The sequence below is a fragment of the Flavobacterium sp. RSP46 genome, assembly GCF_003984825.1.
Taxonomy (GTDB): Bacteria; Bacteroidota; Bacteroidia; order Flavobacteriales; family Flavobacteriaceae; genus Flavobacterium.
On record NZ_RYDM01000004.1, the window covers coordinates 231,650 to 289,320 of the forward strand.

Below are 57,671 nucleotides of genomic sequence, written 5' to 3' on the forward strand. Positions count from 1 at the left end.
CTCTAAAATCATTGCCTCTGATCGTGTTGGAAGTTCAACTTCATAAATCAAACACCATGGTTTCCCAGATTTTGTAGACAAACTAAATCCAGAATTATGCCGGTATAATCTATTTGTAAGATGGTCCGTTTGACCAACATAATATTTAAAAGTAATTTCACTCTGAATTATGTATACAATGTACATATTTATAAAATAAAAAAAGCCGAACACACTTGTTCGGCTTTTGTCGGGGTGGCAGGATTCGAACCTGCGGCCTCCTGCTCCCAAAGCAGGCGCGATAACCGAGCTACGCTACACCCCGTAAGCGGGTGCAAAGATAGCATTATTTTTTGCTTTAGCAAAACTATTGCTGAAATTAAGAACTAAAATTATTTAGTTGGAAAATCAATGTAAAAATCTAAATAAAAATATTTTTTCAAAGCAGAATGAATCCACAACTTCCCCTAGTCCACATTGCAACTCAAGTCCCGAACAATCGGGATTGTAGTGCACAGCTGAAATAGCTCCCATAAAATGAAATTCGTTTTCAAAACAGGAATGGTCAAATAGCGACTAATCAAGCATTAACAAATGTTAACAAAATAGATTTTTAGAAACCATAAATAATTGTATTTTTACGGTTCAAAATTTAGAAAAATAAATGGGCAAAATCATCGCGATTGCTAATCAAAAAGGAGGGGTTGGCAAAACTACTACGTCAGTTAATCTTGCTGCTTCATTGGGTGTTTTAGAAAAAAAAGTATTACTTATTGATGCTGATCCTCAGGCTAATGCGTCCTCCGGATTGGGTATTGACGTGGAATCCGTAGAAATAGGTACGTATCAAATTTTAGAACACAGTCACACACCAAAAGAGGCCATCATAAAATGTTCTGCTATAAACGTGGATGTGATTCCATCGCATATTGATCTTGTTGCTATTGAAATTGAATTAGTCGATAAGGAGAATAGAGAATATATGCTTAAACTAGCATTAGAAAGTATCAAAGACGATTACGACTATATTATCATAGATTGTGCGCCATCATTGGGATTACTTACCTTAAATGCGTTGACGGCCGCTGACTCCGTAATTATTCCTATTCAGTGTGAATATTTTGCATTAGAAGGACTAGGGAAATTACTGAATACCATAAAAAGTATCCAAAAAATTCACAATCCGGATTTAGATATCGAAGGATTATTATTGACCATGTTTGACTCCCGTTTGCGTTTGTCAAACCAAGTGGTTGAAGAGGTTCAGAAACATTTTAACGACATGGTTTTTGACACTATTATTCAAAGAAATGTCAAATTGAGTGAAGCACCCAGTTTTGGCGAAAGCATTATAAACTACGATGCAACAAGCAAAGGAGCTACCAATTACCTGCATCTAGCTCAAGAAGTTATAAAGAAAAACAGCAAATAGTTTTATGGCAAAAGCACTAAAAAAACAAGCCCTGGGAAGAGGATTATCTGCGTTATTGAAAGATCCGGAAAACGATATAAAATCCGTAAATGATAAAAATGCCGATAAAGTTGTAGGAAACATTATTGAGCTTGAAATTGAAGCCATTGAAATAAATCCGTTCCAGCCCAGAAGCAATTTCAATGAGGAATCATTGCGGGAATTAGCAACTTCTATCAAGGAATTAGGTGTTATTCAACCAATCACTGTTAGAAAACTAGATTTCAATAAATACCAATTGATTTCAGGAGAACGCCGTCTTCGTGCCTCTACCCTTGTGGGATTAACTACTGTTCCTGCGTACATTCGGATTGCAAATGACAACGAATCGCTGGTGATGGCCTTAGTCGAAAATATTCAGCGCCACGATTTAGATCCTATTGAGATTGCCTTATCCTACCAACGTTTGATCGATGAGATTCAACTGACTCAGGAACAAATGAGTGAGCGAGTAGGAAAAAAACGCTCTACTATTGCTAATTATTTGAGGCTTTTGAAACTGGATCCTATAATCCAAACCGGAATTCGAGATGGTTTTATCAGTATGGGTCACGGTCGTGCGATAATCAATATTGAAGACCAGGATATTCAAACTGATATTTATCAAAAAATTGTCAGTCAAAATCTATCGGTTCGTGATACGGAAGCTTTAGTAAAAAACTATCAGGAAAGTTTAAAACCTAAAGTCGCCGGAAAACCAAAAACTGCCTCCTTTGAAATTGCAGATACTCAAAAGAGCGCTTTTACAAATTATTTTGGAAGTAAAGTCGATGTGAAAGTAGCCGGAAATGGTAAAGGAAAAATCACAATTCCATTTCACTCTGAAGAAGACTTCAAAAGAATCATTAAACTAATAAACGAATAGTGCATAAAATCATTTTCATAAGTCTGCTCCTTTTCACTTTAGGACATCACACTGTTTTTTCCCAAACGGGAACAGAGGCGGTTTTGGTAGCAAAAGACACTTTGAAATCAAATGACATTGATCCGTTGACCCCAGCAAAAGCTGCTTTTTTTTCTGCAATTTTACCAGGATTAGGCCAGGCTTACAATAAAAAATACTGGAAAATACCGCTGGTTTATGGCGCCATAGGAACCAGTCTTTACTTTTACATCGACAGTAATAAAAAATACCACCAATACAGAGACGCCTATAAAAGTCGCCTAGAAGGCTACACCACTGACGATTTAGCATTCTTAGACAACAATCGATTAATTGCTGGCCAAAAATTTTACCAGCGAAATCGTGATTTGTCCGCTTTGATAACAATTGCCTTTTACGCCCTGAATATTCTTGATGCGAATGTAGATGCAGCTTTATTACAATTTAATGTTGATGAAAACTTATCCGTAAGACCCGTTCTTTATCCAGATAATGTAACATTTAAGACGAATGTAGGACTAACATTTAATTATCAGTTTTAAACACAAAACCGAAAAGCTTAAATACAAAAAAAAAGAACTGCTGCTTATGTTATTAGGTACTAAAATAGGAAAGAAATATTTTTTTATCCTCACTACCGTTTTACTGCTGCTCACCTTAGTGAATTATTCAGAAATTAAAGCGTTTGATTCGATCCGAATGAATGATTTCTTTTCTGGTTTTATCGGCGGTCTTTTAATAGGATTACTACTAATAGGAATTGTACACTATTCAAAAAAAAATAAAAAATGAAAATTGCGCTTTTAGGATACGGAAAAATGGGTCAGGTAATTGAACGGATTGCACTGGAAAGAGGGCATGAAATCGTTTTGAAAAAAGAGAAAAAGAACACTTTTGATGGACTTTCAGCAGCTGATGTGGCTATTGATTTCAGTGTTCCAACTGCTGCAGTGAGCAATATTTCCAGTTGTTTCCAGGCCAATGTGCCCGTTATTTCAGGAACCACAGGATGGCTGGAACAGTATGAGGAGATGGTGGCACTTTGTAATCAAAAAAAAGGCGCTTTTATTTCCAGTTCTAACTTTAGTTTAGGGGTAAATATTTTCTTTGAACTCAATGAATATCTGGCTAAAATCATGTCGAAATTTGACACGTACAAAGTAGCGATTGAAGAAATTCATCATACCCAAAAACTGGATGCACCTAGCGGAACTGCTATTTCATTGGCCAACGGAATACTTGCAAATAGTTCTTACACCAACTGGACCTTAGAAAAACCGGAAGCAAATCACTTGAGCCCAAACGAACTGGAAAAACAAATTCCTATAAAAGCCAAAAGAATTGGTACAATACCTGGCACGCATACCGTTAATTACAATTCTGCTGTGGATGCAATCGAAATGAAGCACACCGCGCACAATCGTGAAGGATTTGCGCTTGGGGCAGTCATTGCCGCTGAATGGATTGTAGGAAAGCAAGGCGTTTTCACAATGAAAGATGTATTAGAATTAAAATAAAATTATTCACCTGTTTGAGTACATTTCTAGCGAAACAATCTTAAATCTCAAACTTAAAACAAAAAACTATGTCAGTATATCAATGGTTTGTGTTTTTTCTGCTAGTCCAGATTGTTCACTTTCTAGGAACTTGGAAACTATATGAGAGCGCCGGCAGAAAACGTTGGGAAGCCGCTATTCCTGTTTACAATGCAATTGTTTTAATGAAAATAATAGGACGTCCCACTTGGTGGACTGTATTGCTATTTATTCCAATCATCAATCTCATTGTATTTCCGGTAATCTGGGTAGAAACGCTACGCAGTTTTGGAAAACGATCCGGATTAGACACTTTTCTGGGAATAATTACTTTTGGATTATATATATACTACATTAATTATACCCAAAAATTAAATTATAATGCTGACAGAAGCCTTAGTCCTGAAAACAAAACGGCAGACACTATTAGCTCCTTGCTTTTTGCTGTAATTGTAGCCACAGTAGTCCATACCTATTTCATTCAACCGTATACCATCCCTACCTCCTCCTTAGAAAAATCCTTATTAGTCGGTGATTTTCTATTTGTAAGCAAAATGAATTATGGCGCAAGAGTTCCCATGACCACAGTAGCATTCCCAATGGTACACGACTCTATTCCTTTGACAAAAAGTAAATCATACCTCATCTGGCCACAATTGCCGTACATGAGACTGCCCGGCATTCAGAATATTGATCGTACGGATATTGTTGTGTTCAACTGGCCGGTTGATACCGTTTATAGATTTTTTGATACTTCAAAAAGACGTGCCTACAAGCCCGTTGACAAGAAATCGAATTATGTAAAAAGATGTCTGGGAATCCCTGGAGACAGCTTGTCCATAAAGGATGGCATGATTTATATTGATGGCAAACTCTTGCAAATGCCCGAAAGAGCTAAACCACAGTTCTCCTATAAAGTAGCTCTGGACGGAAAAACACCTATCGATTTTGAATCAATATTTAAGGATTTAGATGTGACGGATCCTGCTGGATTTATAGATCAAACAAAAAGAGACACCCTTTTTCTGAGTGCCTTGACTGAAGCAGGTGCAGAACGATTAAAAAACACACCAGGTATCACGGCTGTAATCAGACAGATAGCAAAGGATGCGGACAACACAATCTTCCCGCATATCAATAAATGGAATCGTGATAATTTTGGCCCAATTTACATTCCGGAAAAAGGAAAAACGGTTGCGTTAACCACTGAAACGCTGCCTTTCTACAAAGCAATCATTACTGATTATGAAATGAATGAGGATGGTAAAAAAAATGATCTAAAGGTTACAGGAAACGAAATCAGATTGAACGGTGCCGTTGTAAAAACATACACCTTCAAACAAAATTATTACTGGATGATGGGAGACAACCGTCATAACTCTGAAGACAGTCGTTATTGGGGATTTGTACCCGAAAATCACATTGTAGGCAAACCTATATTTATATGGCTCAGTATCGATCCTAACGGCAAAGGATTAGAAAAAGTACGCTGGGACAGGGTTTTCACAACGGTTAGCGGTGAAGGGCAACCGCAGTCGTATTTTAAATTATTCCTGTTAGGACTCGTTATTTTCTTCGTAGGAGAATATTTTTGGAAAAAAAGAAAAGAGGCGAAAAATTAGTCCAAAGTTCAAACGTCCAAAGTCATCAAGTTAGGATCTAATCTAACTTTATGACTTTGGACATTATAACTTTAAAAACTTTAGACAAATATGAATATTCTCATACACCCAACTTACTTCCCCTCGATTAGCAATTTTGCTGCCATGGTACAATCGGAGAGCATCACCTTTGAGGTTGCAGATAATTTTCAAAAACAAACCAATCGCAACCGCGCTTATATTTATAGTCCCAATGGGATTCAGCTGTTGAATATTCCCGTGAAGCATTCAAAAGAAAGTCATCAAAAAACTAAAGACATCAAAATTGAAACCGACTTTGACTGGCAAAAACAGCATTTCAAATCATTGGAAGCCGCCTACAGAAGTTCTCCTTTTTTTGAATATTTTGAAGATGACATTCGTCCCATTTTTGAAAAAAAACAACTATTTTTATTGGATTTAAATTTTGAAATTGTAGCCCTTCTATCCAAATGTTTCCGAATAAAACTGGATTACACTACAACCACGGAATACTTTCACGAGGTTGATACCGAGACAACTACCGACTTAAGAGCTTTGGTCAACGGAAAAAAAGATCTTTCGATATTTGAAAACTACACACAGGTTTTTGATGATAAACATGGTTTTATCAACAATTTGAGTGTTCTGGATTTGCTGTTTAATGAAGGAAAATACGCGATGGACTATTTAAAAAAACAAGAATTGATTATCAAATAAAGCATTTCTCTACTTGCTACTCATAAGACAATCGTGCCATAATAGGAAAATGATCCGAGTTAATAAATCGAGGAAAGTTTTCAAATTTCTTTACTGACATTTTCTCATCGGCAAAAATATAGTCAATTCTGGCCGGGTAATACCTGAATTTATACGTCTCTCCAAAACCGGTTCCGGCTTCTTCAAAACTGTCTTTCATGTTGCCCTTTATGTTACGGTACACATAAGAAAACGCACTATTATTCATATCTCCGCAAATAATTGTAGGGTAAGTACATTTCATTTTGTGTTCCTTAAAAATCTCTGCTTGCTGTTGCTGTTGTTTGAAGGCTTTGCTGATTCTGATAAAAAGCATTTGCGATTTTTGTTGATTAATGACCTCAATATTTTCATCAATTTCATCTACATCGGGAGAAATTTTGATAGATTGTAAATGCATGTTATAGACTCTGATAATGTCCTTTCCTTTTTTTATATCAGCAAAAATCACATTATTACTGGAGTTAGGAAACGTTATTTTCCCTTGATTAAGGATTGGAAATTTTGAAAATATTGCTTGTCCTGTTTTAATTTTATCACCATTCATAAAAATATAACGATGTGGATATACCTTTAAATCAATATTACCCGAAGATGAAAATTCCTGAATACACACTATATCTGGATTCTTATCATTTATAAAGTTTAAAATATCTGAGGGCACATCATCTCTATCGATCCACTTAAAAACATTTAGCAAGCGCACATTGTAGCTCATTATAGTAAAATCTTTTTCTTCTTTAATTACTTCCGGTGCTGAAAACTTATAGAATTTATTTATAAAAGTAATGCCAATCAATAATACTAAACCCGATACAATCAACTGTTTTTTGAATTGTATCGCCCAATACATAAAAAACAAGCCGTTTAATATAAAAAAAAGAGGCATAAAAAGTGTCAAAACTGACAAAAAAGGAAACGATTTAGGGGCTAGAAAAGGCAAAACATAGGCAGTAAAAGTCACAAGGGTAAGGACTATGTTCAAAAAAAACATTCCTTTATTAAACCATGAAAGATTTTTCATTTTTTTCTATATTTTATTATTTAAACAAAAATGTTAACCACTTGAAAAAGCTTATTTACCTACTTTAAACAAGAACTCTTTCTCTTCTTTAGTCAAACTATCGTAACCGGACTGGCTGATTTTATCTAAAATCTCATCAATCTGTTGCTGTGCTTTATCTTTTTCAATTATTTTTGAAGCCGTTTTTTCAACAGGTTTACGGTAATTTTTGTGTACTTTTTTGAACGGTGTAGTAGGTTTTTTACGAAACAAATTTGTAAAAAAATCTAAACTACGAGATACAATTGTACTTAAATCCGTTCCATTTTGAAGCAATTTAATAAAAATAAAACCAAAAAGAGCTCCGGAAAGGTGAGAAATATGTCCACCCATATTTTCGGAACGCAGCTGCATCAAATCAATAATAATAATTACAGCGGTTATATGCCATAATTTGACATTTCCAATAATCAAAAGCTGTACGCTCATCAACGGATAATAAGTTGTAACAGCTACTAAAATACCCATGATAGCAGCTGAAGCCCCTACCATTGGCGCATTGATATTTAAAACATAAAACACCAGAATATAACAAATCCCCGCAAAAATGGCACTCAGAAGATACAAGCCCAACAACTGTTTGGAGGTAAAAAACGTCATAAACAATCTGCCTGAAAAATTCAAAACAATCATATTAAAAACAATATGCATGATGCCGCTGTGAAAAAAAGCATACGAAAGCAACGACCATGGTTTCCAGAGCAAATCCAACGGATTAGACGACAAACTCACATATTGAACATAATCAATATGGACACTCAACACGGATAAAAGTGCAAAAAACAACCACGGAAGCACAAACAAAGCGACATTCCAAAAGAGTAGCTGAGTCACTATTCCTCCCATTTTGTATTGTAATTTCAGGTCGTCGATAATATTCATAAGTTAATTGGGATTTAAGAGCTGCTGTTTAGGTTATATACTACTTTAAAAGCTGTTAGACTTTTAATTCCAACGGTTCTTATTGAACTGATTTTTCTTCCAGTACCACGTAATAATAAAACCAAATAAGGCGCCACCAACGTGGGCAAAATGGGCAATTCCGCCACCACCAAAAATTGATTTTCCTGAAATACCCAGGTACAAATCGATTAACACTAAACCCGGAACAAAATACTTTGCTTTTATGGGTACAGGAATAAACATCAAAGACAACTCAGCATTAGGAAACATAAAGGCAAAGGCTACTATCGTTCCATAAATAGCGCCAGAGGCTCCCACTGCAGTACCTACATAGGCACTTGTGAAATTCTGAAAATCAGAAACCGCTAAGATCTCCTGCCATCTGGTATCAATCTTACCTTCGTTCAAAATTTGCAAAATTTCTTGTTTAGAAAAACCATTAGCCATTAGCGTATTCAATCCGTCTTGAAAATAGTAATAATTGACTCCGGTATGCAACAACGCTGCACCTAATCCGCAGGAAACATAGAAAAATAAGAATTTCTTACTTCCCCACATTTGCTCTAAAGCAGATCCAAAAGAATATAACGCAAACATATTGAAAAAAATATGCATAAAACCGCCATGCATAAACATGTGCGTCACCGGTTGCCACAATTGAAAACTTGGGTTTTCCGGAAAATACAATGCTAATATTTTATAGGCGGGCTCTTTTATAATCAGTGTCCCTACAAAAAACAATACATTGATAATAATTAATTGTTTTACGGTTTCAGTAACGTTTCTCATAATGCAAATTTTTTATCTAAATCTTCCACACGCATGGTGATGAAAGTGGGTTTATAGAATGGGGAAACATTTGGGTCTTTACAGGCAAAAAGTCCGTTGACCAAATTTTCCTGTTCTTTTTCTGTCAGGTGTGTTCCTGTTTTCACGGCTAAACTTTTGGCCATCGATTTGGCAATCGTATCGTTCTGGCTGAAACTGCTTTCTGGAATTCCGTCCTGCAAATCACTTAATAATTGTTCTAAAACCAGTGAAACTTCACTCTCCGTTACATTTACCGGTATTCCTGAAATAACAATATGATCGGTGTTATTTTCTTCAAAAACAAATCCGGTATTCATTAATGACAATTGTAATTCCCCGATAAGCTCCATTTCGCTTGACGAATAAAATAGGTTCAAAGGAAATAATAACTGCTGACTTGAGGCTTGATTAACCGTCATATTGACCAAAAACTGCTCATACAAAACACGTTGATGCGCCCGCTGCTGATCGACAATTACCATTCCGGATTTGATGGAGGAAACAATATATTTTTTATGTATTTGATACGTTTTATGAACAGAATGCTCCACTTCTTCGTCATTAAATAAAGACGAGGTAACTTCTTCATTTTCGAAAGTTAAATGCCCTATTTCATCCGTATCCTGTTTTAAGCCTACGTATAAACTTTCCCAATTAGCGGTTGGTTCTGGTTTTCTATAACTGGAAAATTGCTTACTGGGTTTTTCTTCGGAAAACGGATTGAAGTTGCCATCTACCTGAATCGTCGGTGTAGCACCTTCTAAATCTTTGTAATGATACGGCGTATCTAAATTAGAATCGCGATCAAAATCTAACACTGGAGCCACATTAAACTGGCCCAAACTATGCTTTATCGAAGATCGTAAAATAGCATATAAAGCATGTTCGTCATCAAACTTAATTTCCGTTTTAGTGGGATGAATATTGATATCAATAGTGTTGGGTGGCACTGACAAATATAAAAAATAACTGGGCTGCGCACCGTCTTTCAAGATTCCGTCATAGGCAGCCATAACCGCATGATGCAAATAACCGCTTTTTATAAAACGGTCATTGACAAAGAAAAATTGTTCTCCACGATTTTTTTTGGCAAATTCCGGTTTGCTTACAAATCCTTGAATTGTTACAATTTCAGTTTCTTCCTGAACCGGAACTAATTTTTCATTGGTTTTACCTGAAAAAATATTCACAATTCGTTGTCGTAAAGTTGATGGAGGCAAGTTGAACATTTCACTGCCGTTGTGATAAAATGTAAAATGTATTTTTGGATGAGCCAAAGCCACACGCTGAAACTCATCCACTACATGGCGGTATTCTACGGTGTCCGACTTTAAGAAATTCCGTCGTGCTGGAATATTAAAAAACAAGTTTTTCACGGCAAATGAAGTTCCTTTAGGCAAAACAGCTACCTCTTGAGATACGAATTTACTGCCTTCAACAATAATATGGGTTCCAAGTTCTTCCTGATCTTGTTTGGTTTTCATTTCCACATGGGCAATTGCCGCAATAGATGCTAATGCTTCGCCACGAAACCCTTTGGTATGCAGTGAAAATAAATCTTCGGCATGACGGATTTTGGAGGTAGCATGGCGCTCAAAACACAAACGCGCATCAGTAACACTCATCCCTAAACCATTGTCAATGACTTGAACCAATGCTTTTCCGGCATCTTTAATAATTAGTTTGATATCCGTTGCTCTGGCATCTACCGCGTTTTCGAGCAATTCTTTGACTACCGAAGCGGGTCTTTGAACGACTTCGCCAGCAGCAATTTGATTGGCAACATGATCCGGAAGTAATTGAATTATACTCGACATTAAAAAAATTAGGTTTAAAGTTTATCCCTTTGACTGTACTTCGACTTCGCTCAGTATAGACTTCTCCGGGCGACAATAGTTTATTATAAAACCAAGAAGCACAAATTTAATGAATTTCTACGGGGAATGGTAGCGTATTTAATCATAAATAAAACAAAAAACCTATACTATATATGCAATAGTATAGGTTAAAGAATTATAAATTTTTATTCTTATTCTTTTAATTCCAATGGCAAATTTTCAATTTGCAAAGCACCGGGAGACAGTAACTGTTGGTTATCGAACTGATGATTCAAGGATGCCTGCTGGCGGATATAAGCCATTTTTATAGCAGCAATAGCTGCTTCAGTCCCTTTATTTCCATGAATTCCTCCGCTTCTATCAATTGATTGTTGCATGGTATTATCTGTCAAAACACAAAAGATAACCGGAACATCCGTTTGAACATTCAAATCTTTTATTCCCTGCGTAACGCCTTCACACACAAAATCAAAATGTTTGGTTTGTCCTTGGATGACGCACCCTATAACAATAACAGCATCCACATTTTGAGTTTGCAACATTTTTTTGGCTCCATAGACAAGTTCAAAACTCCCTGGAACATTCCACCGTATGATTTGTCCGGAAGGAACTTCATTTTCTAATAATGTCTTGAATGCCCCATCAAAAAGCCCTTCGGTGATGGTGTCATTCCATTCTGCAACTACAATTCCGAAACGAAATTTTTTCGCATCTGGAACCATATTTTTGTCATACTCGGATAAATTTTTATTTTCGGTAGCCATCTTATTTAGTTTTCAGTCACAGTCGCAGTATGCAGTTTCTGGAAACTAAAAACTGTGACTATTAACTTTTATATTATTGTGCCAATCCTATTAAAACGTCAACTGAAGCAGCTTCTGGAGCGCCCTCATAATTTTCTTTGATGTCAGTAAAATATTTCAATGCCTCTTCTTTATTTCCTAGAGCCAAAGCTGTTTTTCCGGCCTTCAATAAGAAACGTGGTGTTGTAAAATCATTTTTATTAGATCCTGCCGCTTTTACATAATTCTCTAACGCTTCTTTTGGTTGATTTTTTTGAGAATAAGCATCTCCAATTGCTCCTTTTGCCAACGCACTTAAAACAATATCATCCGATTTAAATTTACCTAAATAATCAATCGCTTCAGTATATTTTCCGGTATTCAAATAGGCAATTCCCGCATAATAATTAGCTAAATTTCCAGCATCTGTTCCAGAATATTCATCTGCAATTTTCAGAAATCCAAATTTACCTTCTGAACCATTCAAAGACAACTTATATAAGGAGTCGCTTGCAACTCCATCGGTTGCTTTTTGGAAATTTTGTTGTGCCACGAACATTTCATTAGCGGCTTCATCTTGTTGTGGTGCAGCAATAAATCTTTGGTAAGCTAAATATCCAATAGTAAATAGGGCAGCCGCGGCAACTAATCCAATAATAATTTTTTGGTTTTTAGCTACCCAATCCTCCGTTATTGTGGCGGTTTGATCTAATTTAGAAAATACTTCTGCTGTTGTACTGTCCTTATCATCAACTACTACTGCTTCAACCCCGTCTTTTGTTTCTTTTTCTTTTGGTGCTTTATATCCTCTTTTATTGTAAGTAGCCATTTAAATTTAATTTAGTGAGTCGCAAAAATAAAATTTTTATTCAAACCCACACAAAAAATATGCTTTTATATTTAAAAAAAATATCTTAGAAGATTCTTTGTTTCCAAAGACAAAATAATTCTCAGAGAAAAAACAGAAAAGAAGGTTTTATCAATATTTTTCAATAATTTGCACCCACTTTGAAAAACCCATTTAAAAACAGCAAAGTTCTCAATACCAGCAAGCCTTACCCATGTATTTAAAAAAAATTTCACTGTTCAATTATAAGAATTTCTCCGAAGCCAATTTTGATTTTGACTCTAAAATAAATTGCTTTGTAGGCAAAAACGGTATTGGTAAAACAAATGTGCTCGATGCGATCTACCATTTATCGTACGGAAAAAGCTATTTTAATCCATTGGCGGTACAAAACATCAAACATGGAGCCGAATTTTTCGTTATAGATGCTGCATTTGAAAAAAACGAAAGAACGGAACAAATTGTCTGCAGTCTTAAAAAAGGACAGAAAAAAATATTGAAACGCAACGGCAAAGCCTACGACAAATTCTCAGATCATATTGGGTTTATTCCTTTAGTGATTATTTCTCCGGCCGATAGAGATTTGATTGTGGAAGGCAGCGAAACCCGACGGAAATTCATGGACAGTGTGATTTCGCAACTGGACTCCCACTATTTACAGCAACTTATTCAATACCAGAAAGTAATGAGTCAGCGCAATGCTTTGTTGAAATATTTTGCATTAAATCATGTTTTCGATACTGACACGCTCTCCATATATAATGAACAACTCAATGGTTTTGGAAACTATATTTTCGAAAAAAGAAAAGCATTTATAGAACAATTCATTCCTATTTTCAATACCCATCATCAAGCTATAACGGGTTCACAGGAAACCGTGCAACTCGTTTACGAAAGCCATTTATTCGAAAAAGACTTGTTGACCCTTTTACAGGAAAATATCAATAAAGACCGAGCGTTACATTATACGAGTGTAGGAATCCATAAAGACGATTTAGCCTTTGAAATTGACCAACATCCAATAAAGAAATTTGGCTCGCAAGGCCAACAAAAATCGTATTTGATCGCTTTAAAATTAGCGCAATTTGAGTTTTTAAAAAAACAAAGCGGTGTAAAACCAATTCTGTTATTTGATGATATTTTTGATAAATTAGACGAAAGTCGCGTGGCCAAAATAATCGAAATGGTCAACAGCGATACTTTTGGTCAACTTTTCATTTCAGATACCCATCCGGAACGTACGGAAGTTATTCTAAAATTGACCCATCAGAGCTATAAAATTTTCAACTTATAACTTTTATTTAGTACTTTATAAGGCCTGAAAATTGAAAAAACACCTAATTTAGCGTATTCAATTATAAATCAAATTACAATGAAATTCAGTTCAATATTCGTATTAATCATATCTTTTGCTTTTTTATCTTGTAATGGACAAGCATCAAAAGAAAGTCAAACTATCGATGCAAAAGTTTTTAGCGAAAAAATTGCAGCAACACCAAATCCACAAATTCTGGATGTACGAACGCCTGCGGAATTTTCGTCAGATCATATCGACAAAGCCGTAAATGTAGATTGGCTCGGAGACAGCTTTGTTGCAGGCACCGAAAAACTAGACAAAACAAAACCTGTTTTCGTGTACTGCAAAAGCGGCGGAAGAAGTCAAAGTGCCGTTGAAAAACTGGAAGAACTTGGCTTTACAAATGTTTACCAATTACAAGGCGGAATATTAAAATGGGACGCTGCAGGACTGTCTAAACCAAGCAACAAAATCACTGGAATGACTTTGCAGGACTACAATAAATCAGTAGACTCTGATAAAAAAGTATTGGTTAGTTTTTATGCAGAATGGTGTGCGCCATGCAAAAAAATGACGCCCTACATCACAAAAATGCAAACTGAACTAGCAGATAGCGTAACCATCATACGATTGGATGCCGACAAAAACAAAACCTTAATGACCGAAATGAAAATCAGTGAACTTCCTACTCTATTATTGTATGAAAAAGCAGCAGTAAAATGGAGGAAATCCGGTTTCATTAGCGAAGAAGAATTAAGAAAACAAATACAATAGTACAAGATGCTTTCAAAAGAAACACTACAATTTCTTGATGATTTAAAAGCCAATAATAATCGGGATTGGTTTCTGGAAAACAAAAAACGCTACGAAAGGTTTAAGAAAGACTACCAACAACTAGTTGGGGACTTACTGGACGCCATGAAACCTTTGGATCCATCGCTGGAAATGCTAGAAATTAAAAATTGTACGTTCAGAATTAATCGCGACATTCGGTTTTCTAAGGACAAAACGCCTTACAAATCGCATTTGGGAATCTGGCTTTCGTCTGGTGCGAAAGGGCTGAATCGTTCCGGCTATTACATTCATCTGGAAAAAGGCGCGAGTTTTATTGCCGGCGGATTGTACTGCCCGGAATCCGATGACTTAAAAAAAATGCGCAAAGAAATAGCATTTTTTCATGAGGATCTTGAAGCTATTCTTGAGAAGAAAGATTTCAAAAAAGAATTTAACGACTTTGATCGTAATGAAAAAAACACCCTGAAAAACCCGCCACGGGGGTACGAAAAAGAACATCCGGCTATTAAATTATTAAAACTAAAAAGTTTTGAGTCTTCACAGAAAATTGATTTTTCGGCAGCTGCCAAAAAAGATTTTGTTACCATAATGAGTCAAAAACTGATTGTGCTAAAACCACTGAACGATTTCATCAATCGAGCCTTAACTTCCGAGTAATTCAAATGATATCGACAAAAAAGAGAAGGATACTTTTTTTGGGGGAATCCTACAGAGCCGATGCCATCACCTGGATGAATGGACTCAAGGAATTTGGTGATTTCGAAATTATAACATGGGAATTAAAAACGCCTAGCGATAGTTTTAAGAACCGAATACTACGGATTTTCGAATTTGAACTTGCTGTTTTAAAAATCAGAAAAATAATCCAACTGCAAAAACCGGATATGGTAATCGCGGAACGAACCACCAGTTATGGTTTTCTTGCTGCATTGTCCGGAGTAAAACCAGTTGCAATCGCACAACAAGGCGGAACAGATTTGTGGCCGGAAAAATCTATTTCACTTCCATTAAAAAAAATAATTCAGCATTACGCTTTCAAAAAAGCCGATTTAATTCACGCTTGGGGACCCGTGATGATTTCATCTATGCTGGAGGCTAAAGTTGACATGAGTAAAGTTTTGGTATTACCAAAGGGAATTGATTTGGTGCAATTTGGCAATCAAAAAACTGCCAATCCTGAAAAAATTTGCGCTATCGTCACCCGCTCTTTGATGCCTGAATACTGCCATGCTATTGTTTTAAAAGCGTTTGCTGTTTTAAACCAAAAAGGGATAGATTTCGTCCTTACCATTGTAGGAGACGGAACACAACTTTTTAAATTAAAAGAGTTAGCAAAAAAGTTAAACATTGAAAATAAAGTCAATTTTACCGGAAGAATTCTGAATACGGAATTGCCAAAGCTATTGCAAGAATCAAACATTTACATCAGTATGCCCGTAACGGAAGGCGTTTCGGCATCCTTATTTGAAGCAATGGCAACTAATTGTTATCCAATTGTAAGTGCTATTTCCGGAAATAAAAGCTGGATTAAACACCGCAAAAACGGGCAATTAGTCCCCGTAGATGATTACAATAAACTTGCCGAAGAATTAATTTGGGCATTTGAAAACGATAAATACCGAAACGAAGCTGTTTTTATGAATAGAAAAATTGTTGAAAAAAATGCTGATTATAGTATTAACATGAAGATTATTGCCCATAAATACCACGAATTAATCAACCAAAATCAATCCAATTAATTATGTGTGGAATTAATGGAATCTTGCATTTACAATCTCAGAAAAAAGTAAACGAACGCGTTCTTACTAATATGCGGGATTCTCTGAAACATCGCGGTCCGGATGACAAAGGATTATTTATAGCAAACAATATTGGTTTTGGACACCGAAGACTTTCAATCTTGGATGTTTCAGTAGCCGGACACCAGCCTTTCCTATCCGAAGACGGAAGATATGTGCTCATTTATAATGGCGAAATTTATAACTACAAAGAATTTTATCCAGAGTTAAAAAGTAATGGATTTGATATCAGAACGACCTCAGACACGGAGGTTTTGATGAAATTATTTCAATTGTACGGTTTAAAAATGCTCCACCGCCTAAATGGTATGTTTGCTTTTGCTGTTTGGGATACATTAGAAAAAAAGCTGACTCTTGTTCGAGACAGAATGGGCGTTAAACCGCTATATTATTCTTTTTATAACGAAACATTTTATTTTGCATCAGAACAAAAAGCACTTTTCACGGCTGGAGTTCCGCTTAAAATGGCGCAAGACGGACTGGAAGAATATGTTTTTAACCGATTTGTAGCTGGAGAAAACACGCTGTACCTAAACGTAAAAAAGGTATTGCCTGGCAATAGCCTAATTATTGAAGAAGGCGGAAAAACCATTATGGAAAACTGGTGGAATCTAAAAAAGGAGATTCAAAACCAACCTGAAATAAAAAATCCAGTCGAATGGTTTCGGGAAACCTTTGATGATTCAGTTAAAATGCGCATGGTAAGTGACGTGCCTGTAGGTGTTTTATTGAGTGGTGGACTGGATTCCTCCTCTGTTTTAGCCTCGTTACACCATCAAAAATATAAAGACATTCAGACGTTCAATATGGGTTTCAAAGAAAAGGAACACAATGAAGCGCATTTAGCAAAAATGATGGCCGAGAAGTTCAATTATGGATTTCACACCATGCAATTAGAAGATGAGAATCTTTATGATCAGTTAATACGTTCCACTTATTTTCAGGATGAACCCATCATGCATTTAAGCGAACCACATATTTTAGCAGTGTCTCAAATGGCAAAACCTGCCGTAAAAGTATTGCTTTCCGGCGAAGGTGCTGATGAGTTAATGGGTGGTTATGTACGCTACAAAGCTTTGAAATATCCGTCTTTGTTAAATTCAATTGCAACCATCAGCAACATCGAATTATTTTCTAAAAAACCACGCTACGATAAGTTAATGCGTTATGCTCAAATTAGTAAAAAATCTGATTTGGTTATTTACAATGGCTCTACTATTTATCCAAATGATATTGCGGAAACTTTTGGTATTAATACCCCTCCTGAAAACGAATACCGAAAACAAATTTACAAAGAAGCGAAATCTTTGTATCCTGACAACTTACGGAGACAAGCCCTTTATTTTGACCAACACACCTATTTATGCTCACTACTGGACAGGAACGATCGCTGTACAATGGGCGCATCCATTGAGTGTAGAGAACCATTTTTGGACCCAAGATTAATTATTGGTCTAGGATCATTGGATGACAAGTGGCTCTTCTCAGGGAAAAAATGGAAATTCATTCTAAAAAAAGCAATGGAAGAACGTTTACCAAATGAAATTCTGAATTTCAGAAAAGTAGGTTTGAGTGCGCCGTGGGGTGATTATATCACAAAGAGTCATGCCTTTAAAGATGAACTAGAGTCTTTCGCAAAAAGTGATCTGTTTCAAATCCCTTATTTTGAACATATTCACATCCAGAAACTGATAATGAATTTACAAAAAGGAGACACCAGAATGACGCCGTATATAATGCCGTTGTTTATGATGCATATCTGGATGAAAACGTATGCAACTAAATTTTAATCCTTACTTTTGGTGCAGGATTCAACAACACAAAACGCCCTTTCTTTTATGGAAATAGTACCTAATTTCTCTTTAAAAAAATACAACACATTTGGTATTGAAGCCAAAGCAAAACAGTTTGTCGCCATTCATTCTATACAGGATTTGGCAACTATTTTACAAGAAAATAAAACGCAGCAAAAATTTATTTTGGGCGGAGGTAGCAACATGCTTTTGACAAAAGACATTGATGCCCTTGTGATTCATATCGATTTGAAAGGCAAAAAAATCCTTGAAGAAAACGAAGACTTTGTGTGGGTCAGAAGTCAGGCGGGCGAAAACTGGCATGAATTTGTGCTTTGGACCATCGATCAAAATTTTGGAGGATTAGAAAACATGTCGCTAATTCCCGGAAATGTAGGGACTACGCCGGTCCAAAACATTGGTGCTTACGGAACTGAAATCAAAGATACTTTTGTTTCCTGTGAAGCAATGACGGTAGCAAATCAGGAAATAAAAATTTTCACAAAGGACGAATGTCATTTTGGTTACCGGGAAAGTATTTTCAAAAACGAAATAAAAAACCAATACATCATTACATCAGTTGTTTTTAAATTGACTAAAAAGAACCATAAAATCAATACTTCTTACGGCGATATTTCGGCTGAATTAACCAAAAATAACATCAGCAATCCAACTTTAAAGGACGTCAGCAATGCTGTAATTACCATTCGACAAAGCAAATTACCCGATCCGGCAGCATTGGGAAACAGTGGCAGTTTCTTTAAAAATCCGATTCTGTTAAAATCCGATTTCGAAAAAATTTACAAGAAATTTCCTGAAATGAAATATTTTGATATTTCAGAAACTGAAGTAAAAGTTCCTGCTGGATGGCTGATAGAACAGGCCGGTTTCAAAGGAAAACGTTTTGGCGATGCCGGAATCCATAAAAATCAAGCGCTGGTTTTAGTGAATTATGGTCATGCAACCGGACAGGAAATTTTGAATGTTTCTAAAAATATTCAGGACACTATTTTTAAAATTTTTGGCATCCATATTGAGGCCGAAGTAAATGTGATTTAGGTGCTAGGCATTAGTCCAATAAATTTTAAAATCGTTTTACTAATCCCTATTCCTAATTCCCAAAAACCCAATCCTAAAATGTACACTCCAGAAATCTACAAAAACGAAAATCAGGAAGAAATCAAAAAATTTCTGCAAGAGAATAGTTTTGGTATTTTAATCAATCAAACCAATGGGAAATTGTGTGCCACACATATTCCTTTGGAACTGGAAACCAACAAAGAAGGCAAGGAAATTTTATGTGGGCACATTTCTAAAGAAAACCCACAATGGAATGGTTTTATAGACAACGACGAAATTTTAGCTGTATTTTCCGGACCTCACAGTTATATTTCTTCTTCTTGGTACGATCATGAAAATGTTCCAACATGGAACTATATTGCGGTTCATGTGTACGGAAAAATAAAAATTATTGAAGGAGAAGCCATCATTGAATCCTTAAAAAAACTGGTCGATAAGTACGAACAGAATTCTGAAAACCCGATTCGTATAGCAGATTTATCTAAAAAAACCATGATGCAAACTCGCGGTATTGTCGCCTTTGAAATTGAAATAACTGAAATTCAAGCCACAAAAAAATTATCTCAAAACAGAGACGAAAAAAACCATCAAAACATCATTTCTGAGTTAGAAAAAACAAAAGATTTTCAGTCAATAGCAGTTGCAAATGAGATGAAGAAATGTCCACTATAAATTCTTTTAAAAATCATAATTTATAATTTACAATTCATAATTCTATTCATACCTTTGCACTCTGCCGTCCCGAAGCTTCGGGATCGGGGATTTAAACACTCATTAAACTCAGATGCTTATACTAATTCTTTACTTTTTTATTTTTATTATTGCGGTTCAAATTTTATATTATCTAGGTGTTTTTGGGAAATTTGCTTTCGCCAAAATCCAAAAAATAACACCAAAAAGAATCCCCATTTCAGTTATTGTTTGTGCCAAAAACGAAGAAGAAAATGCAGCAAATTTCATCCCTTTACTGGCGGAACAAAACTATCCTGATTTTGAAATTGTCTTGATTGACGATGCCTCAAGTGATGCTACTCTGGCTATTTTTGAAGGTTTTGAAAAACAATATCCAAATATTCGTTTGGTAAAAGTACAAAACAACGAAGCCTTTTGGGGAAACAAAAAATATGCGTTGACATTAGGAATAAAAGCCGCAAAAAAAGAGTATTTACTATTCACTGATGCGGATTGTTATCCCACTTCAAAGGACTGGATAACAGCCATGAGTTCTCAATTTACGATGCAAAAAACTATCGTGTTGGGGTATGGGAAATATGAAAAAATTGCCAATTCTTTCCTGAATAAAATAATTCGTTTTGAAACTTTGTTAACCGCGATTCAATATTTTTCCTGGGCAAAAACAGGACATCCGTACATGGGTGTAGGAAGAAATTTAGCGTATAAAAAAGAAGAGTTTTTCAATGTAAATGGTTTTATTGATCACATGCAAATTCGTTCCGGTGACGATGATTTATTTGTAAACCAGGCGGCAAATGCTAGAAATACCACTATTGCTTTCACGCCGGAAAGCATTACGCTTTCCAGACCAAAAAAAACTTACAAAGACTGGCTGATTCAAAAAAGACGACATGTGGCTACGGCAAATTATTACAAACCTTTTGATAAATTACAATTAGGTCTGTTTTACTGTTCGCAATTGTTATTCATTTTATTGCCCATTGTATTGCTGTCTTTTCAATTCCAATGGATATTAGTGCTTAGTTTAATTGCGCTTCGGTATCTTGTAACATGGATTGTCATCGGATTTTCGGCAGGCAAATTAAAAGAAAAAGATGTTGTATATTGGTATCCAATAATTGAATTGGTATTGCTATTTACTCAAATCAATATTTTTATAACAAATACATTCTCAAAACCAGTCCATTGGAAATAAACGAACAGATAGAAAAAGCAAAACAAGGCGATCAAGTTGCCTTCACTTTTCTGTTGAATCATTACTGGAATGAAGTATATGGTTTTATGCTGAAACGCACCGAAAACGAAACCAATGCCGAAGATATCACCATTGAGACGTTCTCGAAAGCTTTTGATAAAATAGCCACTTACAATGCGGAATTCCAGTTCAACACCTGGCTTATTGCTATTGCAAAAAACGTTCACATCGATTTATTGCGGAAAAAAAAATCGAGTCTTTTTGTAGAAATTACCGATGAACACGACCAGCAAGCCTACAATATTGCCGACACTACTCCATCTGCGGAAGATGAATTGATAACGGAACAAAATCTTTCCCGATTACTGCAATTCATTAAAGAATTGAAACCCCATTATCAAGAGGTGATACAGTTGCGTTATTTTCAGGAAATGAGTTACCAGGAAATTGCAACCAAGATTGATGAACCCCTAAGTAATGTAAAAATTAAGTTGCTTCGTGCCAAGAAATTATTGGCAGAAATCATTAAAAGTAGAAGGTAAATTTATCTTAAAGAATATAGCAAATCTATTTTTTGATTTTCAAATTTATTATCTAAACCAAAAGAATATAAAAGCCTCAAAATTATTATTGGAAATATCAAAAAGGGTAACTTACTTAAAAAGTTTATCTTGTTTTTTAAATTCAATATATGTCTATTATCAGACTCGTCACTATTCCAAAAAAAGTAAAATAAACTAACGGTCTTCCTATAATATCTCCTTCTTTATAATTACTTACATATCCTTGAGAATTTTCTACATCTTCACAACCATGAAAAACATATACTTCATTATTCCATAAAACTCTAACAAATTGAATAATTCCAAAAATGAAATAGAAAACAAATAGCAGATATAAAAAAGATTCCATTCATTTTGAAGCTTTTTTATACCTGATTTTTTTTACGAGTGTACCTTAATCTAATTGAGCTCTGATGGTAGTGGTATCCCTTGCCGCCATTTCGAGAAACATAGCAAAAAGCATGGATATACCGAAAATCAGAACGACTACTTCCTAAGAAAAGCGACTCTAGTACTGCTAAAGTATCCGTATCTCTTTATTCAAATAAACAACGAAACGAATCTACAAATAAACTCTATTCCTTATCTTTGTACTTTGAAAATTTAAATATGGAAATAGTTTTAGAAAATACTTTACCAACTGCAAAGCCAAAATGGTTGAAGGTAAAACTCCCAATAGGAAAAAAATACACTGAGCTTCGTGGCTTAGTGGACAAATATAGCTTAAATACAATTTGTGCCTCCGGAAGTTGCCCTAATATGGGTGAATGCTGGGGTGAAGGAACAGCAACTTTTATGATTCTGGGAAACACTTGTACGCGCTCTTGTGGTTTTTGCGGGGTAAAAACAGGAAGACCCGAAACCGTAGATTGGGATGAGCCCGAGAAGGTAGCGCGTTCTATCAAAATCATGAATATCAAACACGCCGTGATTACCAGCGTTGACAGAGATGACTTGAAAGATGGCGGCTCAATCATTTGGATAGAAACCGTAAAAGCCATTCGAAGAATGAACCCCAATATAACACTGGAAACGCTGATTCCTGATTTTCAAGGTATCGAAAGAAATATTGACCGTATCGTAGAAGCCAATCCTGAAGTAGTTTCGCATAACGTAGAAACGGTACGCCGATTAACCCGTGAAGTCCGCATTCAGGCAAAATACGACAGAAGTTTAGCCGTATTATGCTACTTGAAAGAAAAAGGAATTAAGAGAACAAAATCAGGTATTATGCTAGGTCTGGGCGAGCAGGAAGCCGAAGTTTTTCAAACCATGCGGGACTTGCGGGAAGCCAATGTGGATATTGTTACAATAGGTCAGTACTTGCAACCCAGCAAAAAACATTTGCCGGTAAAAGAATTCATAACACCCGATCAATTTGCAGTATACGAGAAATTTGGTTTAGAACTAGGGTTCCGTCATGTAGAAAGCGGACCATTAGTACGTTCCTCATATAAAGCACAAAAACATATTTTATAAATAGTTTATTCGTTTATTTGTTTAATCGGTTAACCAAATAAACGAATAAATGAATAAACGAATCCATTTGAAAACAAGAATTGCCATAAATGGTTTTGGAAGAATCGGCCGAAATTTATTCCGATTACTTTTAAACCATCCCTCAATAGAAGTTGTTGCCATAAATGATATTGCCGACAAGAAAACGATGGCCCATTTAGTGAAATATGATAGTATTCACGGGGTGTTACCCTTTACGGTCAGCGATGATGAAAAAGGAATTCTGGTAGACGGAAATCATTTTTTGTTTTTCCATGAAAAAACCATTTCCAATCTGGACTGGAAAAGTGTAGACATTGATTACGTAATCGAATCCACAGGTAAATACAAGACTTTTGAAGCGCTGAATGCCCATATCTTGGCTGGGGCCAAAAAAGTAATCCTTTCCGCACCATCAGAAGTAGACACTATCAAAACAGTCGTTTTAGGTGTCAATGACTGTATACTTGACGGAACGGAAACCATTATATCAAATGCCAGCTGTACTACCAATAATGCCGCTCCAATGATCAAAGTAATCAATGACCTTTGCGGTATAGAACAAGCCTACATTACTACGATTCACTCGTACACCACAGACCAGAGTCTGCACGACCAACCACATAAAGACTTGCGTCGCGCCAGAGGAGCAAGTCAATCTATTGTACCCACAACAACTGGCGCTGCAAAAGCGTTGACAAAAATATTTCCCGAGTTTGAAGGTAAAATTGGCGGTTGCGGCATCCGGGTACCTGTCCCTGACGGCTCCTTGACTGACATCACATTCAATGTAAAGCGCACAGTAACAATACAGGAAATAAATGCCGCCTTCAAAAATGCTGCACAAACTACTTTAAAAGGTATTTTAGATTATACCGAGGACCCAATTGTTTCAGTTGATGTCATTGGCAATAAAAATTCTTGTATATTCGATGCTCAACTCACTTCGGTTATTGATAAAATGGTAAAAGTAGTTGGATGGTATGATAATGAAATTGGTTATTCATCCAGAATAATTGACCTAATACTATTGACAGAAAATAACCACGAAAAAATTTAATTACAAATGAATTATTTTTTCGTGTTTATTATTGTTTTTTACTCCTCACTGTTTCCTCAATCTACAGAGAAAACGGACAGTATTTTATATTACACTAGTTAAGGAACTCCAGCATTCAAACTAACAATTAAAAGAGGCACTGCTACACCCTCAAAAAGCAATCCTTTATGCGACTCGAAATAAAAACATAGAAGATCAAGCACTTCAGAATTATAATCTGGGTAAAATTTATTTTGATTTAAAAGAGTATGATAACGCCATAGAAACGTTCTCTAAGAGCGCGACTTTATTTTCAAGTTTTAAACCCCTCTGAATGCCATCAACGGAATTACCCATTTGTTATTGGTAGAAAACCCAAATGAAATTTAATCAACAATGCGCTAAAATTTACACAAAACGGAGCCGTACACGTAATTACCAAACTGCACTCTTTGCAGAATGAAAATGCAACTTTATATTATGAAATTACTGATACCGGAATTGGAATCCCCGAAGATAAACTGGCAAGTGTTTTTGACAATTTTTCCCAAAGTCCCATAGAAGTAAATCAAAAATATGGCGTCACGGGGCTAGGATTAACTATCATAAAAAAATTAATTAAAATACTGGGCGGCCAAATTAAACTAAAAAGTACTGTTAGGAGAAGGATCTACATTTTCATTCCTGCTGGACTTTAAAATAAGCGAACAACCACTACAAGAAGAAACCAAACCAAAAGCAAACTATGATTCAAAATTGTTGAATAAAAAATACTTTGGTAGAGGACAATAAAATCAACCAAATGATCACTAAAAAGATACTCATCAATAAAGGAATCATTTGTGAATTAGTTGACAATAGGGAAGATGCCATTGATTTAGTTCGAAAAAGCAAATTTGACTTGGTTCTTATGGACGCTCATTTACCGGGTATCAACGGCACAATCGCTACAGAATTGATTAGAATATTTGATAAAACCACCCCCATCATAGCGTTTACGGCGATCACATTGCATGAAAACCGCAAAATGCTCTTGTCTTTTGGAATGAATGAAGTCATTACAAAACCGTTCGCCCCAGAGCAATTTTACATAACAATCGCTGAATACATCTAGTCATTAATAGTTTAAAATCAATTCTTTAATAAGACTCCTCACTTGCGGTTCAGCTTTTTTTGCTGCTTCCAATACTTCATCGTGTGAAATAGTGCCAATACTTTCTTCATTACCCATATCCGTAATTACAGAAATTCCAAAGGTCTCCAGATCCATGTGACGGGCCACAATTACTTCAGGAACGGTTGACATCCCAACACAATCTGCACCAAGAATCTTGACCATTCTATATTCAGCCAAAGTTTCAAAAGTAGGCCCTTGAAGCCCCAGATAAATTCCTTCATGAACCTCGATATGAAGTTGCTTAGCTAATTCAGTCGCTTTTGCAATCATTTTTCTCGAATACGGCTCACTCATATTTACAAAACGAGGTCCAAAACGTTCGTCATTTTTCCCACGTAAAGGGTGCTCCGGCGTCATATTGATGTGATCCGTAAGCATCACAATAGAGCCTACTTTATAAGCCGGATTCACACCGCCTGATGCATTTGAAACCACTAATTTCTCAATCCCTAAAAACTTCATCACTCGCACCGGAAAAGTCACTTCAGTCATCGAATAGCCTTCGTAAAAATGAAACCGTCCCTGCATGGCCACTACTTTCTTACCGCCTATTGTTCCAAAAACCAAGGCCCCTTTATGACCTGGTACCGTCGATACAGGGAAATTTAAAATTTCATTGTAGGGCAGTGTATATTCTACCTTCATTTCATCGGTAAAACTCCCTAATCCTGATCCTAAAATCACACCATATTCTGGCGTAAAATCAATTCTTTGCTTAATGTAACTAACGGTTTCCTGTACTTGTTCCCACATAATCTGTAATTGTTTTATCAAAATTTTCACTCCCGAAAATAAAAGTACTTTTTATAGGCAGATAAAAGAGTTGTCCGCTTGGTAAACTTCCTTTCAATCGCATATAATCTTTTTCGGTAGTGATAATCATGTTGTTTTGAGCTAACTTTTTAATTTCTAAAATGTCTTTATCGGTAAAATTATGATGATCCGGAAAAGACAAACAGACCTCATTAGTATCCTTAAAATAGGCGAAAAATGGTTCCGGTTTTGCAATTCCTGCCACTAGTACCTTAGCAGCATCTTGAATTTCATTCCCCTTTATCTTTAAATTTTCACCATAAATATAACCATCGTATGCTATAAAAGTAAAGTATAATTCTTGATTTTTACCAACTTTTAGCCTCTTTTTAATGTCATCCTGCTCCTCAAATGAAAGGTTATGAGGACATTTAGTCACCATAATCACATTCGCTCTTGCCGCTCCGCTTTTGCTTTCGCGTAAATTCCCGGTTGGCAACATACAATCATCCGAATATAAATCACCATAAGAAGTCAATAAAATATAAAAACCCGCTTTTACTTTTCGATGTTGAAAAGCGTCATCAAGCAAAATCACTTCTGGTTTTATGGATTGCGAAAGCAATTGCTCTATTCCATTTTTTCTGTCGGCATCAACCGCAACTTGAATCGATGGGAATTTTTGATAAAACTGAAAAGGTTCATCTCCCAAGGTTTCCGCATTCGAAGTGGCTTCTGCCAAAATAAAACCTTTAGATTGCCTTTTATAGCCTCTACTTAGTGTAGCAATTTTATATTTATCCGAAAGCAAACGAATCAAATATTCAATTTGGGGCGTTTTTCCGGTTCCTCCAACACTAAGATTCCCAACAGCAATAATGGGCAATTCAAACGAGTATGATTTTAAAACCCCTTTATCGAAAAGAAAGTTTCGAATACACGTTACTAAACCATACAAAACGGCAAAAGGGAATAGTAATTTTCGAAGTAAATTCATTTTACGAAAGTAGAATAAATTATCTTTGATTTAAAAATCTAACACAGATTTCACAAATTTTCGCAAATTAAAAATAACTTTGAATCTGTGTAAAAATATATATCTGTGTAAATCAGAGTCAAAAACATGAAAATCAAAGAAATAATAGACGTACTCGAAGAAATGGCGCCACTCGCCTATGCTGAAGATTTTGACAATGTAGGACTATTGGTTGGCGATCAGGAAACGGAGGCTACAGGTATTTTAGTTTGCCATGGTGCTTTAGAAAATATAATTGACGAAGCAATTGCAAAAAAATGCAATCTGGTGGTTTGTTTTCATCCCATCTTATTTTCTGGATTGAAAAAAATAACGGGTAAAAACTACGTGGAACGCGCTGTTATCAAAGCCATAAAAAATGACATAGCTATATATGCCGTTCACACTGCGCTAGACAATCATCAAGAAGGTGTAAATAAAATATTTAGTGATGCATTAGGATTAATACATACTAAAATCCTGATTCCAAAGCAAAATTTCATTCGGAAATTAGTAACCTACACGATTCCTAAAAATGCGGAAGAAGTACGAAATGCCCTCTTTGACGCAGGAGCGGGAACGATTGGGAATTATGCAAATTGCAGTTTTAATTCGAAAGGAATTGGAACCTATATGGGAAACGAGCACAGCAATCCGCAGGTTGGAGAACGATTTGAATTTGTACAAGGTGACGAAATCAAAATCGAAGTCACTTTCGAAAAACATTTAGAAAAAAAAATCCTGAAAGCCTTATTCAATAGCCACGCCTATGAGGAAGTGGCCTATGAAATTTATGAATTGCAAAACCAACACCAAAATATTGGCTTAGGCATGATAGGCGAATTAAAAAATCCCATGAATGAAAAAGAGTTTCTGCTTTTTGCAAAAGAAAAAATGGAGTGCGGCGGAATTCGGCATTCCGGTTTTACAGGTGCAACAATTAAAAAAGTAGCTGTGCTTGGCGGAGCGGGAAGTTTTGCCATAAAAAATGCAATTCAGGCCGGAGCAGACGCCTATTTGACTGCCGATTTGAAGTACCATCAATTTTATGAGGCCGAAAACAAGTTGCTTTTGGCCGATATAGGACATTTTGAAAGCGAACGTTATACAAAAAATTATATTGTTGAGTATCTTCGGAAAAAAATCCTTAATTTTGCAGTTATTTTATCAGAAGAAAATTCAAATCCAGTTAAGTACTTATAGAATATGGCGAATACGAAAGAATTAAGTGTTGAGGACAAGTTAAGAGCAATTTATGATTTACAACTTATTGACTCTAGAATTGACGAAATCAGAAACGTAAGAGGAGAACTTCCTTTAGAAGTAGACGATTTAGAAGATGAAGTTGCAGGTTTAAGCACCCGTTCAGAAAAACTGAAAGGAGAACTCGAAGTTGTTGAGGATCTAATCAAAGTAAAAAAGAATGCAATTGATGAGCACAAAGAGTCCATCAAAAAATATACTAAGCAACAAGAAACGGTTCGTAACAACCGAGAATTTAATTCGTTGACTAAAGAAATTGAATTTCAAGAATTAGAAATTCAGTTGTCTGAAAAACAAATTAAAGAAATGAAAGCTTCAATCGAACACAAGAAAGAAGTAATTTCTAGTTCTAAAGAAAGATTAGAAGCGAAGTCAAATCACTTAAAGCATAAAAAATCAGAGTTAGACGCCATTATGGCAGAAACAGCTAAAGAAGAAGCGTTCTTAACTGAGAAATCACAAGAATACCAAGCTTTAATAGAAGAACGATTGCTAAAAGCGTACACTAGAATCCGAACAAGTGTTCGCAATGGTTTAGCTGTTGTTTCTATCGAAAGAGGAGCCTCTGCAGGATCTTTCTTCACGATACCCCCACAAACACAGGTAGAAATTGCTTCCAGAAAAAAAATCATTACTGATGAACACTCCGGAAGAATATTAGTCGACAGTGTATTGGCTGACGAAGAAAAAGAGAAAATGGAACAATTGTTTTCTAAATTCTAATTATAGTTAAGTCCCGATACCAATCGGGACTTTTTTTTATGAAAAAAATACTTTATTATCTGTTTACTAAAACTATTGGATTATACGTAAATTTATTAAGCTACGTATTTCTTGACAAGGCAACCCAACTTGCTTATTCTCTTTTTAGCGAACCCCGAGAAGGCAGGCTTACTGCTGCAAAACTTCCTAAAATACTACAAGAAACAGATGCGGAAACTTTTCAGCATAACGGACACGACATTCAAACCTATACTTGGAAAGGAAATAATACTGTAATACTCCTCGTGCATGGATGGGAAAGCAATGCCTCACGCTGGAAAAAAATGGTACCCTATTTAAAAAAATCCGGTAGTACAATCATAGCAATCGACGCTCCTGCTCATGGCTTATCAAGTGGAAAGGAATTTAATATTCCCCAATATGCTAAATCTATTGATTTTATAGTTCAAAAATTTAAACCGCAATACCTAATTGGCCATTCCTTAGGAGGAAAAACCTGCTTGTTTTATCAATCTGTTTATCAAAACAACACTATTGAGAAAATGGTGATTTTAGGATCGCCGAGTGATTTCAAAATTATTCTCGATAATTATATTGCAATGTTGAGTTTAAACTCTAAAATTTCAAAAGGACTTGAAGCACATTATCTACACCATTTTAAACTAAAACTTGAAAAATTCTCAGCCAAGCATTTTGCTACTAAAATAAAAACAAAAGGATTAATCGCTCATGACACTAATGATACAGTTGTTTTATTTGAAGAAGGAAAAAAAATAGCCAGCACCTGGAAAAATTCTATTTTTATTGAAACTAATGGGTTAGGGCATAGCATGCATGACGATGGGTTGTATAAAAAAGTCTCCCGCTTTTTATTTGAAACGGAGTAGAACAAACACCATCAGAATAGTATGATCGTTATGCCATTTCTGCTTTGTCCAAATGACAAAGATTATACAAAACTCCTATAACTATTTCCAAATTCATTACTTTTGTATCATGGAAGAAAATCTAAAACGACTCAATAAATTCATAGGAGAAACCGGGTATTGCTCCCGCCGCGAAGCTGACAAAATCATTGCAGAAGGTCGAGTAACCCTCAATGGAGTCGTACCGGAATTAGGCACTAAAGTTTCACCAAATGATGAAGTGCGTATTGACGGTAAACTAATCCGTGAGAAAAACGAAAAACCTATTTATCTTGCTTTCTACAAACCGGTAGGAATCGAATGCACTACAAATCTGGAGGTTCGCAATAATATTGTAGATTACATCAATTACCCCAAACGTATATTCCCTATAGGACGATTAGACAAAGCCAGTGAAGGATTGATTTTTATGACCAATGACGGCGATATCGTCAATAAAATACTACGTGCAAGAAACAATCACGAAAAAGAATATACCGTAACGGTCAACAAACTCATCACCGATCGTTTTATTGAAAAAATGGGAAATGGCATACCAATTTTAGACACCGTCACCCGAAAATGTAAGGTAGAAAAAATTAGTTCTACCATTTTTAAAATCGTGTTGACACAAGGTTTAAACCGTCAAATTCGTAGAATGTGCGAATACCTGGGGTATGAAGTTACGGCATTAAAACGCATCCGAATTATCAATATTTCGCTGGACATTCCTGTGGGTCGTTTCCGTGATTTGACTGATGCCGAAATCAAAGAATTAAACGAACTCATCGAACCTTCGATCAAAACCGAAGAAGCCAGTTTACCAAAAACAGAAGTGCCAAAAAGAAGAACGGAATTTATCAAAAGAGATGATCCTAGATTTAAAGGACGAGGCGATTATTAAAAAACAATTATAAATAAAAAACCCAGAGCTAGTCTGGGTTTTTAGAAACCATTTTAAAGCGTACTGAATAGCACTTCACTCTAAAACAAATTACACGTTTGTACTGATTAAAAACCACAGTAGTATTTATCTATTTTACTTTTTCAGAGACTGTTCCGCCTTTGGCACTGGAAACGTTTACCGTTGCTCCTGAAGGATTTCCTTTAACGATCCATCTTACTTTTACATTACCCATCCCTTCAATAATAGGTACTGCAATGGTCTCTGGACTGAATTTTTGTTCTGTAAATAAATTCAAATCTTCGTTTTGAACTGTCATACCCGCTACAACGGTACTACCCGCTAAACTGATATAATTAGGACGCTCTATCTTGTTTTTTACATCATGTCGCGAATGGGTTGGAATGATCCTTGTATTCATAATTGTGGCAGTCACTGCAACTAAATCCCCTGAAAGCTTTTCAGTTTCAATACCTACAATTTCTAATTTTGGAGTCTGATACGCATGGTACAATGAAAACGCCATGTTTCTGTGTGCATCTTCCTGAATCATGAACCCCGGATGATTCCGAATGTAATTCTTTTTAGGACCGCCTATTTCAATATCGCCAAACTGCGGATGATTAAACTCCTTCCATTCTACATAGCCATCACCAAACAACAGGTATTTATCAAATTCATTGAATTCATCATTATCCCATCGTCCAGCGGTATTTTTTTGGTTAAATAACTTATAGGAAGTCATTAATTCATTACTAAAAGTAAATATCCCTCGAGTCAAAGACAAAAAATCAATTTCTCCACCATAAACAGTGTACAAGTCTTTGTGAATTACAAAATAATTATAACCGGGAATCATTTTTTCCCCTAACTTTCCAATATTATCGTACACTTCAATATCTTGTGGAGCAAATAACGCATCGTCTTCTGCAGCGCCAGGACCTCTTAAAAACATTCCGCCGTAATTATGGTAGCTTTGTGCTCCGGCAATATTGGGATGATTGATAATAAAGGCTTTTATAGCACGGGTTTCAGGAAGTGTGCCTGGATAAAACAATGCCCCATTTTGAACATAATTAGGTTGCCAATTCCATCCCCAATCTCGGTTTGGATCATACGTCCCAATCAAATCCTCATTTACTAAACCATCTTTATCGTTATCTAAACCTTCATACCCTAACATTTCATAGTCTCCTATTTCATCTCCTTTGACCTGATACATGCGAGTAGGATATTTAGGATCTGTTTTCCATCGTCCTGTTTTTGATTTTCTGCGCATCATCACGATATTCCCGTCGTTATCTAAATCATCAAGCGTATCTTCATTCACCAGACCATCACCATCATTATCAAAAGGACGCATTCCTGAACGAGAGGTATTAGAGTTGTTCGGTTTGTAAATAAAATTTTCCCGCCCGTCAGGACTGATAGTCATTACAATATAAAACACCTTTTCTTTTAATAAAGTATTTATGAATTTAATAGTTTGAAAACTCTCCGCTAAATACCATGCCGTATACATGGCAACCTCAACACCTTGCATTTCATTTGCGTGAATTCCGCCATCGATATAAAAACCAGGCTTGTTTTCAACTTTATCGGAATCGAAATCAGAGATCGTTAATACCCAAAGATCTCTTCCTTCATAGGATTTCCCTACGGATTCCATTTTAACTAAATTTGGATAGGCCTTCACCAAATCTCTTCCTAGCTGAGTCACCTGTGCATAATCATGGTACTGATCCCAAGTCATTTTTACTTTGGGATTAGCAGGGGAACCAATGGCACGGATGCCATTTAAATCTTGTGGAGCAATACCATTTTTTTGAGCATTAGTAACCCAAAAAACAAAACTGAACAAGCTGAATAGTATGTATTTTTTCATTTTTTTACTTTTTATCGGTGAGGATTCAATATCCTTTTTTATTTTTTTGAAGTCAACTTATTATTTCAAATCAGCAATTACCTCTTTAAATCCTGCAGTGGCACAACCTGTAGTGATCGTCACTTTTCCTGTACCTGAAATCAGCCATGAATATTCCTCTGATTCATCCGCTTGCATACTATTACGGATAAAATATTTCCTGCCAGAAACCATGATTTGATTTTTTTGGAGTAGAATTTCTGTTTTCATTTTAGAAACAAATCGGATTTTATCTCCTATTTCAGTATAAGTAGGCAGCAACCCTTTATTGGCCACTTTTATAGTGACGCGGTATAAGTTCTCCTTTATCTTTTCTACTTCGGGAACATTTGTTTCAATTTTTGGCATGGCTGCCAAAAGTTCTTCCACAAAAAGCACATGTTTATTCGCTGTTTCTTCTAAAAATTTCACAGGTGGATTGTTCAGAGCATAAGGGATAAAACCTCCTACTTCTACTTTTTGATTTGGAAAATCAGGATGTTTAATAACTGACCAGTCAACAAAAACATTTTTTATATTTTGGCTATCAGCCCATTTTAAAAAAGAGACTTCTGAATTCAATTCCTCTTTATCTTTTTCTGCTGGCTTTTCTAATTTAGAATACAGCGAATCTTTTTTAGCCTCTACTTTAGGAACCCACCAGCCTGGTGTTGAAAAACTGAATCTCCCTGCATGGAAATAAGCGGTTTGCGCAAAATTTCCTTTGGTCATCGGCATTTTAGGGCCGCCTTTGATTGTCGCTTTTTGGGTATATAATTTAGAAACCTGCTCTGCTGCTTTACTATCTTTTTCTAACCATCCTTTAATAATTCTAGAACTAGCTAACTTACTATCATACTTTGGAGTCTCAGATAAATTATTGTGCATCCCAAAAGTAAGTACACCATAAATATTCTGATTCAAATATAAAAAATCAAGAAGTGCCCTGGTTTCTGGCTCAGAAGCTACATAAACTCCTGCCCCTTTTTCGAAAGCAGGATAGTCAAAAGTAAAATTTTTGTCGATATTGACTCCTTCTGAAAAATCTTCATTAAACATTCCGTCTTTATCGGTATCAATTCCCTCTGAAATTAAAACATACTTGCCAACCTGATTTTTTGTTGGATCTGCTTTTATTAAAACACGGGAATCCTCTGGGCTTTCAATGAAACTTCCTGTTACATCTTCAATCCGAAGTTGCGTAATTAAACCATCTTTATTTAAATCTTCAAAAGGGTCTTCGCCTATTTTACCGTCTCTGTCATCATCTGTTTTGGTATCGTTACCGCGCTTTTCCATTTTTACAGCACCAAAAGCAGCATCTATGGCATCCGGATTTACAGCAGGAACAAAATAAATCGTTTTTTCTTTTAAAATCGCAGCTAACTTCTCGTTTTTCAATACGTTATCAATCATTTTTAAGGTGATCTGTGTACCAGCACGGTATTTTCCGTCAAGCCCGGCTGTGATAAGCAAAGCTGGTTTTGGAGTGGTTGATTCGGAAATTGTTACTACCCATATTTCTCTGCCTCCACTACTTTTACCAATTGATTTTACAGTGCAATATTTACTTTTGGCGTCAAGCTCTTTTAGACTTTTAGTAAGGTTTTCATAGCTCAGGTAGTCCTTTTGAGCGTGAGTGATACCAAAACAAAGTACGAATAAAAACAGTAATTTTTTTCTCATTAGATAGTAATTTATTTGAGAAATAAATGTAGTTTATAAATTTGGCCTATCCTAAATTATGCGAAAAATATTTCATAAAGCCATCATTAACAAGGCGCTTTAACTCTAAAAAAGACCATTATTTGGTGTATACAGCTATTATTTAACCCTAAACATAGTATTATACTTTTATTTCAAAATCATTATTTTGGAAAATTAAAACTTTTTGATACACTATTAAAGTAAATCCATAGTCTCAGGAATAGTGAAATTTAAAGTTGAAATCTATTTCTATCAAAACCATCTTTTTCTTTTGAACAAAAACACACCAAAAGCAGATAATAAAACAGATACAGAAATGACAATCCAGATTCCATAACGATTGTCTTGTAAATCATTAGGCACATTCATTCCGTACAAACTGGCAATCAATGTTGGAATCATCAGAATAATCGAAATCGAAGTCATCTGCTTCATAATCGCATTCATGTTATTAGAAATCACAGAAGCGTACGCATCCATAGTTCCCGTTAAGATGTCGCTATAAATATTAGTGGTTTCCTGTGCCTGACGCAATTCAATTTCAACATCCTCCAGTAAATCTAAATCAAAATATTCTTTTTGGGACTTTATATTCTTGATTCGATGCAATAGGATATCATTCCCTTTCAAGGAAGTCATAAAGAATACCAAACATTTTTCTATTTGAAGCAACGCTTGTAATTCTTCATTTTTAATTGACTTTTCTAAATTGTCCTCGGCTAATCTTATTTTTTGATTGACTTGCTTTAAATATTTCAAAAACCAAACACTGGAGGAAAGTAATAATTTGAGCACTAAATCGAAGTTGTCTTTAATATTGATGTTCTTGCGTTTGGTATAGGTTACAAAATCAGTAAGCATTTCCGTTTTATGAAAACTGATGGTAATACAAACTTCTCCTTTAAAAACAACTCCAACAGGAATCGTATGAAAAGGCAACTTCACATCATTACTCTTCACAGGAATTCGCATGATAATCAAAGTCCAACCATTTTCAATTTCTATCCTTGGTCTTTCGTCAATATCTTCAATGTCGTTATAAAATGCTTCGGGAATTTGTATGTCTTCGAGTAAATATTTTTTTTCGGCTTTGGTAGGACATTCAATATTTATCCAGCAGTTTGGAGTCCATTCAGCGGTGGCAATTAATCCGTTATTGTTTTTGTAAAAAGCTTTCATTTCAAAAATTCTATAGGTTTATGTACAGCCTCTTAAAAATCGTTCAAGCGCTATATTAGTTCAACATTTCCGAATAATAATCGTCCATTTTAAAGGTTTTTTTAAGTGGTACAAAAGTATTCTTTAAATTCCATTTCCGCTTCAATTATCAGAATTTTATACATTTTTAAACTAAAAAAAGCCTTAAACTTGTGTCTAAGGCTTTCAATCAAAACTATTTTCTCTTTATTTATTTCTTTTCATTTCCCGTGCCAAAAGCGTATTTTTCAATAACATTGCAATGGTCATAGGTCCTACTCCACCCGGAACCGGAGTAATAAACGATGCTTTTTTACTTACATTTTCAAAATCAACATCACCGGTAATCACATATCCTTTTGGATGTGAACTATCTTCCACTCTGGTAATACCCACATCAATAACCACAACACCTTCTTTCACCATATCTGCTTTTAGGTAATTAGGAACTCCTAAAGCCGTAATAATGATATCGGCATTTTTAGTGTATTCTTCTATATTTTTGGTTCTGCTGTGCGTAAGAGTTACAGTTGAATCCCCTGGATAACCTTTGCGACTCATCAAAATACTCATTGGTCGACCCACAATATGGCTTCGTCCAATAACAACAGTATGTTTGCCCGCTGTTTCTACTTTGTAACGTTCTAACAATTCCATTATTCCATAAGGCGTTGCAGGCAAAAACGTTTCCATTTCTAAAGCCATTTTTCCAAAATTGGTTGGATGAAATCCATCCACATCTTTATCAGGATCAATAGCCATCAGAATTTTCTGCTCGTCGATGTGTTTGGGCAAAGGCAATTGAACAATGAAACCGTCTAATTCATCATCTTCATTTAGTTCTTTGATTTTTGCCAATAATTCAACTTCCGAGATGTCTTCCGCTAAAGAAACCAATGTAGATTCGAATCCTATTTGTTGACATGATCTTACTTTGCTGCCAACATAAGTCAAACTTGCGCCGTTTGATCCAACAAGAACCGCTGCTAAATGAGGCACTTTCTGCCCGTCAGCTTTCATTTTCTGCACTTGAATAGCAATCTCGCTTTTTATATCTTCCGCAGTTTTTTTTCCGTCTAGTAATTGCATTTTTATTTAGTTTAATGTATTAAAGCCGAAAGTCTTAAAGTCATTACAACTTTAAGACTTTCGGCTTTTTACTCATTTTATCTCATTCCTGGCATTCCACCTTTCATACCACCCATCATTTTCATAAGGTTTTTACCTCCTGGCCCTTGCATCATTTTCATCATCTTGCTCATTTGTTCGAACTGTTTCATCAATTGATTCACCTGTTCGATTTTGGTACCGGAGCCTTTAGCTATTCGGGCTTTTCTTTTCACGTCAATTAGAGCCGGCTTGCTCCTTTCAACTGGAGTCATCGAGTGAATAATGGCTTCAATATGTTTGAAAGCATCGTCTTCTATTTCCACATCTTTCATGGCTTTTGAAGCACCTGGTATCATTCCAACCAAATCTTTCATATTACCCATTTTCTTTACTTGTTGAATTTGAGAAAGGAAATCATCAAAACCGAATTCATTTTTGGCAATTTTCTTTTGGATTTTTCGTGCTTCTTCTTCATCAAATTGCTCTTGGGCTCTTTCGACCAAAGACACAACATCTCCCATTCCCAAAATTCTTTCGGCCATACGAATTGGATAGAACACATCAATGGCATCCATCTTTTCCCCTGTACCTACGAATTTAATGGGCTTATTAACAACTGATTTGATCGAAATTGCTGCTCCACCACGCGTATCTCCATCCAATTTAGTCAAAATAACTCCATCAAAATTTAATCTTTCGTTGAAGGTTTTTGCTGTATTCACAGCATCTTGTCCGGTCATTGCATCCACTACAAACAAGGTTTCTTGTGGCTCGATGGCTTTATGAACACGTTCTATTTCGTTCATCATTTCCTCATCGACAGCTAAACGACCAGCAGTATCGACAATCACGACATTGAATCCATTTGCTTTTGCATGTTTGATTGCGTTTTGAGCAATTTCAACCGGATTTTTATTTTCTGGCTCAGAATATACCTCCACTCCTATCGAATCTCCAACTACATATAATTGTTGAATTGCCGCTGGACGGTAAATATCACAGGCCACCAAAAGTGGTTTTTTGTTCTTTTTTGTAAGAAGATAATTCGCTAATTTCCCCGAGAAAGTAGTTTTCCCCGAACCTTGCAAACCAGCCATCAAAATAACCGTTGGATTCCCGGAAAGATTGATTCCGGCAACATCACCACCCATTAATTCTGTCAATTCATCTTTTACTAACTTTACTAGTAATTGTCCAGGTTGAAGCGTTGTCAATACATCCTGTCCAATTGCTTTTTCTTTTACTTTGGTGGTAAAATCTTTGGCGATTTTAAAGTTGACATCCGCATCAAGCAAGGCTCTTCGAACTTCTTTCAACGTTTCGGCTACATTTACTTCCGTGATTTTTCCGTGACCTTTAAGTATATGAAAGGCTTTATCTAGTTTATCGCTTAAATTATCGAACATACTTTTTTTTCTCTTTAATTAAGGCGCAAATTTAAGCATTTGATTTTGAAGTTTAAATAGTATTATAAATAAAAAGAGGCTATCTTCTTCAGATAGCCTCTTTTATTATACGATCAATTAACTTTAGATTAATCGTTGTCGTCTAAATCTGTTTCATTTTCTAGTAAATTTTTTATGAAGTCGCCAATATCGTTGTGACTATCTTCATTACCAGTACTAATTTCGATAACTCCGTCTCCATCGGTATCTAATAATAGGCCTTGGTCTGCCAAAGTTGTTAATTTATTCATTAAAGCATCAAGATGTATTTTAATGTTTAAAGACAAATCATTACTGTTGATAGTGAAATCTTTGTTTTGGTCTTCAAAATCCAATTCAAGTTCGGCATCCTCATCGCTCCAGATAATAAATGGTTTCCCATTTATGGTTCCTTTAATCAAATAAGTCTTACCATTCATTTCATCAAGTAAAGTAGATTTTTCGAATTTAAATTCGATTTCCTCATATCTCGCATTCGGAACATTTACAGAAGTAATAAATGGACTTAACGTTAGGTTTGGATCAAGCAAGTCTAATAAAAATGGCCCATTAAGTTTAACGTCATCATATTTAGGATCCATACTGTACATCGCATCTTCCATGTCGGTTTCAAATTCGATATTCCCAATATTAATTTTAAAATCAGTAAAAACTACTGTAGAGGCAGCAGTACGAGAATTTAGAGAAGTCTTAGCTGTTGTAGACACCGCGGAGGCTTTCAAGGTTACATTCCCTCCTGAAGCGGGATCATTTGTACAAGAACTTATTACAAGTGCAAGTAAAGCTAAGATTGAAATTTTTTTCATAATCGTATTTTTAAATTATTAAGTAATTATTAACGCAAAAAATATGCCATTATTACATTCTTTCTGGCACACTAATACCCAATAGTTTAAAGGAAGCCGCTATAGTATCTGCTACTTTTTTAGATAATTGAACTCGGAAAATTTTCTTTTCGAAATCTTCTTCGCCAAGAATAGGGACCGCCTGATAGAATGAGTTGTATTCCCGAACTATATCATAGGTGAAATTTGCAAGCAAAGCCGGACTGTGATGCTGTGCTGCATTTTGTATCACTTCAGGAAACAACGCTAACTGTTTCACCAATTCTTTCTCTTTTTCATGAAGTATTGCAACTTTTGATTTATTCGAAAAGTCAAAATTCGCTTTACGAATAATAGATTGAATTCTGGCATACGTATATTGAATAAACGGACCGGTATTTCCGGCAAAATCTACCGATTCTTCGGGATTAAATAGGATTCGCTTTTTAGGATCTACTTTCAAAATATAATATTTCAAAGCACCCAAACCAATAGTTTTATATAGCTCACTTTTCTCTTCCGCAGAATAGGTGTCTAATTTCCCTAAATCTTCTGCTATTTTTTGCGCTGTATCTATCATTTCCTGCATTAAATCATCGGCATCAACAACCGTTCCTTCACGGCTTTTCATCTTTCCAGAAGGCAAATCTACCATTCCGTATGATAAATGAAATTGGTTTTTAGACCAATCAAAACCTAATTTTTTCAAGATAAGAAACAACACTTTAAAGTGATAATCCTGCTCATTTCCTACGGTATAAACCATTCCGCCTACATCTGGATAATCTTTCACACGCTGGATTGCCGTACCAATATCTTGCGTCATATAAACTGCAGTACCGTCAGAACGCAATACAATTTTACGGTCTAAACCTTCGTCCGTTAAATCAATCCACACGGAACCATCCGGATCTTTTTCGAAAACGCCTCTGTCTAAACCAATCTGAACAACATCTTTTCCTAATAAATAGGTATTACTTTCGTAATAATATTTATCGAAATCGACTCCAAGGTTTTTATACGAAATAGCAAAACCGTCATAAACCCATTGGTTCATAGTTTTCCAAAGCGTGATTACCTGTTCATCTCCTGCTTCCCATTTTAGTAACATTTCTTGCGCTTCCAAAATAATTGGTGCTTGTTTCTTTGCTTCTTCTTCTGTTTTACCTGCGCTTATTAATTGCGCTATTTCTTCTTTGTACTTTTTATCAAAAGCAACATAATAATTACCAACTAATTTATCTCCTTTTAATCCTGTTGATTCTGGAGTTTCTCCGTTTCCGAATTTTTGCCAAGCCAACATCGATTTACAAATATGGATTCCTCTATCATTAATGATTTGGGTTTTGTACACTTTTTTACCAGAAGCTTTAATAATCTCTGCCACCGAATATCCTAAAAGATTGTTGCGTACGTGACCTAAATGCAATGGCTTATTGGTGTTTGGTGAAGAATATTCCACCATTACGGCTTTGTCTTCAGTCCCGACGCTTCGGGATGGAGTAACGAAACCAAAGCGTAAATCGTCTTTTATTTCATTAAAGAAATCCAAATAATAGTCATCAGAAATAACAATATTTAAAAATCCTGAAACAACATTAAATCGACTCACTTCTACCATGTTTTCGACTAAATAAGTTCCTATTTTATTCCCTAGCTCTACAGGATTACTTTTGACTACTTTCAATAATGGGAAAATAACCACAGTGATATCTCCTTCAAATTCTTTGCGTGTAGTTTGAAATTCTACTTTGTCAATAGCAATGCCAAATATGGCTTGAACCGCTTTTTCGATCGAAGGCGTAAGAATTTGTGATAATGTCATTTTATGTGTTTATTTTAAGGTTACAAATATAGTATTTAATTAGAAAAATCATTTAGAAAATCGATATGGAAACTCATAATAGCATTACTAAAGATTCTATTCTTCAGAGAAGAATTTTTAGTAAATTATAGGATTAAAATTACAAATATGTTTAAAAATACTATTGCATCGTATTAATTTACTTTTTATCGGTTTTTTGTATATTTGAAATATGCAATTAATTAATAATATGAAAAAAATTCAACTCCTGTTTTTATTATTATTTAATGCCGTTTGTTTTTCACAATCGGTAACAATCAATACATCTACTTACACGGCGGATCAATTGATTAATGATATCTTAATCAATTCACCTTGTGTATCCGGAACCAATGTCACTTATAAATCCGGTTCGTTTTATGGCTCAACAAATGGTATTGGTTACTTTGAAAACAGCAATGCAAATTTCCCGTTCGCAAATGGTGTCGTTTTGAGTACCGGAGATGTTAATAAAATTATCAGTCCCAATACTACTATTTTAAGTGATGGTAATTCAGCTTGGCTGGGCGATACTGATTTGGAAAGAAATTTACTTTCTCAATCAGGAATAACTATTAATTCTATAAATGCGAGTTACATTGAATTTGATTTTCAACCAAAAACACCTAATTTTAATTTCTCCTTTGTTTTTGCTTCAGAAGAGTACGGAACCTCCCAATGTAACTTCTCTGATGCATTTGCATTTCTTTTAAAAGATGTAACGGCTGGAAGTTCAAATATAAATTTAGCCGTAATTCCAAATACAACTGTTCCGGTTTCTGTGGAGACAATAAGAGATGATGCCTATAATCAGAATTGTCCTTCTGCCAATCCTAACTATTTTGGAGCTTTTAACGGCAGTGGATTTGGTCCTGCAATAAATTTTAATGGACAAACTGTTTCAATGTTAGCTTCAGCGACCGGTTTAGATATCAACCATATTTATCGCATCAAATTAGTTATTGCCGATGGAGGAAATAATACAGGTTATGATTCTGCCATTTTTTTAGAAGCAAATAGCTTTAACATCGGACAAGATGTATTAGGATTTGATTACACAGTGGCGAACAATACTGCTATTTGTCCTGGAAATACTTTACCAACATTATCTGCAATGGGTTTAAGTCCCGGAACCACTTTTGTATGGAAAAAACAAGGAATAGCATTTTCTCCGGCACAAACAGGAGAAACATTAGACCTCAACACAATTACTCCACTGGTTAGTTCCGGAATTCATACCTACAGTGTCACGTATAAAGAACCTGAATGCATCGCGGTTACCGATGAAATCATTATAGAAATTTATCCTAAGATTGGTGTATTAAATACCGTTCCTAACATTTACGCCTGTGATACCGGAGCTTCATCCTCTGATTTTGATTTAAATAAAAACAGCATAATCATTCTAGCTGGCGTTAACCAATCGTCCGGAACAGCTGGTGTTTTAGATGATTTGCCCGCAGACACTATTATTTCCTATCACCTAACTAATGGAGATGCCATTGGGAATACTGGCACAGTACCAATCCTTCAGACGATTGCGAGTATTGAAAGTGGCAAGCAATTTTTTGTCAGAATTCAAAACCCAAATACATTATGCTATGAAATCAGGTCTTTCCAATTGCTTATTGTTCCGCCACCACAAATTGCAAATACCCCGGCAGCTGCAACATTATGCTCCAGAAATTTATCTGAAAGCCCTTTAAAAGCTAATTTCAATTTGACGTCACAAATTGCATCGATCATAGGTTCTCAAAATACCTCGGACAAGATACTTACTTTTCACTCCTCATTAGTAGGAGCTAATAACAATGCAAACATCATAACTCTAAATTCGAGCAACCAATTGTTATCGCCAAGTGCAACGTTGTGGGTGCGTTTACAAAATATTACAAATCCTAATTGTTATGTTGTTACTAGTTTTCAATTATTAGTATCTCCATTACCTAAAGTCGATGTATTAAACGATGTGTTTGTTTGTACGTCTTATACCTTACCTGTATTGCTAAATGCCGGAGCACAATATTGGACTGGAACTAATGGAACTGGAACACAACTTTTTGCCGGAAACGTGATATCTACAACGACAACTAATTTATATGTTTTCAATCAATCCGGAGTGTGTACCAACCAAGATTCTTTTAATATTACTATTGCAAATTTAAGTACTATCACACCCGCTTCTGAAACCTATTGTACAAAATATAAGCTTCCGCCTTTGTCCTATGGTAAATATTTCACTCAAAGCGGAGGCAGTAGCGCCCCAGGAAACACACAATTAGCTGCTGGATCCACAATAAATACTCCGGGAATAAACAGGATATATGTATGGTTTGAGGACACTACGGTTACCCCGTCTTGTACACAAGAAAACCCTTTTGATATCACAATAATACCCTTTACTGCATTGCCGAATTATGTAAATCAATTTGCATGTACATCCTATATCCTGCCGGCGGATCTCAATGGTGGCGTCTACTATACAGGCAGTAGCAAGAGCGGATCTCTTTTGTCTGCAGGAACAGTAATAAATACAACTACTCAAATCTACGTCTATAAAGAAACAGCTACGTCTCCAAAAAATTGTGCTGATGAAAAAATCTTTAAAGTTTTTATTAATCTATCAAGCATCACGCCTCCAACAGATGTAAATTCCTGTTCTGCCTACAAACTGCCTGCATTAACAGTAGGAGAATATCGAACTGCTCCTGCGGGTGGCGGAACAGTTATTCCTGCCGGAACATTCATTAATGCCACTACAACACTTTGGTTTTATGTCACAGGTCAAACGTGTACCGATAATTTAGATTTTACCATTACGGTAAATATTACTCCTTTACCAGTATTAGCAGATACAGATCCGCATTGCGACGTCTATTATTTACCTGCAGTAGCACATTCAGGAAATTATTTCACGGGAACTTTAGGAACCGGTGCGCTTCGGCCAGTGGGCTATCCTGTAACGACAACGCAAATCATGTATTTTTATGACAAAGCTACTTCCGGACCCTGTTATGTGCAAGAAGAATTCTTAATTACCATTAATAAATCGCCTGCAATTGATGCAAAACCGGTTGAAGTTATTCGATGTGGCCAAAATTATATTTTAGATAATTTGATAAACGGAGAATATTACGAATTTGCAGGCGGACCATCGCCCACAAATCCTGTTTTACCTCCCGGTACCATTTTGAAAACCTCAAAAACAATCTATGTTTATGCTCCTGCTACCGTCACTAACAGCTGTGTATCGGAATACAGCATATATGTTTTAGTCACTTTTGTAAATGACATAGCAGATCAATATGCCTGCAATAGTTTTAATTTACCAACCATAGTAGGGATTGGAAGTTATTACACCGCTTCAAATGGTCCCTATGGAACTGGAGTGCAATTACTGCCTCCTTATTCCCCAATAACTACCACAGCAACGCTTTTTGTATATGTAGAAAACAACAATAGAGTTACCTGCATTGATGAAGACCCTTTTATTGTCACCATTTATAACACTCCAATTATAACACCTATTACTCCTGTCACCAGATGTGAATCTTTTGAACTTCCTTCGTATACAGCTCCTGTAACACGATATTTCACTAATCCAGGTGGTCCAGGAAGCAACAACACTGAAAAATTCCCAGGGGATTTCATCACTGTTTCAACCACTATTTATGGCTATGCCCAATCAGGAACATCAGGAACAGTGATTTGTCCTGCCGAAAAACCGATGGTAATTACTATCACCAAAAAACCAAAACCAGTCCTTATCGTTCCTACCATTTGTATCGATATTGATACCGGAATCACTACCGATGCCTTGATTGAAAGTGGATTTACTGCACCACAATATTCCTTTGAATGGAAAAGTGAAGATGGAACTTTAGTAGGTACAGCTGAGAATTTGTCAACAAATGAACCTGGAAACTATACGCTCACTGTTACGAACTTATCCATTTTTGGCTGTACTGCTGACAGCGTCCCTTTTACGGTTATTGAATCTTCAAAACCAGCCTCTGTAACTTATACAACCAGCGGGTGGTTCACGGACAACCAAACCATAACTGTTATTGCCGTCCCATTTGTAGGTGATGGAAGCAATTTCTTATATTCATTAGATGGAGGTTCCCCTCAAGAGCGTAATGTATTCACCAATGTGAGTTCCGGAATTCATGAAATAACGGTCAGCGATGCCAATTGCGGAACTTTCACCATTCCAGTAACAGTGAAACTTATCAACAGTCCTAAATTCTTCACTCCAAACGGAGATGGATTTAACGATACCTGGAACATCACCGGAATACCAAATCAAGAAAATTTAAAATTATATATTTTCGATCGTTATGGAAAACTATTGAAAGAACTATTGCCTAACGGTTCCGGTTGGGATGGAACTTTCAATGGATATGCACTCCCAGCGGATGATTACTGGTTTTCAATTTCCTATACTGAGGACTCTGTTTTAAAAGAATATAAATCCCATTTTTCTTTGAAACGATAAAAACTTCTCTATTATTTTATAAGGTTTTTATTAATATAAAACCTTTTTTTTGTTATTTAAATAAAAAAAGCAAAATGCTTGTAACAAACTAGCCTTTCCTTAGTCTACTCTAAATCAAAAGAAACTCATTTTAATAGTTTGTTACAAAAAGAAAAACCCGGAGTATGCCAACTCTGGGTTTTTTGATTTATAAAGTTTTACAGGGATTCTAAATTTGCTTTTAGGGCTTGGATCTCCAACTGATTTGCTAGTTCCCCTGCATCAATAATTGCGGAAGAATGATAGAAAATAGCTTTTGTTTTTTGTTTTAATGCGGTAATATTAACAGAACGCAAACCGCCGCCCGGCATAATTATAATTCGGTCAGTTGCTTTTCTAACTAAGGCTGCCAAAACATCGATACCGTCAACTACATTTGTTTCTTGTCCAGAGGTCAAAATGGTTTTAAAACCACATCCGATTAGCGATTCAAGTGCTTGAAATTTATTTTCTACTCCATCAAAAGCACGATGAAACGTACAAGGCAATGGGTTTGCCAAAGCAACTAAATCCTTATTTTGTTGTTCACTGATACTACCGTCTTCTTTTAAAATTCCAAAAACAAAACCATCAACCTGAAGTTTTTTGAATGCCAAGATTTCTGATTTCATTTGTGCCACTTCAGAATCAGAATAAACGAAATTCCCACCACGAGGCCGAATCATAACATTCAAGTCGATGGTGATTTTATCGCGAACAATTTTAGTAAGTTCTAAATCTGGCGTTGTTCCGCCCGCTGTTCTATTGACACACAATTCAACCCTGTCAGCACCACTATTTTCAGCAATTATAGCCGATTCTAAATTAAAACAGGCAATTTCCAGTTGTGCTTTTTTCATTTATTTCAAAAAATAATCGGCATCAATTAATCGGTTTCCAGATGTATCATGGACAGCATAGTTGAAACCGCCCTGAATGCAATACGAGCCATATTCTCCTTTTTTATTTAAGGCAATGAAACCAACTTGGATATCTTTTACATTTTTATTTCTTTTACGGGTCAAATTTACGATTCGGGCAACCGCTTCCTCACACGCTTTTTGTGGTGATTTTCCTTGGCGCATCAGCTCAACCACTAAGTGACAACCAGAAATCCGAATCACTTCTTCTCCATGTCCTGTGGCCGTGGCCGCACCAATTTCATTGTCTACATACAATCCAGCGCCAATAATCGGGGAATCACCCAAACGTCCGTGCATTTTAAAAGCCATTCCGCTAGTGGTGCATGCGCCAGAAAGATTACCGTCAGCATCCAATGCAATCATCCCAATGGTATCATGATTTTCAATATTGGCAATGGGTTTGTATTGGCTGGTTTTCAACCACTCTTTCCATTCTTTTTCAGATTCTTCCAACAATAAATTTTCTTTTACAAAACCTTGCGACAACGCAAACTGCAAAGCACCATCACCTACCAACATGACATGCGGTGTTTTTTCCATCACAGCGCGAGCCACCGCAATGGGATGTTTTATAAACTCCAAACATCCTACTGAGCCTATATTGGCGTTTTCATCCATGATACATGCATCAAGTGTGACGCGACCGTCTCGATCTGGTCTTCCGCCATAGCCTACGCTCCGTTCCGTAGGATCGGCTTCTGGAATTTTTACTCCGGCTTCGACAGCATCTAAAGCTCGTCCGTTATTTTTTAAAATTTCCCAAGCGGCTGCATTCGCTTGGATTCCAAAATTCCATGTCGAAAGCACAATAGGTTTACTTCCTTTTTTAGATGAAAAATCATTTTCTTCCTCTGGTTTCCCTTTGAATGAATGTAAAGCCATAGCTGCGGAAGCGAAAGCAGCTGTTTTTAAAAAATTTCTACGATTAGTCATTTTGATTGTATTACTATTGGTTGCATCAATTTTGAACTATAAATATAACGGTTCCTCTTTAAATAAAAAAAACCTGCACAATAATTTGCGCAGGCTTAGACTATTTATCAAAGAACAATTGGAATCGACATACGATTTATTGTACTACTATTTACCATTTAATAATGGCGCTTCCCCAAGTAAATCCACTTCCAAAAGCGGCTAATACAACCGTATCTCCTGATTTTATTTTGCCTTTTTCCCATGCTTCAGTCAAAGCGATTGGAATAGAAGCGGCGGTAGTATTACCGTATTTCTGAATATTATTATAGACCTGATCATCGGTCAAGTTGAATTTCTTTTGGATAAACTGTGAAATTCTCAAATTTGCCTGATGCGGAATCAACATATTAATATCCGAAACCTGCAAATTATTCGCTTGTAATCCTTCATTAATTACTTCGCTAAAACGAACCACTGCATTTTTAAATACAAATTGTCCGTTCATGTACGGGAAATAACTCTCATCATCCAGATCATTATCTGCCAAGATATCTGTTATCCAACGGCCTCCCATTCCGGGCGCTTTTACAATTAATTCTTCGGCGTGCTGCCCTTCAGAATGCAAGTGTGTGGATAAAATTCCTTTGGTCAAATCCTCTTCTCTGCTCAAAACAGCCGCTCCTGCACCATCTCCAAAAATTACTGAAACCCCTCTTCCGCGCGAGGTCATATCCAATCCGGTAGAATGAACTTCTGATCCAATTACCAATACGTTTTTATACATGCCAGTCTTGATATATTGATCTGCCACTGATAAAGCATAAACAAATCCAGAACATTGATTTCTTACATCTAATGCGCCTACGGTTCTTAACCCTAAATCCCGTTGCACTAAAACGCCTGGACCAGGGAAATAATAATCAGGGCTTAATGTGGCAAAAACCACAAAATCGATGTCTTCCTTAGCAACACCAGAACGCTCAATAGCAATTTTGGCAGCTTTCACTCCCATAGAAGTCGTCGTGTCTTCTCCTTTTATAATATGTCTTCGCTCCTGAATTCCAGTTCTTTCCTGAATCCATTCATCATTAGTGTCTATAATTTTGGACAAATCGTCATTAGTCACTACGTTTTCGGGAACATAATAACCCAATCCTGCTATTTTTGAATGATACATATATTATTGTTATTTTATTAAAATACGAGTACAAATTTAAAACATACTTGAAAATATGAGCACACAAATTACTACTTTTTTAGCAATTTACAACTTTTATGCTTTTTTGCGCAATTTCTTGTTATACTTACAAATACAATCTGTTGAAGTGCTTAAAAATAATACTATTGTGACCTCATCCGGATCTGACTCAAACGTTAAAAAAAAGTTTTTGTTTCCAAATGTAACAAGATTGATTTATTTTAGACCAATTATTGATACTGCCAATGCTAATTTAAAATCATTCAAATTATGAAGTTAAAAATTCCATTTTTTTTATTTCTTGGACTAAGCTTAACCACTTTTGCACAAGAAAACTTAACCTATCAAAAACCATCTCAGTCCATATTGGATTTAGCGGATTATGAAAGAGCACCTTCAGTATCGATGGATACTAAAAAAGAATACATGTTGCTTACGTACAAAAATACGTATAAATCACTGGACGATTTAAACCAAGAAGAACTGCGTTTGGGTGGATTGCGGATTAATCCAATTACAAATATTTCCAGTACTGTTACATACGTGAACAACCTGAAATTACGCAAAATAAAAGACAAAAATGAAGTACAGGTTACAGGTTTGCCAACGAATCCTCGTATCAGTACTATCGGTTGGTCTCCAAATGATACAAAAATCTCATTTTCGCACACCACAGCTTCCGGAGTAGAACTTTGGGTTATCGATGTTGCTTCGGCGAAAGCCACCAAATTAACGGAAGCAACAGTGAATGCTAATATTGGAAGTCCGTTCAGCTGGATGAATGACAACGAAACTATTTTGGTAAAAATGTTACCAAAAAACAGAGCAGCTCTTTTGGATGCCAAAAAAGATTTGCCAACCGGTCCGATAATTTCAAACGCCGATGGTGTAAAATCGCAGAACAGAACTTATCCGGATATGTTGAAAAACAAGAATGATGAAATCAATTTTGAGAACATCATGACTTCTGAATTGTACAAAGTAAACCTGAACGGAACAGCAACTTTATTCAAAAATGCAGCTATGTATGCGGGAGAAAGTTTTTCCCCTGACGGCAATTATCTAATGCTGACTACGATTCAAAAACCCTTTTCATACATTGTCCCGTTGAGTCGTTTTCCTTCAAAATCAGTAATCTATGACAAAGCTGGAAACGAAGTAAAAGTAGTCAATGAAGTGCCGCTGACGGAGATTATTCCTAAAGGATTTATGGCCGTTCGAAAAGGAAAAAGAAACATGAGCTGGAGAACCGACAAACCCGCAACATTAACTTATGCTGAAGCTTTAGACGGTGGGGATCCTGCAAACAAAGTGGAATTCAGAGATGAAGTTTTTCTTTGGAACGCACCTTTTAATCTTTCCGCTACTTCATTGGTAAAAACACCACAACGCTACGACCGAATAATTTGGGGAAATGATACCGTGGCTATAATTACAGATGAATGGTATGATACCCGTAATACCAAAACGTATGCAATAAATCCCTCGAATCCAAGTCAGGCTCCAAAAGTAATTTTCGACAGAAATTCACAGGATGTATATTCTGATCCTGGAAATTTTGAAACCAGAAAAAACCAATACAACAGGTATGTTTTGGCTATCGAAAATGACAATGCATATCTTATTGGTAATGGATTTACTAAAAACGGGCAATTCCCGTTTATAAGTGAATTTAATCTGAAAACGTTGCAAGCAAAACGGTTGTATACTTCGACTTACACCGATAAAAAAGAAGACGTTTTGGAGATTGAAGACTTCAAAAAAGGAACGGTTTTAGTCCAAATCCAGTCTAAAAATGAATACCCAAATTATTACCTTAGAAATATTAAACAAAAAAACAAACTAACACCAATTACCGCATTCAAAAATCCTTTTGAAAGTATCAAAAACGTGAGTAAAGAAGTGATTAAATACAAGCGTAAAGATGGTGTTGAATTATCCGGAACGTTATATTTACCTGTTGGTTATGACAAAATCAAAAAAGAGAAAATGCCATTGTTGATTTGGGCTTATCCAGCTGAATATAAAGACAAAAATTCAGCAGGACAAAGCACACAAAACCCGAACGAATTTACATTTCCTAGTTATGGATCGTTCGTATATTGGGTAACCAAAGGCTATGTAGTTCTTGATGACGCAGCTTTCCCCATAATTGGCGAAGGAACAACGGAGCCCAATGATAATTTCATGACGCAATTAGTTGACAATGCTGAAGCGGCCATCAATGCCGTGGATGCTTTAGGATACATCAACAGAAAAAAAGTAGCTGTGGGCGGTCATTCCTATGGTGCTTTTATGACCGCTAATTTACTAACGCATTCTAATCTTTTTGCGTGTGGAATCGCTCGAAGTGGTGCTTACAACAGAACGCTAACACCTTTTGGTTTCCAGACCGAACAACGCAACTACTGGGAAACTCCTGAAGTGTATAACACGATGTCACCATTTATGAATGCGGATAAAATGAAAACTCCCATGCTTTTGGTACACGGTGAAGCAGATAATAATCCGGGTACTTTCACTTTGCAAACCGAACGTTATTTTCAAGCTTTGAAAGGGTTAGGTGCTCCGGCAAGAATGGTAATTCTGCCAAAAGAAGCACACGGTTATGTAGCCAAAGAAAATATTTTGCATTTGCTTTGGGAACAAGACCAGTTTTTAGAAAAGTATTTAAAGAATTAATTCTAAAAAGGGTTCAGTGATCAGTTATTGAGTGATCAGTAAGTTGTACAAAAAAAATTAACATAGCACAAAACCCCAAATTCACTTTGACTTTGGGGTTTTTGTTTATTACTACTTTTATAAAAGTTGAAAACGACTTCTACTTTCGATAGTTATCAGAACTGAAAATCACTGAATACTGAGCACTGTTTACTGAATACTAATCATCAGGATAACATCAAATATACTTCCTGATTTAATGCTAATTCCGAATCATGTTCAAAAAAAATCGCTCTTCTTTCAAAAGCTGCTTTGACTAAATAATGACTTCCTTTAAAATAACATTGTTTTACGACTACTTTCATAATGGCGTTGTCCACCACTTTTAATTGATGCGGATACAATAAAAGCGGCTGATCCGCTTCATCCACAAGTTCAATTAATTGCGACAATTTCAGTTCATTGACCTCTCCAAAAAGAGAAGCTATATATTTATTAGCCGGGTTTTCATACAAGGATTTAGAATCTCCTTTTGCCACTACTTTTCCGTTTTGAACTACAATAGTTTCATCAGAGAAAGACAACGCATCAGTACTGTCATGTGTGGCAATAATACAGGTAATCTCTTTGTCTTTTAAATACCTAAATAAATTGCGACGCAACGAATTTTTCCGAAAAGAATCAATTTGACTGAACGGTTCATCGAGCAAAATAATTTCGGGTTCTAATGCTAAAACTCTTGCCAAGGCTACTCGCTGCTGCTGTCCGCCGCTTAGGAACTTCGCTTTTACTTTTGCGAAAGCAGTCATTTCGACCATTTCTAACAGCTCTTGGACTCGAGCTTGCTTTTGTTCCGGATGCATATTTGACAAGAACTTGCCCACATTTTCTTCAACGGTTATGTACGGCATCAAATCGAAATCTTGTGCTAAATATTTAATATAATCTTCTCCCGGTATCAGATTGTATTTGGGACCCAAAATAGGTTTGTCATTATAAGTAATTGTTCCGTTATCCAAATCATATAATCCGTATATGAGTTTTAGCAACGTACTTTTACCGCAACCGCTTTCGCCAATAATAGCGGCGTTTTCCCCTTTTGCAATGGCAAAACTAACCTCTTCTATTACGGGCTTTTCAATGTAAGTAAAGGATATGTTTTTTATCTCGAGCATCATCTTTATTTAAGTATGCAAATTTACAATGTTTTATTGCAATTTGGACACAAAAAAAGGCTACTTCTTGACGAAACAGCCTTTGTTTTTTTGGTATTTTATACTTAATTTTTTCCTTCGGATTCAGCATCTTTAATCATTTTATCGTTTGCAGTAATCGCAAATTCAACACGACGGTTTTGACTTCTGCCATCAACTGTTTCGTTGGAGGCAATTGGATCTGCAATTCCTAAACCAGTCACTTGAAATCTACTGGAAGAAACCCCTTTGCTAGTTAAATAATTTCTAACTGATGCCGCTCTTTCTCCTGAAAGTTTCAAATTGTAATCCGCTGGACCTGTGCTGTCAGTATATCCGTAAATCGTAATATCAGTATCCGGATATTCTGAAAAAACAGGAACTAATTTATCTAAATTTGCTTTAGCACTGGCCGTCAATGAAGATTTATTAGTATCAAAACGCACTGCATTTTCATTCAAAACCAGTTTAATACCTTCTCCTACACGAACGACTTCAGCTCCAGGAAGTACTGCATCTATTTCTCTTGCTTGTTTGTCCATTTTGTTACCAATAACTCCACCGGCAACTCCACCAACAACTCCACCAAGTACAGCTCCCATTGCTCCATTACCGCCTTTTCCAAGATTGTTTCCAAGAACACCTCCCAGAACGGCTCCGGCAACAGCACCTATTCCAGCTCCTCTTTGGGTTTTATTGGTGTTTTTGATTGCTTCACAACTGGTAAACATTGAACCTATAATCATTATTGTTGCCATTGCAACTATTGAAATCTTTTTCATATCGCTATTTTTATTAATTAATTAACTTTTTGGAACTGATACACGACATCCGTCATTTTTCCTCCTACATCGATTTTATCGATCAATTGAAAAGAAGTTTCCGTTTGGTTTGCAAGGCGTAAAATATAACCGTCTCTCACTTTTCGCGCTTTTTCACCTGCATCAAGTACTTTCAATACAAATTGCTCGTCATTGTTAACAAACCATGTAATTGGTGAACTAAACGAAACACAATTTGCTTTGGTCAAAGCCATATTCCCTTTGTTATTATTCGAAATAAACTTCCACGTACTTCCAATAAAGCATTCGGAATCCGCAAGTTGAAACGTATTCACTTTAATATATTGTGAACCTGGATAGGTTACTGCGCTAATCACCCAGTCTCCTTTCATCATGACCTGAGCTTTTCTATCGGTGTTCGTACTCGTTACTGATGTTGACTTACATGCAAACATTAAAACCGCTAATGTGCATAATAAAATGATTTTTTTCATCGTTTGAAATTTATGTAATTAATGTTTTAACAAAGATACAAAGCAATAAAAACAAAATAGTTTCAAAATTAAATTATTTTATATCATAATTAACGCCTGCGCCAATTTGTCACTTCAACAATAATTGGTATTCTATTTGAAAGGATTTTATCCATAAAAATAAACTTAAAAATTCAAAATATGACAACAGGTAAAATTAATGTTTCGGTAGAAAACATCTTTCCCTTAATCAAGAAATTCTTATACAGCGATCACGAAATTTTCTTGCGTGAATTGATTTCGAACGGGACAGATGCAACTTTAAAACTGAAGCATTTAACCAGCATTGGCGAGGCCAAAGTAGAATACGGAAACCCAATTATCGAGGTAAAAATCGACAAGGAAGGCAAAAAACTGCACATCATCGATCAAGGTCTGGGAATGACAGCTGATGAAGTGGAAAAATACATCAATCAAGTTGCTTTTTCTGGAGCTGAAGAATTTTTGGATAAATACAAAGATTCTGCTAAAGATTCTGGAATTATTGGCCATTTTGGTCTTGGTTTCTATTCTGCTTTTATGGTTGCTGAAAAAGTGGAAATCATCACTAAATCTTTCAAAGACGAGCCAGCTGCGCACTGGACTTGTGATGGTAGCCCGGAATTTACTCTAGAACCTGCTGACAAAACTACTCGCGGAACAGAAATTATCTTGCATATAGCCGAAGATTCTTTGGAATTTTTAGAAGATTCAAAAATCAATCAGTTACTGAACAAATACAATAAGTTCATGCCTATTCCAATTAAATTTGGAACCAAAACAGAGAAAATAGAGCAAAAAAAGGGTGAAGAAGTTGCTGCAGAAGATAAAGACAAAATTTTTACTGAAGTAGAAGTTGACAACATCATCAACAACCCAAACCCGGCTTGGACGAAACAACCAACGGAGTTATCAGATGCTGATTACAAGGATTTCTACAGAGAAGTATATCCAATGCAATTTGAAGAACCGTTATTCCACATTCATTTAAATGTAGATTATCCGTTCAACTTAACCGGTATTTTGTATTTCCCAAAATTAGGTTCGGATTTACAAATTCAGAAAGATAAAATCCAGTTGTACCAAAATCAAGTGTACGTAACGGATAATGTTGAAGGAATTGTACCTGAATTTTTGACTATGTTAAAAGGGGTTATCGACTCACCGGACATTCCGTTGAACGTTTCTCGTTCTGGATTGCAGGCGGATGCCGCGGTGAAGAAAATCTCCAATTACATCACCCGTAAAGTAGCTGATAAGTTAAAATCGTTGTTTACTGAAAACCGTGAAGATTTTGAACAAAAATGGAACGATATCAAAATTGTTTTAGAATACGGAATGCTTTCTGAAGATAAATTCTACGAAAAAGCAGGAGCGTTTGTTTTGTATCCAACAGTTGATGGAAAATATTACACCTTAGAAGAATTAAAAGAAAACCTTGCTGCAAATCAAACGGATAAAGACGGGAAATTAGTGGTTTTATATGCTGGAAACAAAGAAGCACAACACTCTTATATCGAAATTGCAAAAGACAAAGGATATGAAGTATTATTGTTGGATTCTCCAATTATCTCGCATTTAATTCAAAAAATTGAAGGCGACAACAGCAACATGACTTTTGTACGTGTGGATTCGGATCATATTGATAATATAATCAAGAAAGAGGAAACTACTATTTCTAAATTATCGGAGGAAGAGCAAACCAACTTGAAAACTGTTTTAGAAGCTATTGTTCCTAAACAAACGTATTCCGTACAACTGGAAGCTTTAGATAGCAATGCTTCGCCATTTATCATCACGCAACCGGAATTCATGCGTAGAATGAAGGAAATGAGTCAGTCTGGTGGCGGTGGTATGTTCGGTATGGGAAATATGCCCGAAATGTACAATTTGGTTGTAAATACTAATTCTGAGTTGGCAACAAGTATTCTAAACAATAAAGACAAAGACGCTCAGGAAAGTTTGGTCAAACAAGCGCTTGACTTAGCTAAATTATCACAAAATTTATTAAAAGGAGAAGCGTTGACTGCTTTCGTAAAAAGAAGTTTTGAGCTGATTAAATAAGCAGCGAACCCATTTTATGAAATAAAATGGCGTGAATCGCTTATTCCGAACTTATTTTGGGATATTCCATACAATTAAGCTGTCCAACTTTGGGCGGCTTTTTTTTTAATAAAAATATAAGGAGCAGTCACCATCGTTTTTACAAGAAACCTATTCCCGCTTTCCACTGTATCTTTCAGCCCGAAAAGAATCGGGCTCAAAGGATGCCGTTGCAATCAGGGCTATGGGAGACGGATAATTTTTTGAAGATGATTTACTCAAAAAACAAAACTATAACTCTGTTTAGACATCACCACAAAGCACATACTTAAAAAGCAGTACTAATTTTATTTACGTAAAAAAAATTATTGAGTCATAAGAGTACTAAAACTGCCCAAATTTACGCCCACGTAAGTACGAAAAGTTTGCTGTAATTAAAAGTCCGTTTGATGATTTATAATAGAAATTTACTATATTTGAAAATAAATAAAACTGACTTTTGTCAGACAAAGCCACTCAATATTGGGGTGATAGGTCTGATTTCGTCAGACGTATATACAAGTTGGTGGCAATTTTGCCAAAACAGAATCGAAAATTGAAACGTTAATTTTTATGACAGTATTTTCAAGTTCATTTAATAATAAAAGGTTATCTGAAATTACAATGGCTAAAATTGAAGTTTTAATAACCAGTGAAACAAACAAGTCTGAAATTTCAAAAGCAATTTACGATAGATTATATGAAAGATATATTAAAATATTTTTTTTGAGGTGTTCCGATAAATACTTATGATTTTTATGTATATTTAAAGTATGGAAAAATTTACAGGAGAAAGTATTTTAGAATTCACCGATAAGTTCAAAACGGATTTAGATTGTTTAGAATATTTGGCGGAAATAAAGTGGAAAGAAGGTTTTAAATGTGTTAAATGTAATCACACGAAATTCACTATTCGCAAAAAGAATTTTGCAAGAGATTGTAACGCTTGCCATCATATTGAAAGCCCGATTGTAGATACAATTTTTCACAGAGTTCGATTTGGTTTGAGAAAAGCATTTACAATTGTTTTTGAGATGAGCGCAACTACAAAAGGTTTCTCTACAAAACAACTTGCAAAACGATTAAAAATCAGTAGAACTACTGCCACTAATTTCATTAAAAAAGTTAGAATTAGTATGGCAAGTAGTGCTTCACAGCCAATGATTGGTCAGGTTTTTGTCGATGAATTTGTTTTTGGCGGTAAAGAAGATCTCAAGCAAGGAAGGAGCAATAATTCAAAAAAAAAGAAGTTGATAATCGCTGTTGAAACAAATGACACTGGCGGAATCAAAAGAGTATATTTTGACCAACTTGAAGATTATTCGTGTAAAGAAATACGCAAAATATTTGATAAACATATTTCTAAATCTGCATCTATAAAAACTGACAAATGGACGGGTTATAATCCATTAAAAAAAGAGTTTGATTTGAAACAAATTAAAAGCGATAAAGGCAAGTCTTCAAAAGAATTGCATACTATAATTCATCAAGTAAAATCTTGGTTAAGAAGTACTTTTTCTTGGGTTCATAAAGAACATATTCAGAAGTATTTAGACGAGTTTAGTTATCGAATTAATAGGTCGATTTACAAGGAAAACATATTTGACCTACTGATAAATAGAATGATGAAAACTCAAAAGGTTTTATATCAAGATATTATAATAAGTAAATAAATGAACACCTCAATATTTTTTTATAAATCAAATGATATTGTAGAATATTACAGAACTGTAAATGAGATTGAAAAAATAAAAATGAATTCAACTTTTAACGCAGAATATAAAAGTGGATTTTCAATAATGACAAATTGCTCATTGTTAATTGAAACAATAATTGCTTTTTTGCAAGGGGATAATCAAACATCAACTTATGGGGAT

General features: G+C 35.7%; 51 protein-coding genes and 1 tRNA gene (1 of these 52 cut by a window edge). 29 read left to right on the plus strand and 23 right to left on the minus strand.

What is annotated here, in order from left to right; genetic code table 11:
• The coding region (locus EKM01_RS08930; protein ID WP_126768043.1) for a GIY-YIG nuclease family protein at positions 1-186 on the minus strand (186 nt) is incomplete at its 3' end.
• A 43-nt stretch (positions 187-229) separates the two neighbouring features.
• Positions 230-304: transfer RNA gene (locus tag EKM01_RS08935), tRNA-Pro, on the minus strand.
• A gap of 339 nt (positions 305-643) precedes the next feature.
• Between EKM01_RS08935 and EKM01_RS08940 the strand changes: the two genes are divergently transcribed.
• The 6 genes from EKM01_RS08940 to EKM01_RS08965 all read left to right on the plus strand — a co-directional run bounded on the left by EKM01_RS08940 (position 644) and on the right by EKM01_RS08965 (position 6,207).
• Positions 644-1,411 carry a ParA family protein gene (locus EKM01_RS08940; RefSeq protein ID WP_126453649.1) on the plus strand — a complete coding sequence of 256 codons (768 nt, stop codon included), beginning with the start codon at positions 644-646 and terminating at the stop codon, positions 1,409-1,411.
• A 4-nt stretch (positions 1,412-1,415) separates the two neighbouring features.
• A complete protein-coding gene (locus EKM01_RS08945) occupies positions 1,416-2,315 on the plus strand; it encodes a ParB/RepB/Spo0J family partition protein (protein ID WP_126767958.1) in 900 nt (299 codons plus the stop codon).
• On the plus strand, positions 2,315-2,875 hold the full coding sequence (locus EKM01_RS08950) for a DUF5683 domain-containing protein (RefSeq protein WP_126767961.1): 561 nt from the start codon (positions 2,315-2,317) through the stop codon (positions 2,873-2,875). Before EKM01_RS08945 ends, EKM01_RS08950 begins: the two co-directional genes overlap by 1 nt.
• A gap of 246 nt (positions 2,876-3,121) precedes the next feature.
• Positions 3,122-3,850 (plus strand): 4-hydroxy-tetrahydrodipicolinate reductase, encoded by a 729-nt coding sequence (gene dapB / locus EKM01_RS08955; protein WP_126563864.1) that lies wholly within the window; start codon positions 3,122-3,124, stop codon positions 3,848-3,850.
• 68 nt (positions 3,851-3,918) lie between these two features.
• A complete protein-coding gene (gene lepB / locus EKM01_RS08960) occupies positions 3,919-5,490 on the plus strand; it encodes a signal peptidase I (protein ID WP_126516515.1) in 1,572 nt (523 codons plus the stop codon).
• A 90-nt stretch (positions 5,491-5,580) separates the two neighbouring features.
• Complete coding sequence (locus EKM01_RS08965; protein WP_126767964.1) at positions 5,581-6,207, plus strand: WbqC family protein; 627 nt, start codon at positions 5,581-5,583, stop codon at positions 6,205-6,207.
• A gap of 16 nt (positions 6,208-6,223) precedes the next feature.
• On the opposite strand, the gene EKM01_RS08970 is transcribed toward EKM01_RS08965, so the two are convergent.
• From EKM01_RS08970 to EKM01_RS08995, 6 genes are all read right to left on the minus strand, one after another.
• Positions 6,224-7,270 (minus strand): endonuclease/exonuclease/phosphatase family protein, encoded by a 1,047-nt coding sequence (locus EKM01_RS08970; RefSeq protein ID WP_126516513.1) that lies wholly within the window; start codon positions 7,268-7,270, stop codon positions 6,224-6,226.
• A 51-nt stretch (positions 7,271-7,321) separates the two neighbouring features.
• Positions 7,322-8,191 (minus strand): rhomboid family intramembrane serine protease, encoded by an 870-nt coding sequence (locus tag EKM01_RS08975; protein WP_126767967.1) that lies wholly within the window; start codon positions 8,189-8,191, stop codon positions 7,322-7,324.
• A 63-nt stretch (positions 8,192-8,254) separates the two neighbouring features.
• Positions 8,255-9,001 (minus strand): rhomboid family intramembrane serine protease, encoded by a 747-nt coding sequence (locus tag EKM01_RS08980; protein ID WP_126461475.1) that lies wholly within the window; start codon positions 8,999-9,001, stop codon positions 8,255-8,257.
• Entirely contained in the window at positions 8,998-10,839 is a 1,842-nt protein-coding gene (gene mutL, locus EKM01_RS08985) for a DNA mismatch repair endonuclease MutL (RefSeq protein WP_126461478.1), read from the minus strand. Before mutL ends, EKM01_RS08980 begins: the two co-directional genes overlap by 4 nt.
• Before the next feature lie 212 nt (positions 10,840-11,051).
• The gene (ribH, locus tag EKM01_RS08990; protein ID WP_126563861.1) at positions 11,052-11,624 is read right to left on the minus strand and encodes a 6,7-dimethyl-8-ribityllumazine synthase; all 573 of its coding nucleotides are present in this window, start codon (positions 11,622-11,624) and stop codon (positions 11,052-11,054) included.
• 73 nt (positions 11,625-11,697) lie between these two features.
• Positions 11,698-12,471, minus strand: a complete 774-nt coding sequence (locus EKM01_RS08995) for a tol-pal system YbgF family protein (protein WP_126453627.1) — start codon at positions 12,469-12,471, stop codon at positions 11,698-11,700.
• A gap of 232 nt (positions 12,472-12,703) precedes the next feature.
• Between EKM01_RS08995 and EKM01_RS09000 the strand changes: the two genes are divergently transcribed.
• The 14 genes from EKM01_RS09000 to EKM01_RS09065 all read left to right on the plus strand — a co-directional run bounded on the left by EKM01_RS09000 (position 12,704) and on the right by EKM01_RS09065 (position 25,357).
• Positions 12,704-13,783 (plus strand): DNA replication/repair protein RecF, encoded by a 1,080-nt coding sequence (locus EKM01_RS09000; RefSeq protein ID WP_126461484.1) that lies wholly within the window; start codon positions 12,704-12,706, stop codon positions 13,781-13,783.
• A 78-nt stretch (positions 13,784-13,861) separates the two neighbouring features.
• Positions 13,862-14,560: a thioredoxin domain-containing protein gene (locus EKM01_RS09005; protein WP_126562324.1), complete on the plus strand. Its 699-nt coding sequence runs from the start codon at positions 13,862-13,864 to the stop codon at positions 14,558-14,560.
• Positions 14,561-14,566: 6 nt separating this feature from the next.
• On the plus strand, positions 14,567-15,238 hold the full coding sequence (locus EKM01_RS09010) for a DUF2461 domain-containing protein (RefSeq protein ID WP_126767968.1): 672 nt from the start codon (positions 14,567-14,569) through the stop codon (positions 15,236-15,238).
• A gap of 5 nt (positions 15,239-15,243) precedes the next feature.
• Positions 15,244-16,320 (plus strand): glycosyltransferase family 4 protein, encoded by a 1,077-nt coding sequence (locus EKM01_RS09015; RefSeq protein WP_126767969.1) that lies wholly within the window; start codon positions 15,244-15,246, stop codon positions 16,318-16,320.
• A 2-nt stretch (positions 16,321-16,322) separates the two neighbouring features.
• Positions 16,323-18,170 carry an asparagine synthase (glutamine-hydrolyzing) gene (asnB, locus tag EKM01_RS09020; RefSeq protein ID WP_126767970.1) on the plus strand — a complete coding sequence of 616 codons (1,848 nt, stop codon included), beginning with the start codon at positions 16,323-16,325 and terminating at the stop codon, positions 18,168-18,170.
• Between the two features lie 48 nt (positions 18,171-18,218).
• A complete protein-coding gene (murB, locus tag EKM01_RS09025) occupies positions 18,219-19,232 on the plus strand; it encodes a UDP-N-acetylmuramate dehydrogenase (protein ID WP_126767971.1) in 1,014 nt (337 codons plus the stop codon).
• Between the two features lie 78 nt (positions 19,233-19,310).
• Complete coding sequence (locus EKM01_RS09030) at positions 19,311-19,925, plus strand: FMN-binding negative transcriptional regulator (protein WP_126461502.1); 615 nt, start codon at positions 19,311-19,313, stop codon at positions 19,923-19,925.
• Positions 19,926-20,037: 112 nt separating this feature from the next.
• Positions 20,038-21,144 (plus strand): glycosyltransferase, encoded by a 1,107-nt coding sequence (locus tag EKM01_RS09035; RefSeq protein WP_126461505.1) that lies wholly within the window; start codon positions 20,038-20,040, stop codon positions 21,142-21,144.
• A complete protein-coding gene (locus EKM01_RS09040; RefSeq protein ID WP_126767972.1) occupies positions 21,135-21,686 on the plus strand; it encodes an RNA polymerase sigma factor in 552 nt (183 codons plus the stop codon). Before EKM01_RS09035 ends, EKM01_RS09040 begins: the two co-directional genes overlap by 10 nt.
• Positions 21,687-22,316: 630 nt before the next feature.
• Positions 22,317-23,186, plus strand: coding sequence for a lipoyl synthase (gene lipA / locus EKM01_RS09045; RefSeq protein ID WP_126555059.1), 870 nt, complete (start codon positions 22,317-22,319; stop codon positions 23,184-23,186).
• A gap of 67 nt (positions 23,187-23,253) precedes the next feature.
• The gene (gene gap / locus EKM01_RS09050; protein WP_126461511.1) at positions 23,254-24,264 is read left to right on the plus strand and encodes a type I glyceraldehyde-3-phosphate dehydrogenase; all 1,011 of its coding nucleotides are present in this window, start codon (positions 23,254-23,256) and stop codon (positions 24,262-24,264) included.
• 217 nt (positions 24,265-24,481) lie between these two features.
• Entirely contained in the window at positions 24,482-24,577 is a 96-nt protein-coding gene (locus EKM01_RS14805) for a tetratricopeptide repeat protein (protein ID WP_255416340.1), read from the plus strand.
• A gap of 109 nt (positions 24,578-24,686) precedes the next feature.
• Positions 24,687-24,941, plus strand: coding sequence for an ATP-binding protein (locus EKM01_RS09060; RefSeq protein ID WP_233588572.1), 255 nt, complete (start codon positions 24,687-24,689; stop codon positions 24,939-24,941).
• A gap of 104 nt (positions 24,942-25,045) precedes the next feature.
• Positions 25,046-25,357 carry a response regulator gene (locus EKM01_RS09065; protein ID WP_126767975.1) on the plus strand — a complete coding sequence of 104 codons (312 nt, stop codon included), beginning with the start codon at positions 25,046-25,048 and terminating at the stop codon, positions 25,355-25,357.
• 3 nt (positions 25,358-25,360) lie between these two features.
• Here EKM01_RS09065 and EKM01_RS09070 read toward each other — a convergent pair whose 3' ends face one another.
• Both EKM01_RS09070 and lpxK read right to left on the minus strand, forming a co-directional pair.
• A complete protein-coding gene (locus EKM01_RS09070) occupies positions 25,361-26,173 on the minus strand; it encodes a purine-nucleoside phosphorylase (protein ID WP_126563854.1) in 813 nt (270 codons plus the stop codon).
• Positions 26,145-27,170, minus strand: coding sequence for a tetraacyldisaccharide 4'-kinase (gene lpxK, locus EKM01_RS09075; RefSeq protein WP_126767978.1), 1,026 nt, complete (start codon positions 27,168-27,170; stop codon positions 26,145-26,147). The genes EKM01_RS09070 and lpxK overlap by 29 nt, the downstream gene beginning before the upstream one ends.
• A 126-nt stretch (positions 27,171-27,296) precedes the next feature.
• On the opposite strand from lpxK, the gene EKM01_RS09080 reads away from it, so the two are divergent.
• The 4 genes from EKM01_RS09080 to rluF all read left to right on the plus strand — a co-directional run bounded on the left by EKM01_RS09080 (position 27,297) and on the right by rluF (position 30,983).
• Positions 27,297-28,391 carry a Nif3-like dinuclear metal center hexameric protein gene (locus EKM01_RS09080; protein WP_126767980.1) on the plus strand — a complete coding sequence of 365 codons (1,095 nt, stop codon included), beginning with the start codon at positions 27,297-27,299 and terminating at the stop codon, positions 28,389-28,391.
• A gap of 3 nt (positions 28,392-28,394) precedes the next feature.
• A complete protein-coding gene (locus tag EKM01_RS09085) occupies positions 28,395-29,174 on the plus strand; it encodes a zinc ribbon domain-containing protein (protein WP_126453591.1) in 780 nt (259 codons plus the stop codon).
• A 38-nt stretch (positions 29,175-29,212) separates the two neighbouring features.
• On the plus strand, positions 29,213-30,061 hold the full coding sequence (locus EKM01_RS09090) for an alpha/beta fold hydrolase (protein WP_126767983.1): 849 nt from the start codon (positions 29,213-29,215) through the stop codon (positions 30,059-30,061).
• Positions 30,062-30,170: 109 nt separating this feature from the next.
• Complete coding sequence (gene rluF, locus EKM01_RS09095; protein WP_126562297.1) at positions 30,171-30,983, plus strand: 23S rRNA pseudouridine(2604) synthase RluF; 813 nt, start codon at positions 30,171-30,173, stop codon at positions 30,981-30,983.
• Between the two features lie 130 nt (positions 30,984-31,113).
• Here the strand turns inward: rluF and EKM01_RS09100 are convergent, their stop codons facing one another.
• From EKM01_RS09100 to argS, 7 genes are all read right to left on the minus strand, one after another.
• A complete protein-coding gene (locus EKM01_RS09100; RefSeq protein WP_126767986.1) occupies positions 31,114-32,868 on the minus strand; it encodes a M14 family metallopeptidase in 1,755 nt (584 codons plus the stop codon).
• Between the two features lie 60 nt (positions 32,869-32,928).
• Positions 32,929-34,572: a M14 family metallopeptidase gene (locus EKM01_RS09105; RefSeq protein ID WP_126767989.1), complete on the minus strand. Its 1,644-nt coding sequence runs from the start codon at positions 34,570-34,572 to the stop codon at positions 32,929-32,931.
• Positions 34,573-34,845: 273 nt separating this feature from the next.
• Entirely contained in the window at positions 34,846-35,772 is a 927-nt protein-coding gene (locus tag EKM01_RS09110) for a magnesium transporter CorA family protein (protein ID WP_126563850.1), read from the minus strand.
• 225 nt (positions 35,773-35,997) lie between these two features.
• Positions 35,998-36,879 carry a bifunctional 5,10-methylenetetrahydrofolate dehydrogenase/5,10-methenyltetrahydrofolate cyclohydrolase gene (locus tag EKM01_RS09115; RefSeq protein WP_126461541.1) on the minus strand — a complete coding sequence of 294 codons (882 nt, stop codon included), beginning with the start codon at positions 36,877-36,879 and terminating at the stop codon, positions 35,998-36,000.
• Between the two features lie 77 nt (positions 36,880-36,956).
• Positions 36,957-38,306, minus strand: coding sequence for a signal recognition particle protein (gene ffh / locus EKM01_RS09120; RefSeq protein ID WP_126461544.1), 1,350 nt, complete (start codon positions 38,304-38,306; stop codon positions 36,957-36,959).
• 128 nt (positions 38,307-38,434) lie between these two features.
• The gene (locus EKM01_RS09125) at positions 38,435-39,151 is read right to left on the minus strand and encodes a hypothetical protein (protein WP_231507371.1); all 717 of its coding nucleotides are present in this window, start codon (positions 39,149-39,151) and stop codon (positions 38,435-38,437) included.
• A 52-nt stretch (positions 39,152-39,203) separates the two neighbouring features.
• Positions 39,204-40,994: an arginine--tRNA ligase gene (gene argS, locus EKM01_RS09130; protein WP_126555075.1), complete on the minus strand. Its 1,791-nt coding sequence runs from the start codon at positions 40,992-40,994 to the stop codon at positions 39,204-39,206.
• 229 nt (positions 40,995-41,223) lie between these two features.
• Here argS and EKM01_RS09135 point away from each other — a divergent pair, with 229 nt between their 5' ends.
• On the plus strand, positions 41,224-45,510 hold the full coding sequence (locus EKM01_RS09135; RefSeq protein ID WP_158616096.1) for a T9SS type B sorting domain-containing protein: 4,287 nt from the start codon (positions 41,224-41,226) through the stop codon (positions 45,508-45,510).
• Between the two features lie 197 nt (positions 45,511-45,707).
• Here the strand turns inward: EKM01_RS09135 and EKM01_RS09140 are convergent, their stop codons facing one another.
• The 3 genes from EKM01_RS09140 to EKM01_RS09150 all read right to left on the minus strand — a co-directional run bounded on the left by EKM01_RS09140 (position 45,708) and on the right by EKM01_RS09150 (position 48,543).
• Positions 45,708-46,388 carry a copper homeostasis protein CutC gene (locus EKM01_RS09140; protein WP_126461553.1) on the minus strand — a complete coding sequence of 227 codons (681 nt, stop codon included), beginning with the start codon at positions 46,386-46,388 and terminating at the stop codon, positions 45,708-45,710.
• Complete coding sequence (locus tag EKM01_RS09145) at positions 46,389-47,384, minus strand: isoaspartyl peptidase/L-asparaginase family protein (RefSeq protein ID WP_126562284.1); 996 nt, start codon at positions 47,382-47,384, stop codon at positions 46,389-46,391.
• A gap of 151 nt (positions 47,385-47,535) precedes the next feature.
• A complete protein-coding gene (locus EKM01_RS09150) occupies positions 47,536-48,543 on the minus strand; it encodes a 3-oxoacyl-ACP synthase III family protein (protein ID WP_126563848.1) in 1,008 nt (335 codons plus the stop codon).
• A gap of 291 nt (positions 48,544-48,834) precedes the next feature.
• Between EKM01_RS09150 and EKM01_RS09155 the strand changes: the two genes are divergently transcribed.
• A complete protein-coding gene (locus tag EKM01_RS09155; RefSeq protein ID WP_126767992.1) occupies positions 48,835-51,246 on the plus strand; it encodes a prolyl oligopeptidase family serine peptidase in 2,412 nt (803 codons plus the stop codon).
• 206 nt (positions 51,247-51,452) lie between these two features.
• On the opposite strand, the gene EKM01_RS09160 is transcribed toward EKM01_RS09155, so the two are convergent.
• The 3 genes from EKM01_RS09160 to EKM01_RS09170 all read right to left on the minus strand — a co-directional run bounded on the left by EKM01_RS09160 (position 51,453) and on the right by EKM01_RS09170 (position 53,694).
• On the minus strand, positions 51,453-52,400 hold the full coding sequence (locus EKM01_RS09160) for an ABC transporter ATP-binding protein (RefSeq protein ID WP_126516102.1): 948 nt from the start codon (positions 52,398-52,400) through the stop codon (positions 51,453-51,455).
• 104 nt (positions 52,401-52,504) lie between these two features.
• Positions 52,505-53,200 (minus strand): OmpA family protein, encoded by a 696-nt coding sequence (locus EKM01_RS09165; RefSeq protein WP_126461562.1) that lies wholly within the window; start codon positions 53,198-53,200, stop codon positions 52,505-52,507.
• 17 nt (positions 53,201-53,217) lie between these two features.
• Complete coding sequence (locus tag EKM01_RS09170) at positions 53,218-53,694, minus strand: lipocalin family protein (protein ID WP_126461565.1); 477 nt, start codon at positions 53,692-53,694, stop codon at positions 53,218-53,220.
• 180 nt (positions 53,695-53,874) lie between these two features.
• On the opposite strand from EKM01_RS09170, the gene htpG reads away from it, so the two are divergent.
• From htpG to EKM01_RS09185, 3 genes are all read left to right on the plus strand, one after another.
• Positions 53,875-55,776, plus strand: coding sequence for a molecular chaperone HtpG (gene htpG, locus EKM01_RS09175; protein ID WP_126562280.1), 1,902 nt, complete (start codon positions 53,875-53,877; stop codon positions 55,774-55,776).
• A gap of 791 nt (positions 55,777-56,567) precedes the next feature.
• Positions 56,568-57,467, plus strand: a complete 900-nt coding sequence (locus tag EKM01_RS09180) for an IS1595 family transposase (RefSeq protein ID WP_126767995.1) — start codon at positions 56,568-56,570, stop codon at positions 57,465-57,467.
• Positions 57,468-57,671, plus strand: partial view of a hypothetical protein gene (locus EKM01_RS09185; RefSeq protein WP_126767998.1) — the 5' portion only. 315 nt of this gene lie beyond the right edge of the window; only the first 204 of its 519 coding nucleotides appear in the window; its start codon is at positions 57,468-57,470; its stop codon lies beyond the right edge, outside the window.

What these genes read in the sequence shown, in the direction of transcription:
- EKM01_RS09015 (WP_126767969.1), top strand. Translation starts at nt 15,244, where the DNA reads ATGATATCGACAAAAAAGAGAAGGATACTTTTTTTGGGGGAATCCTAC.
- lipA (WP_126555059.1), top strand. Translation starts at nt 22,317, where the DNA reads ATGGAAATAGTTTTAGAAAATACTTTACCAACTGCAAAGCCAAAATGG.
- EKM01_RS09035 (WP_126461505.1), top strand. Translation starts at nt 20,038, where the DNA reads ATGCTTATACTAATTCTTTACTTTTTTATTTTTATTATTGCGGTTCAA.
- EKM01_RS09105 (WP_126767989.1), bottom strand. Translation starts at nt 34,572, where the DNA reads ATGAGAAAAAAATTACTGTTTTTATTCGTACTTTGTTTTGGTATCACT.
- EKM01_RS09180 (WP_126767995.1), top strand. Translation starts at nt 56,568, where the DNA reads ATGGAAAAATTTACAGGAGAAAGTATTTTAGAATTCACCGATAAGTTC.
- EKM01_RS09070 (WP_126563854.1), bottom strand. Translation starts at nt 26,173, where the DNA reads ATGTGGGAACAAGTACAGGAAACCGTTAGTTACATTAAGCAAAGAATT.
- EKM01_RS08970 (WP_126516513.1), bottom strand. Translation starts at nt 7,270, where the DNA reads ATGAAAAATCTTTCATGGTTTAATAAAGGAATGTTTTTTTTGAACATA.
- EKM01_RS08975 (WP_126767967.1), bottom strand. Translation starts at nt 8,191, where the DNA reads ATGAATATTATCGACGACCTGAAATTACAATACAAAATGGGAGGAATA.
- EKM01_RS09090 (WP_126767983.1), top strand. Translation starts at nt 29,213, where the DNA reads ATGAAAAAAATACTTTATTATCTGTTTACTAAAACTATTGGATTATAC.
- ribH (WP_126563861.1), bottom strand. Translation starts at nt 11,624, where the DNA reads ATGGCTACCGAAAATAAAAATTTATCCGAGTATGACAAAAATATGGTT.
- argS (WP_126555075.1), bottom strand. Translation starts at nt 40,994, where the DNA reads ATGACATTATCACAAATTCTTACGCCTTCGATCGAAAAAGCGGTTCAA.
- murB (WP_126767971.1), top strand. Translation starts at nt 18,219, where the DNA reads ATGGAAATAGTACCTAATTTCTCTTTAAAAAAATACAACACATTTGGT.
- EKM01_RS09030 (WP_126461502.1), top strand. Translation starts at nt 19,311, where the DNA reads ATGTACACTCCAGAAATCTACAAAAACGAAAATCAGGAAGAAATCAAA.
- mutL (WP_126461478.1), bottom strand. Translation starts at nt 10,839, where the DNA reads ATGTCGAGTATAATTCAATTACTTCCGGATCATGTTGCCAATCAAATT.
- EKM01_RS08980 (WP_126461475.1), bottom strand. Translation starts at nt 9,001, where the DNA reads ATGAGAAACGTTACTGAAACCGTAAAACAATTAATTATTATCAATGTA.
- EKM01_RS09085 (WP_126453591.1), top strand. Translation starts at nt 28,395, where the DNA reads ATGGCGAATACGAAAGAATTAAGTGTTGAGGACAAGTTAAGAGCAATT.
- EKM01_RS08965 (WP_126767964.1), top strand. Translation starts at nt 5,581, where the DNA reads ATGAATATTCTCATACACCCAACTTACTTCCCCTCGATTAGCAATTTT.
- EKM01_RS09100 (WP_126767986.1), bottom strand. Translation starts at nt 32,868, where the DNA reads ATGAAAAAATACATACTATTCAGCTTGTTCAGTTTTGTTTTTTGGGTT.
- EKM01_RS09145 (WP_126562284.1), bottom strand. Translation starts at nt 47,384, where the DNA reads ATGACTAATCGTAGAAATTTTTTAAAAACAGCTGCTTTCGCTTCCGCA.
- lepB (WP_126516515.1), top strand. Translation starts at nt 3,919, where the DNA reads ATGTCAGTATATCAATGGTTTGTGTTTTTTCTGCTAGTCCAGATTGTT.
- EKM01_RS09150 (WP_126563848.1), bottom strand. Translation starts at nt 48,543, where the DNA reads ATGTATCATTCAAAAATAGCAGGATTGGGTTATTATGTTCCCGAAAAC.
- asnB (WP_126767970.1), top strand. Translation starts at nt 16,323, where the DNA reads ATGTGTGGAATTAATGGAATCTTGCATTTACAATCTCAGAAAAAAGTA.
- rluF (WP_126562297.1), top strand. Translation starts at nt 30,171, where the DNA reads ATGGAAGAAAATCTAAAACGACTCAATAAATTCATAGGAGAAACCGGG.
- EKM01_RS09065 (WP_126767975.1), top strand. Translation starts at nt 25,046, where the DNA reads ATGATCACTAAAAAGATACTCATCAATAAAGGAATCATTTGTGAATTA.
- EKM01_RS09160 (WP_126516102.1), bottom strand. Translation starts at nt 52,400, where the DNA reads ATGCTCGAGATAAAAAACATATCCTTTACTTACATTGAAAAGCCCGTA.
- EKM01_RS09110 (WP_126563850.1), bottom strand. Translation starts at nt 35,772, where the DNA reads ATGAAAGCTTTTTACAAAAACAATAACGGATTAATTGCCACCGCTGAA.
- EKM01_RS09155 (WP_126767992.1), top strand. Translation starts at nt 48,835, where the DNA reads ATGAAGTTAAAAATTCCATTTTTTTTATTTCTTGGACTAAGCTTAACC.
- lpxK (WP_126767978.1), bottom strand. Translation starts at nt 27,170, where the DNA reads ATGAATTTACTTCGAAAATTACTATTCCCTTTTGCCGTTTTGTATGGT.
- EKM01_RS09135 (WP_158616096.1), top strand. Translation starts at nt 41,224, where the DNA reads ATGAAAAAAATTCAACTCCTGTTTTTATTATTATTTAATGCCGTTTGT.
- EKM01_RS08945 (WP_126767958.1), top strand. Translation starts at nt 1,416, where the DNA reads ATGGCAAAAGCACTAAAAAAACAAGCCCTGGGAAGAGGATTATCTGCG.
- EKM01_RS09140 (WP_126461553.1), bottom strand. Translation starts at nt 46,388, where the DNA reads ATGAAAAAAGCACAACTGGAAATTGCCTGTTTTAATTTAGAATCGGCT.
- EKM01_RS09000 (WP_126461484.1), top strand. Translation starts at nt 12,704, where the DNA reads ATGTATTTAAAAAAAATTTCACTGTTCAATTATAAGAATTTCTCCGAA.
- EKM01_RS09170 (WP_126461565.1), bottom strand. Translation starts at nt 53,694, where the DNA reads ATGAAAAAAATCATTTTATTATGCACATTAGCGGTTTTAATGTTTGCA.
- dapB (WP_126563864.1), top strand. Translation starts at nt 3,122, where the DNA reads ATGAAAATTGCGCTTTTAGGATACGGAAAAATGGGTCAGGTAATTGAA.
- EKM01_RS09115 (WP_126461541.1), bottom strand. Translation starts at nt 36,879, where the DNA reads ATGCAATTACTAGACGGAAAAAAAACTGCGGAAGATATAAAAAGCGAG.
- EKM01_RS09005 (WP_126562324.1), top strand. Translation starts at nt 13,862, where the DNA reads ATGAAATTCAGTTCAATATTCGTATTAATCATATCTTTTGCTTTTTTA.
- EKM01_RS09165 (WP_126461562.1), bottom strand. Translation starts at nt 53,200, where the DNA reads ATGAAAAAGATTTCAATAGTTGCAATGGCAACAATAATGATTATAGGT.
- htpG (WP_126562280.1), top strand. Translation starts at nt 53,875, where the DNA reads ATGACAACAGGTAAAATTAATGTTTCGGTAGAAAACATCTTTCCCTTA.
- EKM01_RS08940 (WP_126453649.1), top strand. Translation starts at nt 644, where the DNA reads ATGGGCAAAATCATCGCGATTGCTAATCAAAAAGGAGGGGTTGGCAAA.
- ffh (WP_126461544.1), bottom strand. Translation starts at nt 38,306, where the DNA reads ATGTTCGATAATTTAAGCGATAAACTAGATAAAGCCTTTCATATACTT.
- EKM01_RS09010 (WP_126767968.1), top strand. Translation starts at nt 14,567, where the DNA reads ATGCTTTCAAAAGAAACACTACAATTTCTTGATGATTTAAAAGCCAAT.
- EKM01_RS09080 (WP_126767980.1), top strand. Translation starts at nt 27,297, where the DNA reads ATGAAAATCAAAGAAATAATAGACGTACTCGAAGAAATGGCGCCACTC.
- EKM01_RS08995 (WP_126453627.1), bottom strand. Translation starts at nt 12,471, where the DNA reads ATGGCTACTTACAATAAAAGAGGATATAAAGCACCAAAAGAAAAAGAA.
- EKM01_RS09125 (WP_231507371.1), bottom strand. Translation starts at nt 39,151, where the DNA reads ATGAAAAAAATTTCAATCTTAGCTTTACTTGCACTTGTAATAAGTTCT.